The organism is Paraburkholderia sp. RL18-101-BIB-B (genome assembly GCF_046026985.1).
Lineage (GTDB): Bacteria > Pseudomonadota > Gammaproteobacteria > Burkholderiales > Burkholderiaceae > Paraburkholderia.
On the sequence record NZ_JARESV010000032.1, the window covers coordinates 56,967 to 99,255 of the forward strand.

General features: G+C 61.1%; 39 protein-coding genes and 2 pseudogenes (1 of these 41 running past the window's edge). 29 read left to right on the plus strand and 12 right to left on the minus strand.

Going from position 1 to position 42,289, the window contains the following annotated elements:
* Together P0D73_RS32310 and P0D73_RS32315 are read right to left on the minus strand one after the other, a co-directional pair.
* Window positions 1-175, minus strand: the 5' portion of a protein-coding gene (locus P0D73_RS32310; RefSeq protein ID WP_408434524.1) for a DUF4148 domain-containing protein. 149 nt of this gene lie to the left of the window's left edge; 175 of the gene's 324 nt are visible here — the first part of the coding sequence; the start codon lies at window positions 173-175; the stop codon falls past the left edge of the window.
* Between the two features lie 481 nt (window positions 176-656).
* Window positions 657-1,610 carry a LysR family transcriptional regulator gene (locus P0D73_RS32315; protein ID WP_408179596.1) on the minus strand — a complete coding sequence of 318 codons (954 nt, stop codon included), beginning with the start codon at window positions 1,608-1,610 and terminating at the stop codon, window positions 657-659.
* Between the two features lie 102 nt (window positions 1,611-1,712).
* On the opposite strand from P0D73_RS32315, the gene P0D73_RS32320 reads away from it, so the two are divergent.
* The 10 genes from P0D73_RS32320 (at window position 1,713) to P0D73_RS32365 (ending at window position 13,524) form a co-directional block, all read left to right on the plus strand.
* Window positions 1,713-2,585, plus strand: coding sequence for an NmrA family NAD(P)-binding protein (locus P0D73_RS32320; protein ID WP_408179674.1), 873 nt, complete (start codon window positions 1,713-1,715; stop codon window positions 2,583-2,585).
* A 100-nt stretch (window positions 2,586-2,685) separates the two neighbouring features.
* The gene (locus P0D73_RS32325) at window positions 2,686-3,381 is read left to right on the plus strand and encodes an SDR family NAD(P)-dependent oxidoreductase (protein WP_408317477.1); all 696 of its coding nucleotides are present in this window, start codon (window positions 2,686-2,688) and stop codon (window positions 3,379-3,381) included.
* 297 nt (window positions 3,382-3,678) lie between these two features.
* The gene (locus tag P0D73_RS32330; protein ID WP_408317479.1) at window positions 3,679-4,362 is read left to right on the plus strand and encodes a (2Fe-2S)-binding protein; all 684 of its coding nucleotides are present in this window, start codon (window positions 3,679-3,681) and stop codon (window positions 4,360-4,362) included.
* Window positions 4,349-5,329: an FAD binding domain-containing protein gene (locus P0D73_RS32335; RefSeq protein ID WP_408317481.1), complete on the plus strand. Its 981-nt coding sequence runs from the start codon at window positions 4,349-4,351 to the stop codon at window positions 5,327-5,329. The genes P0D73_RS32330 and P0D73_RS32335 overlap by 14 nt, the downstream gene beginning before the upstream one ends.
* On the plus strand, window positions 5,326-7,527 hold the full coding sequence (locus P0D73_RS32340) for a xanthine dehydrogenase family protein molybdopterin-binding subunit (RefSeq protein WP_408317483.1): 2,202 nt from the start codon (window positions 5,326-5,328) through the stop codon (window positions 7,525-7,527). The genes P0D73_RS32335 and P0D73_RS32340 overlap by 4 nt, the downstream gene beginning before the upstream one ends.
* 233 nt (window positions 7,528-7,760) lie before the next feature.
* Window positions 7,761-8,729 (plus strand): cyclase family protein, encoded by a 969-nt coding sequence (locus P0D73_RS32345; protein WP_408317485.1) that lies wholly within the window; start codon window positions 7,761-7,763, stop codon window positions 8,727-8,729.
* Between the two features lie 4 nt (window positions 8,730-8,733).
* Entirely contained in the window at window positions 8,734-9,552 is an 819-nt protein-coding gene (locus P0D73_RS32350) for an SDR family NAD(P)-dependent oxidoreductase (RefSeq protein WP_408289226.1), read from the plus strand.
* Between the two features lie 87 nt (window positions 9,553-9,639).
* Window positions 9,640-11,076, plus strand: coding sequence for an MFS transporter (locus P0D73_RS32355; RefSeq protein ID WP_408179604.1), 1,437 nt, complete (start codon window positions 9,640-9,642; stop codon window positions 11,074-11,076).
* Window positions 11,077-11,144: 68 nt separating this feature from the next.
* Window positions 11,145-12,938, plus strand: a complete 1,794-nt coding sequence (locus P0D73_RS32360; RefSeq protein WP_408317487.1) for a CocE/NonD family hydrolase — start codon at window positions 11,145-11,147, stop codon at window positions 12,936-12,938.
* 358 nt (window positions 12,939-13,296) lie between these two features.
* Window positions 13,297-13,524: a hypothetical protein gene (locus P0D73_RS32365; RefSeq protein ID WP_408317489.1), complete on the plus strand. Its 228-nt coding sequence runs from the start codon at window positions 13,297-13,299 to the stop codon at window positions 13,522-13,524.
* A gap of 323 nt (window positions 13,525-13,847) precedes the next feature.
* Here P0D73_RS32365 and hisD read toward each other — a convergent pair whose 3' ends face one another.
* Window positions 13,848-15,155 (minus strand): histidinol dehydrogenase, encoded by a 1,308-nt coding sequence (gene hisD, locus P0D73_RS32370; RefSeq protein WP_408289218.1) that lies wholly within the window; start codon window positions 15,153-15,155, stop codon window positions 13,848-13,850.
* A 154-nt stretch (window positions 15,156-15,309) separates the two neighbouring features.
* On the minus strand, window positions 15,310-16,416 hold the full coding sequence (locus P0D73_RS32375) for a LacI family DNA-binding transcriptional regulator (protein WP_408179609.1): 1,107 nt from the start codon (window positions 16,414-16,416) through the stop codon (window positions 15,310-15,312).
* A gap of 160 nt (window positions 16,417-16,576) precedes the next feature.
* Between P0D73_RS32375 and P0D73_RS32380 the strand changes: the two genes are divergently transcribed.
* The 4 genes and pseudogenes from P0D73_RS32380 to P0D73_RS32395 form a co-directional block, all read left to right on the plus strand.
* Window positions 16,577-16,993, plus strand: a complete 417-nt coding sequence (locus tag P0D73_RS32380) for a TetR/AcrR family transcriptional regulator (protein ID WP_408317530.1) — start codon at window positions 16,577-16,579, stop codon at window positions 16,991-16,993.
* A 217-nt stretch (window positions 16,994-17,210) separates the two neighbouring features.
* Window positions 17,211-17,417 (plus strand): hypothetical protein, encoded by a 207-nt coding sequence (locus tag P0D73_RS32385; RefSeq protein ID WP_408289211.1) that lies wholly within the window; start codon window positions 17,211-17,213, stop codon window positions 17,415-17,417.
* A 392-nt stretch (window positions 17,418-17,809) separates the two neighbouring features.
* Window positions 17,810-18,523: a TetR/AcrR family transcriptional regulator gene (locus tag P0D73_RS32390; RefSeq protein WP_408179611.1), complete on the plus strand. Its 714-nt coding sequence runs from the start codon at window positions 17,810-17,812 to the stop codon at window positions 18,521-18,523.
* A 45-nt stretch (window positions 18,524-18,568) separates the two neighbouring features.
* Window positions 18,569-18,862, plus strand: a pseudogene (locus P0D73_RS32395) (IS6 family transposase); the annotation flags it as partial.
* 83 nt (window positions 18,863-18,945) lie between these two features.
* On the opposite strand, the gene P0D73_RS32400 reads toward P0D73_RS32395, so the two are convergent.
* From P0D73_RS32400 to P0D73_RS32415, 5 genes and pseudogenes are all read right to left on the minus strand, one after another.
* Complete coding sequence (locus P0D73_RS32400) at window positions 18,946-19,884, minus strand: alpha/beta fold hydrolase (RefSeq protein ID WP_408179613.1); 939 nt, start codon at window positions 19,882-19,884, stop codon at window positions 18,946-18,948.
* A 129-nt stretch (window positions 19,885-20,013) separates the two neighbouring features.
* The gene (locus tag P0D73_RS32405; protein ID WP_408317491.1) at window positions 20,014-20,634 is read right to left on the minus strand and encodes a TetR/AcrR family transcriptional regulator; all 621 of its coding nucleotides are present in this window, start codon (window positions 20,632-20,634) and stop codon (window positions 20,014-20,016) included.
* A 77-nt stretch (window positions 20,635-20,711) separates the two neighbouring features.
* Window positions 20,712-21,047: a M91 family zinc metallopeptidase gene (locus tag P0D73_RS32410; RefSeq protein WP_408317493.1), complete on the minus strand. Its 336-nt coding sequence runs from the start codon at window positions 21,045-21,047 to the stop codon at window positions 20,712-20,714.
* Between the two features lie 407 nt (window positions 21,048-21,454).
* Window positions 21,455-21,616: pseudogene (locus tag P0D73_RS47015) on the minus strand (IS6 family transposase); the annotation flags it as partial.
* 86 nt (window positions 21,617-21,702) lie between these two features.
* A complete protein-coding gene (locus P0D73_RS32415; RefSeq protein ID WP_408289203.1) occupies window positions 21,703-22,593 on the minus strand; it encodes a LysR family transcriptional regulator in 891 nt (296 codons plus the stop codon).
* A gap of 385 nt (window positions 22,594-22,978) precedes the next feature.
* Between P0D73_RS32415 and leuB the strand changes: the two genes are divergently transcribed.
* From leuB to P0D73_RS32465, 10 genes are all read left to right on the plus strand, one after another.
* Window positions 22,979-24,049 carry a 3-isopropylmalate dehydrogenase gene (leuB, locus tag P0D73_RS32420; RefSeq protein ID WP_132379932.1) on the plus strand — a complete coding sequence of 357 codons (1,071 nt, stop codon included), beginning with the start codon at window positions 22,979-22,981 and terminating at the stop codon, window positions 24,047-24,049.
* A 5-nt stretch (window positions 24,050-24,054) separates the two neighbouring features.
* Window positions 24,055-24,957, plus strand: coding sequence for an ABC transporter ATP-binding protein (locus tag P0D73_RS32425; RefSeq protein WP_408317495.1), 903 nt, complete (start codon window positions 24,055-24,057; stop codon window positions 24,955-24,957).
* A gap of 22 nt (window positions 24,958-24,979) precedes the next feature.
* On the plus strand, window positions 24,980-25,795 hold the full coding sequence (locus P0D73_RS32430; RefSeq protein ID WP_132381225.1) for an ABC transporter permease: 816 nt from the start codon (window positions 24,980-24,982) through the stop codon (window positions 25,793-25,795).
* Window positions 25,796-25,816: 21 nt separating this feature from the next.
* On the plus strand, window positions 25,817-27,220 hold the full coding sequence (leuC, locus tag P0D73_RS32435) for a 3-isopropylmalate dehydratase large subunit (protein WP_408317531.1): 1,404 nt from the start codon (window positions 25,817-25,819) through the stop codon (window positions 27,218-27,220).
* Window positions 27,221-27,230: 10 nt separating this feature from the next.
* Window positions 27,231-27,824, plus strand: coding sequence for a 3-isopropylmalate dehydratase small subunit (gene leuD, locus P0D73_RS32440; RefSeq protein WP_408317497.1), 594 nt, complete (start codon window positions 27,231-27,233; stop codon window positions 27,822-27,824).
* A gap of 50 nt (window positions 27,825-27,874) precedes the next feature.
* Window positions 27,875-28,906, plus strand: coding sequence for an ABC transporter substrate-binding protein (locus P0D73_RS32445; protein ID WP_408317499.1), 1,032 nt, complete (start codon window positions 27,875-27,877; stop codon window positions 28,904-28,906).
* A 20-nt stretch (window positions 28,907-28,926) separates the two neighbouring features.
* A complete protein-coding gene (locus tag P0D73_RS32450) occupies window positions 28,927-29,700 on the plus strand; it encodes an aldolase/citrate lyase family protein (RefSeq protein ID WP_408317501.1) in 774 nt (257 codons plus the stop codon).
* Between the two features lie 14 nt (window positions 29,701-29,714).
* The gene (locus tag P0D73_RS32455; protein WP_408434528.1) at window positions 29,715-30,797 is read left to right on the plus strand and encodes an amidohydrolase family protein; all 1,083 of its coding nucleotides are present in this window, start codon (window positions 29,715-29,717) and stop codon (window positions 30,795-30,797) included.
* A complete protein-coding gene (locus P0D73_RS32460) occupies window positions 30,794-31,846 on the plus strand; it encodes an ABC transporter substrate-binding protein (RefSeq protein WP_408317505.1) in 1,053 nt (350 codons plus the stop codon). The genes P0D73_RS32455 and P0D73_RS32460 overlap by 4 nt, the downstream gene beginning before the upstream one ends.
* Before the next feature lie 90 nt (window positions 31,847-31,936).
* Window positions 31,937-33,418 carry an NAD-dependent succinate-semialdehyde dehydrogenase gene (locus tag P0D73_RS32465; protein WP_408317507.1) on the plus strand — a complete coding sequence of 494 codons (1,482 nt, stop codon included), beginning with the start codon at window positions 31,937-31,939 and terminating at the stop codon, window positions 33,416-33,418.
* Window positions 33,419-33,520: 102 nt separating this feature from the next.
* Here P0D73_RS32465 and P0D73_RS32470 read toward each other — a convergent pair whose 3' ends face one another.
* Entirely contained in the window at window positions 33,521-34,561 is a 1,041-nt protein-coding gene (locus tag P0D73_RS32470; RefSeq protein ID WP_408317509.1) for a GlxA family transcriptional regulator, read from the minus strand.
* 233 nt (window positions 34,562-34,794) lie between these two features.
* Here P0D73_RS32470 and P0D73_RS32475 point away from each other — a divergent pair, with 233 nt between their 5' ends.
* Window positions 34,795-35,760 (plus strand): homocysteine S-methyltransferase family protein, encoded by a 966-nt coding sequence (locus tag P0D73_RS32475; RefSeq protein WP_408317511.1) that lies wholly within the window; start codon window positions 34,795-34,797, stop codon window positions 35,758-35,760.
* 152 nt (window positions 35,761-35,912) lie between these two features.
* Here the strand turns inward: P0D73_RS32475 and P0D73_RS32480 are convergent, their stop codons facing one another.
* Entirely contained in the window at window positions 35,913-36,593 is a 681-nt protein-coding gene (locus tag P0D73_RS32480) for a GntR family transcriptional regulator (protein ID WP_408317513.1), read from the minus strand.
* Window positions 36,594-36,807: 214 nt separating this feature from the next.
* On the opposite strand from P0D73_RS32480, the gene P0D73_RS32485 reads away from it, so the two are divergent.
* The 3 genes from P0D73_RS32485 (at window position 36,808) to P0D73_RS32495 (ending at window position 40,074) form a co-directional block, all read left to right on the plus strand.
* Window positions 36,808-38,391 carry a Rieske 2Fe-2S domain-containing protein gene (locus P0D73_RS32485; RefSeq protein WP_408317515.1) on the plus strand — a complete coding sequence of 528 codons (1,584 nt, stop codon included), beginning with the start codon at window positions 36,808-36,810 and terminating at the stop codon, window positions 38,389-38,391.
* A gap of 70 nt (window positions 38,392-38,461) precedes the next feature.
* Window positions 38,462-39,469: a PDR/VanB family oxidoreductase gene (locus P0D73_RS32490; protein ID WP_408317517.1), complete on the plus strand. Its 1,008-nt coding sequence runs from the start codon at window positions 38,462-38,464 to the stop codon at window positions 39,467-39,469.
* A gap of 65 nt (window positions 39,470-39,534) precedes the next feature.
* Window positions 39,535-40,074 (plus strand): hypothetical protein, encoded by a 540-nt coding sequence (locus P0D73_RS32495; RefSeq protein WP_408317518.1) that lies wholly within the window; start codon window positions 39,535-39,537, stop codon window positions 40,072-40,074.
* Between the two features lie 6 nt (window positions 40,075-40,080).
* Here P0D73_RS32495 and P0D73_RS32500 read toward each other — a convergent pair whose 3' ends face one another.
* The gene (locus tag P0D73_RS32500) at window positions 40,081-40,614 is read right to left on the minus strand and encodes a MarR family winged helix-turn-helix transcriptional regulator (protein WP_408317520.1); all 534 of its coding nucleotides are present in this window, start codon (window positions 40,612-40,614) and stop codon (window positions 40,081-40,083) included.
* Window positions 40,615-40,923: 309 nt separating this feature from the next.
* Between P0D73_RS32500 and P0D73_RS32505 the strand changes: the two genes are divergently transcribed.
* Window positions 40,924-42,198: an ABC transporter substrate-binding protein gene (locus tag P0D73_RS32505; RefSeq protein WP_408317522.1), complete on the plus strand. Its 1,275-nt coding sequence runs from the start codon at window positions 40,924-40,926 to the stop codon at window positions 42,196-42,198.
* Window positions 42,199-42,289 lie beyond the last annotated feature (91 nt).

The following is a 42,289-nucleotide window of genomic DNA, read 5'->3' on the forward strand; positions in this document are numbered from 1 at the left end:
CGTCCGGGTAGTGGGGATCGTTGGCGCGGCCAGGCGTGCAGCCGGCCTTTTCAAGCTGAACGAGTTCGGCGCGGACCTGGGCACGGGTTACAGTGGAAGCGGTTTCCTGGGCATGGCTCGCGATTGGAAAGACGAGGGCAGTTGCGACGACCAGGGTGAGTTGGCGGAAGTTCATGGCAAATCTCCTTCGGTTTGGGTTAAGAGAAGAACGTATGGTGTGGAATGGATTGTGGACAAAAGGAGATGAAACTGAAATAGCATCGCAGTCATTTAATCGATGCCGGATTGTCATGAACGAATCGCCGGGAAACTGACAGGCTGAAGTGAATCGCGCTACCGAAACGCGGCGCGGCAAATTTCTGCGGCCAGTGCGGCTGGCAAAATGCTCGGCATGTATCCGCGTCGTTGGGAGACGGGCTGGGGTTACGACGTCCCCGCTACGTCTTGAGGTCGCGACGGACGACGGTTTAGCTGGGAGCCGGACGCTACTGTCTACCGCGATAGGGGACGTGTGTCGTTAAAGTCTCGGAAATGCGCCGGTTTTTTTAGCAGCCGGGAGATCCAAACTCGTCAGTGCAGGGTCACGGGAGGACGGGTGAACCGCTCATCTACACGCGACCACCTTTTGAGCCAAAAGATAGTGAGCGACTTGGCCGTTAGGGACGGCTAGCCTTGGTTCGCCTATCGAGCATCTTTTCTGGGGCTGCGCTGAGCGACACAATGAAATCGAGAAACATGCGCACCTTTGCCGGAACATGATGGCGGGACGGATAGAGTGCGTAAAGTGGGAATCGATCGTCGGGCCAGTCGGGGAACAGCTCCACGAGCCGGCCATCCGCGAGTAGTTGTTCTACACCGAGCTCCATCACCTGAGCAATGGCGTGCCCGGCCACGCAGACGCTATGCATTGTGCCGACATCGTTGACAGTGAGTCGCCCAGCCACCTCAATGGAAATTTTCTTGCGCCCGCGGTGAAATTCCCAGTCGAAGGGTCGCCCTGTTTCGGGATCCCGGAACCTTATGCATTGGTGAGCGTCATTTTCGAGCTCGGAGGGTTGCTCGGGGCGGCCCTTGCGCTTGAGATAGGCGGGCGCTGCAACGGTCAGGATGCGCGTATCGAGGAGCTTTCGTGCCACAAGACTGGAAGGTCGCGGTTCACCAAATCGGACCGCTAGGTCAAAGCCGTCGGCGATCATATCGCCGAGCTGATCCCTTGTGACCAATTCCAGTCGGAGCTCCGGATACTGATCGATAAATGACCCTAACTTCGGGGCAAGGAGCAGGCGGGAAAAAAATGGATCGACATTGACCCTCAGGCGACCGCGTACCGCTGTCGCTCCCTCGGTAGCGGACGTCGCGGCCTCTTCAAGCGCCGCAAGCAGTGGTATCACTTGCTCGTAAAGGCGGCGGCCCTCATCCGTCAGTGTGACAGAACGCGTCGTGCGGTCCAGGAGACGGACCCCTAGGCGCGTTTCAAGCCGTGCTATGCAGCGGCTGACACCCGACTGAGACATGTCGAGCATGTCACCCGCAGCAGCGAAACTGCCGGTGTCGACTATCGCGGACAGAACACCCATCCCGTTCAGAATTCGTTCGTCGAAGCCGGCCATCAATGCCCCCGCAGCATATATCAAATGACACTGATGTTATCGCGAAAAGACGTGTCGGCGCACAAAATTGCCCCATCGAACGATGCGAATCAGGAGGGGCAGATGTTTGCGGTTACTGGAATTACCGGGCAAGTAGGAGGTGTCGTTGCACGTGTTCTGCTTGCTGCGGGCCTGGAAGTGCGTGGAGTCGTTCGTGATCCAGTAAAAGGAGAGGACTGGGCAAACCAGGGATGCGAGGTGGCAGCAGCTGAAATGAACGACGCAGTCGCCTTGGCGCGTGCCTTTGACGGGGCGGAAGCAGTCTTCATTTTGCTACCTCCGAATTTCGATCCGGCACCCGGGTTTCCAGAGGCGAGGACCACAATCGCCGCAGTGAGCGACGCGCTGGCCGTATCAATGCCCAAGCGTGTAGTTTGCCTGTCCACTATCGGTGCCCAGGCAACGCAGCCCAGCTTGCTGCAGCAATCAGGAATGATGGAGCGAACATTCGGCTTGCTGCCAATGCCAGTCGCGTGCCTTCGCGCGGGATGGTTCATGGAAAACACCGCCTTCGACCTGGAGCCGGCGCTTGCGTCTGGCGTAATTCCCAGTTTCCTTTATCCGTTAGACAGGCCTGTTCCTATGGTAGCAACCGCCGATGTAGGTCGGATGGCGGCGAGCCTGCTCCGCCAAAATTGGACCGATCACCGGATCATAGAACTCGAGGGACCGCGTCGGACGACGCCGAACGAAGTCGCTGAAGTGTTCTCCCGGTTACTGGGTAGGGATGTTCGGATGGAGCCTGTGGCTCGGGATACGTGGGAAGGTCTGTTCGCGTCGCATGGAATGAAAAATCCGTTGCCGCGTATCCAGATGTTGGACGGCTTCAACGAAGGGTGGATCGAATTCGAATGCCCGGCAAGTACGGTCAAAGGCAGTGTTCCGCTGGAAACGGTCGTGCGCGGGATGATCCAGCGTATGGCTGAAACCGTCTGATCGAATCCGTCCGACTGTACGGCTGTTCCGGCGTTGCAGGCCGGACATCCCACTCGTAACGCGAGACCGGCTAGTTAAATTCCCCTAGGAGAGTTATGTCATGTCTGAGAAACCAACTGTTCTGATTATTGGCGCGTCCCGCGGGTTGGGACTGGGACTTTCGCGTGAGTATCTGCATCGCGGATGGAACGTGCTTGCCACTGTGCGCCGCGGAAGCGGTCAAACAGCGTTGCACGAATTGCAAAAGGCCAGCGACGCACTAGAAATTGAATACGTGGATATTACGAAGCCGGACGAAGTGGAAGACCTATGCGTGCGTTGCGGGGACAGAAGTTTTGATCTGCTCTTTGTGAATGCCGGCGTGACCAATGACCCGCAGGAAACGATCGGCGAGGTTTCGACGGAAGAGTTTGTGCGGGTCATGGTGACGAATGCCCTGAGTCCGATGCGGGTCGTCGAGCGGATGGTCGAATATGTGCGTCCGGACGGTATGGTCGCGGTTATGTCATCGGAGCTCGGCAGTGTCGCCGACAATACCACTGGAGGCTGGGAGGTATATCGCGGCAGCAAGGCGGCGCTCAATACCTTGATGCGATCCCTGGTCGCGCGGCGTGCGGGGGATACGCGCACCTTCTACGTGGTCGCGCCAGGATGGGTCCGCACTGAAATGGGCGGCCCGGAAGCGTTTCTGGACATCGACACGAGTATTCCCGGTGTCGTAGAAGCGCTGGAAAGACGCCGCGGGACGCACGGACTTGTATTTGCGAACTACCGCAATGAAATTCTACCTTGGTAAAGTTGTCAGTCGTCGCTGGTTCTTTCGACTTGAAAGAATGAGAGTTCGCTCTAGCCGTACGTGAAGTCGCGGTTGTACGAAGCTCTTAGACGGGGAACAAGCAATTCGCCGGCCATATCAATGACAAATTGTCATTTTAAAAATGACATAAACGCTATCGAGCCTTCGGTGTCGTGCGCGCACAATAAACCCTGTCCCCGGTTTGAAAGTGTCTCAAAGCGCTCTTGAGTAGCTGTCTTCCATGAAATCGAGGCACGCTTTGTGTTCGTAATGTTATGCAGATATTTAGGAATACATATGAAAGACGAACAGGAAGCAAAATCAGATCTGGCCGACGGCGATGAACATCAAGTCGGGGGCGGCCTTACGATGACCCGCCGCGGTCTATTCCGGTCAACTCTCGCCGCCGCGACGTCAGTGGCGTTAAATGGCGTCCAGGCTGCACCCGTCCCTACGTCGACGGAGCGCAGGTCTCACGCTGCGCGTGCAAACAGCATCGTTCGCATATCGGTCACGATCAATGGAGTTGCGCATCGTGTAGAAGTGCGCTCCGACGTGACGTTGCTCGATCTACTGCGAGAGCAGCTGCACCTCACCGGTGCCAAGAAAGGTTGCAACCGTGGGGAGTGCGGCGCCTGTACGGTTATGTTGGACGGAAGACGAGTCAACTCCTGTTTCGTTCTAGCGGCCACACTGGAGGGCCGCCGCGTGACGACGGTCGAGGGACTCGCAACTGGCGATTCGTTGCATCCGGTGCAGCGTGCCTTCATAAAATGCGATGCTTTCCAGTGTGGGTTCTGCACGTCGGGGCAGATCATGTCCGCGGTCGGCTGCATTGAAGAGGGACACACACGGTCCAATGCGGAAATTCGGGAGTGGATGAGCGGAAACCTCTGTCGGTGTTCGGCCTATCCTCAAATCGCCGAGGCAGTCGAGACGGCTTCGGTCGAAATGCACGGAGGCGCCCATGGAGCCGTTTGAATACGAGCGGGTGTCATCGACCGATGAAGCACTCGCACTTGCCAATTCCAGCGGCTCAGCGTTCCTTGCAGGAGGCACCGAGCTATTGAACTGGATGCGCATTGGGATCGAGAGGCCAACGAAGATCATTGATATCGGTCGAATCGAGGGCTTGTCGGAGATCCGAGAGACATCGTCTGGCGGGCTGACCATCGGCGCGTTGAGCAAGCTGAACGATATCGCCCAGCATCCTCAGGTCATGCGTGACTATCCTGTCCTCTCGCAGTCGATACTGAAGGCTGCATCGGCGCAAATCCGGAATCTGGCGACGATAGGTGGGAATCCGCTACAACGTGTGCGATGCCCATATTTCCGCGCGGATGAGCCGACACCCTGTAATAAACGCGTTGCGGGTTCGGGCTGTGCTGCGCTGCACGGGTTCAACGAGAAGCACGCCATTTTCGGCTGGACCGAGGACTGCGTGGCTGTACAGCCATCGGACCCGGCGGTCTCGCTTGCGGCCCTCGATGCGGTATTCATAACAGACCGTCCCGGGGGAGGCCGGCGAATTCCAGCTCGCGATTTCCACGTGCTGCCGGGCGAAAACCCGGCGGCGCATCACCGACTCGCGGGCGGGGAGTTGATTACCGCGGTTGAACTGCCGAGAGCCTGGCCAAAGTCCGCCTACCTGAAGATTCGCGAGCGCGAAAGCTACGAGTACGCGACAGTGTCGACAGCCGTGGCGCTCGAACTTGACGGTGATGTCATCGCGAACGCGCGGATCGCGCTGGGTTCGGTGGCGATGCGGCCATGGAGGTTGGACGAAACTGAGCGCAGATTGGTCGGTCAGCGTCTAGGCTCCGCAGGTATCAATGCAGCCGTCGACGCAGGTCTGGTCGACGCGCGCCCACTTTCGCGCAACGGCTATAAGGTTGTTATCGCACGCAACGCAGTATTGCGCACCATCGATACGGCAGCGAGGACATGATGAGCAATCTGGGTCAATCCATTCCCCGGCATGACGGCCCCATCAAGGTAACGGGTGCCGCGCTCTATTCGGGCGATCGGAACCTCCCGTCTCAACTCTATGCGGTGTTCGTCAATGCGACGATTCCAGCAGGACGTGTCGTCTCGATAGAGACGAGCGCCGCCTTGGCACGAGTCGGAGTGGTCAGAGTGTTGAGGGCGTCCGACATGCCTCGAGCGCATCGAAAGCTGGACGAAATCAGTGTGCCGCCGCTTGCGACGCGATTCATTCCCATGCAATCGGACGACATCGTCTACGAGGGACAGCCGGTCGCCATGGTGTTGGCAGAGAGTCTGCAGGCAGCCGAAGCGGGCGCTGCTGTCGTACGCGTGCGCTATGAAAGGCGCCCGTTTGTCGTACCTGACACCGCGCCTGCCACAGACGTTGCTCCAGAGAAGGGTAATTATTCGAAAGCGAATGCACTCGAATTCCACAAGGGTGACGCCGCTGGTGCAATTGCTGGTGCGGCGTTCCGCGCAGGCGGCGAATATACGCAACCCTCTCGTCATGGCAACCCGATGGAGCCTTGCGCCATTCTCGCAGTTTGGGAGGGTGGGAGGCTGACTGTGTACGATGCTGTGCAGCATCTTCCGGCGGTGCAGAACACGCTGGCGGCAGCATTCGGAATCGATAATTCCAAAGTTCGCGTCGTCGCCCCGCATACGGGCGGAGGCTTTGGCACCAAAGCCTTTGTATGGCCTCATGAAATCCTGGTCAGCATGGCTGCCCGCGTCGCGGGTCGGCCAGTCAAGATGGTGCTGACCCGCCAGCAGCAATACGGCATGGTCGGCTATCAACCTCAGATGACCCATGAAGTACACCTTGGTTCGGATGCGCAGGGTAGGCTTCTCGGTGTTAGCCATCAGGCCGTGAATGTGACAGGTATGACCGACGACTATGTGGAATTTGGTGCGGTACCCGCAAAGTCCTTTTACGCCTGCGAGAACGTTTCTGCTACTCACCGAATCCGCCGTGGTCACGTCGTTTTGCCGACCTTCATGCGTTCACCTTGGGATGGTCCGGGATCTTGGGCACTTGGCTCGGCCATGGATGAACTGGCGAGATCGTTAAACGTCGATCCTCTCGATCTGCGATTGGCTAACTACACGGAGCTTGACCCCGAGAGCGGCAAACCGTGGTCGTCGAAAAAGCTTCGGGAGGCCTACGACGAAGGTGCAAGACGCTTCGGGTGGCGCGAACGTCCGAAAGGCGGAACGCTTGACGGTCACTGGCGGATCGGATGCGGGATGGCGGACTGCAGTCAGGGGCAGGCACGGTTTCACTCGACCGCGAAGGTGAGGCTACGTGCTGACGGGACGGCTCAACTTGAATCAAGCTTCTGCGACATTGGCACGGGGCCTGCCACGGTGTTTCCCCAGATCGTTGCTGACGTGCTCGGGTTGGACCCGGCGCGCGTGACGGCCCTATCGGGGGACACGAACCTGCCGTATGCCGGGCCCACCTACGGCTCAAGCACCACGATAAGCACGGGTGCCGCAGTGCAAAAGGCTGCGCAGGATGTCCGGTCCAAACTGGCGAAGCTGGCCGGCTGGCCCGCGGACCAGGTTTCGCTAGAGGGCGGACGTATCGCTTACGGCAGTACGTCGCGCACCATCCAGGACATATTGGGCGAAGCTGGCGTGGCTGAACTCGCATCGGAGGGAGCATTTGATTTGCCTGGCAACGCGCCGGTAGATATGGGCTCTCCGGGATTCCCCACGCGATCTTTCGGGGTTGTCTTCGTGGAAGTCGCTGTTGATCCCGAGCTGGGACTGCTGCGACTTCGCCGGGCAACGGGTGTCTACAGCGCGGGCCGGATCATCAACGCCATGACGTCCCGATCACAAATGATTGGTGGCATTGTCTGGGGATGGGGTATGGCCGCCATGGAGGCCAGTCACTACGAGCCGACACTCGGGCGTTGGCTTGCAAAAGATCTTGCCGGTGTCCCCATTCCGGTGAACGCGGACATCCCGCCTGACATAGACGTGGCGTTTGTCGACGAATTTGACGCGAACTCCGGTCCGCTCGGTGCCAAGGGGATCGGTGAACTCGGCGCGACGGGCGTCGCAGCGGCCGTAGCGAATGCTGTATTCGACGCAATCGGAGTACGTGTACGCGATCTGCCAATCACACCTGACAAGCTCATCCAGGCGTAAAGCGGTGTGACGAGGCGTCTGACCGGTTGAGCGTACCAGGTGCCGGTATCGCTCGGCCGGTCCGGCTCCATGATGCGGCCGCAGCGACGCCGGGGGGACGATGCATTCTGCCCTGTATGGTGGATCAGGAAGTACCCCAGGTTCTGCAAAAAACATTAGCTGGCGCCACATGAGTCCCTTGACATTTGACTCGGCGACTTATAATTTATCAAATAATAAACAAGGAGATGGAAATGGTACATCGTTACGACGCAAACAAATTCACTCTGGACCACGTGCGTAGCACCGCCGAGCGCTGCAGGAATTGGGGTAAGTGGGGCCCCGACGATGAAATTGGAACCCTCAACTACGTCGCGGAAGAGGACATTCAGGCCGCTGCGAAGCTTGTTCGCAAAGGCAGGGTGTTCTCCCTCGGTTTGAACTTCGATCGCGACGGTCCCCAGAAGGGGCACTGGGGCAATCGCTTTAATCCGATCCACACGATGCTCGCCACCGGGACCGACGCGGTTGCCGGAAACCAGGACGCTGGCGGCCTTAGATATGCGGATGACGCCGTGTCGCTGCCACTGCAGTGCGGCACACAGTGGGACGCCCTTAGTCACATCTTTTTTGACGACAAGATGTGGAACGGCTACGACGCACGACTTGTGGATAGCGATGGCGCTCAGAAGAACGGAATCGAGAAGACGAAAGCGAAGATGGTAGGTCGCGGCGTGTTGCTCGACGTCGCGCGCCATCTTGGTGTCCATTCGCTGCAGGACGGCGATGCGATCTCAATCGAGGATCTCGAGGCGACTCAGCGAGCTCAGGGTGTGACCGTACGTCGAGGCGACTTTGTGATCGTGCGGACTGGTCATATGGAGCGTTGTCTTCACGAGGGGGACTGGGGTGGATACGCCGGTGGTTCAGCTCCTGGTCTCGCCTTCGAGACGGCGAACTGGGTGCACGACAAACAGATCGCGGCAATCTGCACTGACACATGGGGATGTGAAGTACGCCCGAATGAAACCGACGACTGCACGCAGCCGTGGCATTGGGTCGTGATCCCGATGATTGGGATCAGCATGGGGGAGATTTTCTACGTCAAGGAACTCGCGGAGGACTGCGCGAAAGATGGCGTGTACGAGTTCATGTTCACCGCGCCGCCATTGCCGATTACAAAAGCAGTTGGCTCGCCTCTCAATCCGCTCGCCATCAAGTAGTTCCTTGAACGGTACATCGGAAGAGCAAGATGCGGAAGATACCTCCACGGGAACAATGATGCGGTCGCAGAAATCGTCTTCGGACCTTGATGGCCTGGCGGCTCTCGTGACGGGAGCCGGAAGAGGGCTCGGTGCAGAGATCGCGGGCGCTCTCGCACAACGTGGCGCCAAGGTCTACGCACTAAGTCGCAGTGCGAACGAACTTGACGAGGTAGTCAGGAAAATCCACGACGCCGGCGGTCAGGCCTCCGCACTCGTATGCGATGTCACAGATGTCGATGCGTTTGCTGCGGTGGTCGACCGCATGGATCGGCTGGACGTCCTGGTGAACAACGCGGGAACGAATTTCCCGACCGAATTCGTTGACGTTACTTTGGAGCAGCTCGATACCATGCTGATGCTCAACGTGCGGTCAATGTTTACGGTAGCGCAGACATGTGCTCGCAAGATGATTGCGAGCAGCACAGACAGAGGATCGATTATCAACATGTCGTCTCAGATGGGGCATGTGGGTGCGATCCGTCGGTCGGTGTACTGCATGACGAAGCATGCGATCGAGGGGCTTACCAAGGCCATGGCGTTGGAGCTCGCCGCGTACCGTATCTGCGTTAACACGGTAGCGCCAACATTCGTCGAGACTCCAATGACGAAATCTTTTTTCGAGGACGCCAGGTTTCATAGCTGGGTCATGGAGCGATTGCCGATGGGGCGGCTGTTGCAGGCGGAGGATGTCGCCGCGGCCGTTTGTTACCTGGCGTCGCCCGCTGCAGCGATGGTGACAGGAACAAGTCTGAGGATAGACGGAGGCTGGACTGCGCAGTGACGGAAGCAGCAGGTGGCGCGCTGCATGCCGTAACCGCTAGCAGTGACGTTATCGCTACACAGACTAAATTACAGATGGAGACAGCTCATGCAACCTTTCACGCAGCGGCGGGACTTGCTGAATCTATACGCGAGTTCGCGACCCACAAAGCGCTACTTCGGCGCGTTCTCCGTGTTTTGCCTCGGCTTTACACTCGACTTCTTTGACTTTTATCTCGTCGGCTTCCTGCTCGCTGTTCTCGGTCCAGGATGGCACCTGACCTACGGAGAATCGTCGCTGATTCTCCTTAGCGCTGGGGCCGGCGCGATCGTGGGTTCGCTATTCAGCGGCTCTCTGGCGGATGCGTTTGGCCGAAAGCGCGTGTTGTTGATCAGTACAACGATCTGCGGGTTCGGTGCAGGCGCAGTTGCATTCTTACCGGAAGGGGCGTGGCTGGGGTTCGCTGCGTTGCGCTTTCTCGTCGGCTGCGGGCTTGCAGGCGCGGCGACGACACAGACGGTTCTGCTCGTCGAGCACACACCCGCGAGCTATCGCACGCGGTTGACGGGTTTTCCGTTCATCGCCGCTTCTGTCGGATCGCTGATTGCCTCGATTTCCGCCGCGACCCTTCTGCACGCATTCGGCTGGCGAGGCGTTGCAGCCCTAGGTTTTGCACCGCTACTCGTGACGTTGTTTGCTGCGCTGTATGTCCCCGAATCAGGACAGTGGCTAATCAGCAAAGGGCGGCTTGGCGAGGCACGCAACGTATTCGCGCTCTTGCTCGGCATGGATGCCGATGACCTACCCACGATGACTACAGCAACGAGCGTTACAAATGCGCCTGCGCCCAATGGGCGGATCAGCGAGCTATTGCTGTTTCCTGGTCGCACACTACTGGTGATTGTGACGTGGGCCGCACTGAGTACGGCTGGCTACGGAGTCTATCTCTGGGGGCCAACGATCGTCGCGTTGCTGCTAAAGATATCGCCTTCAGAAGCTGCAAGATACTTCATCGTCGTAGCGCTCGCGGGAATTGCCGGCCGGCTGCTTCTTTCCTTGCTACCTATGTGGATCACGCGTAGGAGGGTTTGCGCGATCTTCGGCTTTGGCATCGCGGTCTCGCTTGGTGTCGCCGGGCTGGGTGCCCAGCAAACCGTCGCGGGATTCCCGCTGTTTGTGGCCATGGTTGCGGTTGGTGCTCTATTTTTCGACGGTGGCTGGTGCGTGATCGGCCCTTATTCGGCGGAAATATTCCCCACGCGGCTTGCAGCCCGCGCCATCGGAGTAGGCCAGGCCGCGAACGGCATCGGCAAGATTCTCGGTCCGTTGTGCCTCGCTGTTATTGCGGGAACGGGCAACGTCATCACACCGCGCGCAACAACAGATGCGGTTCTTCCCGCGTTTCTGTTTCTTGCGGGTTGTGGCCTTCTGATCGGCATTCTGTTTGCCGTGCTGGCTCCCGCTGACGCTTCTGAACGAGGCGAAACCGGCATTGAACCGCTATCAGATACACCAGGACAAGCGGTCAACCGTATCGCCCATTGAAGACGGTCGAGATAGAGGGACTGCCCCGCCCGCGACCCCAGGATTAACCTGAAAGAGGAAGAAACGAAATGACTTCAACGAGACTTGAGCCCGACGATGCGCCGGCTGACGAATCACGGGCGCTGAGGACCGAGACCCGGCTGGGTATGATTATCGAATGGGATGTGCCGATCAGAACGAGTGATGGCGTTGTGCTGAGGGCGGACATTTTCCGGCCTGCCAAAGAGGGTCGATTTCCAGTCCTGATGTCTCACGGACCCTATGGAAAGCTGTTGCATTTCGAAGACGGCTACAAGACGGCGTGGGACCGCATGGTGGACGAACATCCCGACGTGGCAGCTGGCTCCTCCAACGCGTATCAGAGCTGGGAGGTAGCGGACCCGGAGAAATGGGTGCCGCACGATTACATCTGCATCCGCGTCGACAGCCGCGGCGCGGGTCGCTCGCCGGGCTACCTTGAGACCTGGTCGGCTCAGGAGATCAAGGACTTCGCGCGTTGCATCGACTGGGCAGGTGTTCAACCCTGGTGTAATGGAAAGGTCGGATTAAGCGGTATCTCGTACTATGCAAACAATCAGTGGCAGGTTGCTGCGGAAAAGCCGAAGCACCTCGCTGCGATCTGTATCTGGGAAGGCTTTCAGGATTACTACCGGGAGATGTTTTTCCACGGTGGAATCTACTGCACGTTCGCTCAGAACTGGTACGACATGCAGGTGAAGACCGTACAACACGGCCTCGGCAAGCGCGGTTATCGTAGCCGGTTGAATGGCGAATGGGTGTCGGGCCCCGCGACGCTGACCGAGGAGGAACTCGGTAGCAACAGATTCGACATGTGGGACGAAATCATCAAGCATCCATTGATCGACGAATTTCACACGTGCCGCACGCCCGACTGGAACGATATCGAAGTGCCCGTGCTGTCGGCTGCCAATTGGGGCGGCCAGGGGCTCCACCCGCGTGGCAATTTTGAGGGTTACATGCTCGCCGCCTCGAAGCAGAAGTGGCTCGAGGTTCACGGTATCGAGCACTGGACGCACTACTACACCGATTACGGCATCGCCATCCAGAAGCGTTTTTTCGATTACTTCCTGAAGGGTGAGAGCAACGGCTGGGATCAGGAACCGAAGGTACGCTTACAGGTTCGCCACCCGGGGGAGAGATTCGTCGAGCGCTTCGAGGAGAACTGGCCGATCCCGCACACGCAGTGGACTCGTTACCACCTTCACGCTGACGGTCACGTGCTGGATACCGTGCAGCAGCAACAAGTTGCGAGACTGCCGTTCGACGCGCTGGGTGACGGCCTTACGTTTGTTACGCCACCGGTCGAGCAGGAGGTGGAGGTGACCGGGCCTATCGCAGCGCGACTTCATGTATCGTCTACGACAAAGGACGCGGATCTGTTTCTGGTCTTGCGTGTATTTTCTGCCGACTTCAATGAGGTGGTATTCGTCGGGGCCTTGGACCCTCACACGCCGATCGCACAGGGGTGGCTGCGCGCGTCCCACCGGAAGCTCGACCAGGATAAATCGCTGCCTTTCCGGCCGTATCACACTCACGATGAGATCCAACCACTCACGCCTGGCCAGATCTACGAACTCGATATTGAGCTCTGGCCGACGTCAATCGTTGTGCCGCCGGGAGCGCGCATCGCCCTGAGCGTGCGCGGCAAGGATTACGTCTACCCAGGCGGGAGCGGTGGCAAGTTGTCGAACATGAAGAATGAGTTCACCGGCTGTGGCCCGTTTCTCCACGACGATCCTCGTGACCGGCCTGCCGACGTGTTCGGTGGTACAACGACACTGCACCTGGGCGGCGGACGTGAAAACTACGTGCTCTTGCCGATAGTGCCAAAGGTGAAATAGCAGATCCGCCTTGTTCGGCACGCTCGCGCGGTCTGTCTTACCGGTCTTTGGTCCGGTGTGACGGACCGCGCGACCCCACAGTGTTACCGAGCATACTAAGAGATTGGCAAAGCGTTGCAGCATCGCGATTCATGCGGTGTCGGGAGTCTTCACCGGATGGCAACCAGATCCGTGTTGTTCGTCCCAGGCTTCTCGTGGTTGAGGCCGACGCAGTGCGCACGCCTCGTTCCGAGCGATCAGCAAAACTTTAACGAGCGAAGCTCTGGAGGCAGAGATGCGATGCACGCTCGCGCAGTTATATGTCGAGGTCAAGACGGCCAGGAAGGCTGTACGCTTGCGGCGCCGAGAGAGTCGACGCATGATAGACGCTGAGTCGGCCGAAAACTTTAACCGGCATTTGGAGCGTTGCCGGGAGGTGGCATCGGACATAACGATCTTCCCTTGGCCGGAGCCAGTTATTGTGGCTGATGTTCCCCTGCACGACGGGCGGGCGGATGTCACCTATGCCGAGATACAGATGCACTACGATCAGCTGCTGGGTATCCTTTCGGTGGCAATGGCCGGCCCTCTATTGGCAATGGCATAGAGTGGTCGCGCGGATGTTCGGCGCCGGACACAATACACCGCTTCGTCAGAACGTTGGGAGAGGGAAGCCGCGCCGTGGGCGGTGTTCGCAGCTTCGCCGCAGGCAATCCGCGTGTCATACCGGCAGCGTTCACGCGGTGATGACCGAGAAGGGTGACGCTTGTCGACGCTCCAGGTGCAAGGACGGCGGCCGGCTAGATGGCGCATTTTGCATTGTCGTCGAACTGCTCATCGGTAGTGAAGGTACGTTATGGCACGCGGTGTACGGAGCCACCCGCGAGTCGCTCCGCACTCGTTGCCGCAACTGGGCGGTCTGAAAGTTTTTCAGACCGCAGCGCCGCCGTATGGCACCTCCTTGTGTCCGTAGCGGCGCACCCGCAGATTAGCCTGTTCGCCATGCCCGGCGAACCCCTCCAGCGCGCACAGGCGGGAACAGTATTCACCGATCAGGGCAGACGCTTCGTCGGTGATAACTTTCTGATACGTGCAGGTCTTCAGGAATTTGCCCACCCAAAGCCCACCGGTATAGCGCGCCGCCTTCTTCGTGGGTAGCGTATGGTTCGTGCCGATGGCCTTGTCGCCGAACGCAACGTTTGTGCGCGGGCCGAGAAAGAGCGCACCGTAGTTGGTCATATTTTTCAGGAAATAATCAAGGTCGCTGGTCAACACCTGAACATGTTCGGAGGCGATGTCGTTGGCGATCTTGACCATCTCCTCGTCGCTGTCCGCAACAATGACTTCGCCGTATTTATCCCACGACTTGCGGGCAATTTCGGCGGTCGGGAGGATCTTAAGCAGCCGCTCGATCTCCGTCAGCGTCTCACGCGCGAGCTTTTCGGAGGTTGTCAGTAATACGGCGGGTGAGTCCGGACCGTGTTCCGCCTGTCCGAGCAGATCAGTCGCGCACATCTCACCGTCAACCGATTCGTCCGCGATCACGAGCGTCTCTGTCGGACCCGCGAAGAGGTCGATGCCGACGCGACCGAAAAGCTGCCGCTTGGCTTCTGCGACGAAGGCGTTACCCGGTCCGACCAGAATGTCCACAGGTGCAATCTTCTCTGTGCCGATTGCCATGGCACCGATCGCCTGGATGCCTCCGAGGCAATAGATCTCGTTCGCACCTGCCATATGTTGTGCAGCGACGATGGCGGGAGCTGGCTTGCCGTGGAAGGGCGGCGCGCAGGTAATGATGCGTGGTACACCGGCAACACGAGCGGTGATTACCGACATGTGCGCGGAAGCCAGTAGTGGGTATTTGCCGCCCGGCACATAACATCCCGCGGCGTTGATTGGAATGTTCTTGTGCCCGAGGATTACGCCGGGAAGCGTTTCCACTTCGATGTCGCGGATCGATTCCCGTTGGTGTCGTGCGAAGTTTTCCACCTGCTTCTGCGCGAATTCGATGTCCGCGATGTCGCGTTTGGTCAATTGGGAAAGGCAATCGTCGATTTCACGCTGCGACAGCCGGTAATCCTCGCGATCCAGCTTGTCGAACCGGATCGATAGTTCGCGCACTGCCTCATCCCCACGCGTCTCGATGTCCGCGAGGGTTGCTTCCACGGTATCGCGTACTTCTTTCGCTGCAGACTTGATCACTTCGGCTTCTGCGCCGTGCTTGAGCCATTTGGCCATTTGGCGTTCTCCTTCATGTTTAATCTGTGGATTGCATTCGAATGCAACGTACGTTTGCATACGGATGCAAACGCACCATAAGGATAGGCCCGTCTCGGAAAAATTTCAAGTTATCAGTTGATAAGTGTAAGTTTGGTGTGAAACCGGACGCTGCTCATTGCGATGTGTCCGGGCGCTTCCGCGAGCGCCAGATCCAGTGGTCTGCGGACCGCACGACGCCGGTCTGTGGTATGCGCGCGGATCCACGCACGATCAATTCTCCGTCGATGATGTGCTGCACAGTGGGCGCCACTGCTGTGGAAAGCTGACGCTCCACAACCTGGACGACTCGCCGGACCATTAGATCAACGGGCTGCGAATAGGTGGTCAGCCCGAAGATGGGCCATCGCGCCATCTCAATGTCGTCGAACCCGACGATGGAAAGGTCGGTACCGACCTGGAGTCCGAATTCCGTGCGGGCAAGATTGATAGCCACAAGTGCCATGTAATCGTTGGCGCAGAAGATGGCGTCTGGAGGTGTTGCCGACGACAGCAGCGTGCGTACGGCCGACTCTGTGTCAGCAGTGGAATAGTTTCCGACCACGCGTTCAATACGACGGACCCTGCGTTCGGCCAGACCTTCCAGGAATCCGGCCTCCCGGTCCCGGCTGGTTGATGAATGTTCAAGTCCAGCGACGTACGCGAAACGCCGATGTTTACCGGCGAGCAGGAAGGCGGCAAGCTCCTTTGCCCCTCGCCGGTTATCGCCGGTAACACTGGAAACCGAATCGCTGTCGGTCTTGCGGTTTAGCATGACCACCGGAAGACCCAGTTGCAGGCACTCGTCCGCGAAATGGGATGAAAGGCTTGTCGATATGAGAACGAGCGCATCCACCCGGTACCGCAGTACCTCGTCAAGGAGCGGGTCGGAGCCCGCCATAGGATCGGAGGTGAATAGCAATACCCGGTAGCCGATTCTGGCAAAGGAGGCGGAAAGCGCGTCAAGGGCTGCCTGGTAGAAAGGGTTGGCGGTACTAGGTACCGCGACGCCAATGAGACTCGAGCGTCTGGTAATTAGCGAGCGGGCAACCAGGTTGGGACGATAGCCAAGCTGCTGTGCTGCATCCAGGACTTTTGCGCGCATGGTCGCCGACACGCTGGCACCAGGAGTAAAGACGCGAGATACCGCGGACTGGGACACGCCCGCGAGTTCAGCGACCTCATAGGCCGTAGCGGGGCGTCGTTCGGGTTCGACTTCCCTATTGACCGGACCGAGATTCATCAGTGCTTTTCCATTGAATCGTTGCTGTGTATCGCCGGCGTGCAGCGGCTCGGGATGCAGTAAACCCAGATCATATCCTGATGGGGAAACCCCTAGCCGGGGACGCTTGACTTCATGCATTTTGACATATAACTTATCATGTAATAAACAATGATAAGCGCTGTTTTCGGCCGGTGTTGTTCCTCGCCGATTTCCCGAGGCTGCGCAGTTTTTTCTCGAGCATGGATTCGCTGGCTCGGCCCGGGAGTTGGCGAGGCAGATTGGCGTGCCACAGCCGTTGCTGCTCCGGTATTTCGAGTCCTGGGAAGATCTGTTCGACGCGGTCTTTGACAAAGTCTTTTCAGGTCTATGGTGCGGTGAAATGGTCGAGCCTGGTCTGCGACCGTTCCCGTCCGTTGCGCGAGCGCTTGTTGGCCTTTACGACGTCTATCTGCCAGTGGTTTTCAACAGGCAATGGATGCGCCTGTACGTATTTGCTGGTCTTTCGGACACTCGCATCAACAGGCGTTATTTCCGGATCATAGAACAGCGGTTTTGCGACCGCTTTGCGTGGAGGTGCGGGCGGAATTCGGCATGATCGGAGCTGACGCACGTCCGATTACCAATGACGAGCTTGACCACATCTGGTCGTTCCACGTTTCGACGAATGCACCCAGCGGGAGACAGCGTCTCAAGCGGTGGCTTCCTTTCTTGAAGAAAAGGACTGCGGAGTACCGTCGACCAGCGGCCACAAGGGACATCAACATGCAGGCGGCAATGCAGGTGGATCGTCGAACACGGCCGCCTGAAACGCAATGGACGTGACGATTTTCCAGAGCATCGCGCGGGTCTGGGAAAAGTCACCCTCCGAGGAGCAAACAGAGCAGGAGGCGGAAATGAACTTTAACTGGGTCGCAATGCTTGGTGTATGGCGAAGAATCTCTGCAGGATGGCGTCGGTGGTTTGACGAGGCGATCCGGCTACGCGGCCAAGCGGAGGCAGTCTATTTTGTCGACGACTGAGACTGGAAATGGTCATCGGCGAGTAACGACCGTGGGCCTTTTTGAACAATATACCGTGCGGTGTGTGGCACACGGTGATAACGAACGTCGACGCATAGTGGGAGCCCGTGAAGAAGGTCTGCTATCGCCCAATACCGGGCCTACTGTGCACATTGTCGATATAATAGCTAAGGGCGCGGCGTCGACGGTGCACCGCGTGTGAGCTACTTGGTTTCAATGCAGCGGCTTGTTCGCCATGAACTGGCAGCGCAATCCGGATTACTGCCAGTAGCCGTGAAAGACGCACCCACGCCTATCGCGGACGTCGGTAGCCAGTTGACAACGTAGCAGGCGGCCAATGCCCAAGATCCAAGTCACGGGACAGCCCAAAATGGCAACGGACTTTCGAGAGGATGCAAGGTAACGTGAACGGCAGAGCGAAATCGACCCGCACCAGCGCTGTTGTCGCTGCGGTGCCAGAAAAGCGGCGCCGGCAATCGCCAGACGAGAGGCGGGCGCAGATAATCCGGGAGAGCATCAATTTCTTTTCCGAGCATGGCTTTGCTGGTTCGACCCATGACCTGGCGAAACAGATTGGAGTCACTCAGCCACTCATGTTTCGTTACTTCCAATCGAAAGATGATCTGATTGATGCGGTGTTCAACGCCGTGTTCACCCAACGTTGGGACAGTCAATGGCCCAAGCTGATCCGTGACCGGTCACTTCCGCTTCGGGAACGGCTTGTCCGATTTTATAACTCATACCTGAAGGTGGTCTTCAATCGAGATTGGATGAGACTTTATGTCTTCGCGGGTCTTTCGGGCGTGGAAATAAATCGCAGGTACTTTCGTATCCTTGAGCAGCGCATTCTGATGCCGCTGTGCGAGGAATTACGCGCGGAGTACAGGATGGCGTCTGGGGTCGACATTCCCATTACGGAAGACGAACTTGACTACGTATGGTCCTTTCACGGTGGGATTTTCTATCATGGAATTCGGCGTTGCGCCTTTGGCACGTCAACGGACCACGAGCTAAGCCAAACCGTTCTCGATGTAACAATTGACGCCTTCATCAACGCGGCTCCGCACGCGATCGGTCGGTTCACGGCCGAGGCTCACCGCTCCTGAGATTTTCCGCTTCGAGATAGTTGCTACAGCGCAGCCTCGCTGGAGGCTGATATTCCTGAACTCGCTCAGGTAAAGCACGTCTTTATCAAAGCGGCTGCTCGCGTGAAAAACCGCGCCGAGAATAGCCACCAACCAACCCGCAGGCGCGAGCGCCAGATGTGCGACTTTCGCGACGCGCGTCCCACGCAGGCGTTTCTCGCATGCTTCGGCCCGATCCGGCAGCACTTCGCGCTGCCCAGACATCAGATGAACGCGGATTGTCATCGCGCCATACTAAAAGAACGCATCGCCACATGGCAAGACAGGCCTGTCCCAACCGCAGCCAACCTAGTTATCTGATAAGGATAACTACTCTTGATTCAGACATGTAGCCTACGCTCGTCAACTTGACAGCGCCGTCGCGAGTGGGCTTGCGGCCGCATTCATTTACCCATGAACCTGATGATTTGCTCGGCGACTGCGCGAGGGGCTTCTTCGGGCATATAGTGCCCACAGCCAGCAAACACAGCACCCCGCACATCCACCGCGACTAAGCGCATCGTGTCCAGCAGCATTGCTCCGACTCCGCTCTCCGCGCCGACAGCGAGTACCGGCATGGCGAGCATGCGCTCGGCGCGGGCCCGAGTGTGCGCGATTCCTTCGGGCCCGAGATTGTGTCGTTGGTAGGAAAGCGCCGCCCGCGTCGCGCCAGGGGCGGCGTTGACGCGCACATATTCACCGAGATCCGCCGGCGTGATCGTCCAGGGACGAGTGGATTTGGCCCTGAACAGCCAAGTCAGTAACTCCCGCTCGCGTCCCTGCAGCAGGATCTCCGGCAGATCATCGAGCCGGTTGAAGGCCAGGTGCCAGGTCTTGACATTCGCCTCCGCCGAGGGAATGCCGGCCGGAGGCGGCGGGGTGATGCCGGGCAGCGCCGCGTCGAACACGGCGAGCCGCTTCACGTCGCCCGGCCATTCGGCCGCATAGGCATAGCCGATCCAGGTGCCAAGATCGTGACCGACGATGTCGACAGGCCCGTCGGCGGTCAGTTTCAGCGCCTCGACGAAACCATGAAGCTCGGCGGCCACGGTACGCATCTCGTAGCCAGAGGCGGGCCGATCGGAGTCTCCCATGCCGCGCGGGTCGAGCGCGATCACGCGTCGGCCGGCCTTGGCAAGCAGCGGCATCACATAACGCCATGCGTACCAGCTCTGCGGCCAGCCGGGCAGCAGCAGGATCGGCGCGCCGCGGCCGCCTTCGACGAAATGCAGCCGCACGCCCTTGATAACGACGGTATCGTGGTGGAACTGCGTCCAGAACGTCGCAGGGTCGAAGGGCGGCAACGTGTCCGCGGCGGAGGTTTGAACGACGTCATGCGACATGGTGTACTCCTGGTCGAGTCTGGGTGATCAGCGGTCGCGTCCAACCGCCTGGTGGGACTGGTTTCGCGGAGGTCGGTTGGCGTGGCCGGTTTCATATAGAAAGAGACCTCTTCCAAATTAGGCAAATGCTCAGTCGAGCAGCTTCAACGCGCTATCGACGAGACTTGCCATCTCCTCACGGGAGCGGCCGGTCTTGCCCAGGACGCGCATTCCCTGCACCACGCACAGCAGCAGGCGGGCGGTGACGGCAGCATCGACCAGCGAGGAAACGGAGCCATCTTCTTGTCCCTCTCGAATGAACTCGACGAGACGCCTTTCCTGGCTCGCGAGCACGGCGGCGACGCGCTTCGCCATTTCGGGATCGGTGCTTGCGAGATCGACAGCGCTGCCCACGACGAGGCAGCCGCGCCGGCCGGTCTTGCCGTGGCTGGCTTCGGCATAGACGGCGAGCATGGCCCTGACCTTGTCGCGTGCGGTTCGTGTGTTTGCCAGCTCCTGCGCCAGCCGCTCGCTGCGCAGCATGACGTAGCGCTCGAATGCGGCCAGGAAGACGCCGCGCTTGTCCCGGAAGGCCTTGTAGAGGCTGCCCTCGGCGATCTCCATCGCAGCCGTGAGCTTGCCGAGCGAGGTGGCGTAATAGCCGTTCTCGCTGAACGTGCCGATGGCCTTGTCCAGCGCGTGATCGAGATCGAACTCCCGTGGGCGTCCGGGGCTGCGAGGTCCCGGAGAAGGTGTGACTGATTTGTCCATGGGTTGTATAATAGGAAGAGATCGCTTCCTAATCAAGCCATGAAAACCTGGCACAGGCAGTTCGACTTTAACCGTGTTCACGTGGTCAGTGCGCCCGGTTGGAGGCCTGAATACCGGGTTCGTGGCGCGATGCCGTGGTCGGCGCGGATCGCGTTCTCCGTGATCGGGCCTGCCGGATACGGGTGAAGGCCGGTCACCGCGCGCTCGTCGGCTTCAGCATAGACGGCGGTCGCGCCCTTCAGGCTGCGCAGTGCGTGAATCAGTTCATGGGCTAGTCCAATGAAGGGAGGGCGATGTCCGTCCGGCGAGTCGTACTTGCCCGGATTCCAACGAATCATGGATGGCGAACCGATATCGCCATCGAGAAACCGCATCTGGGCGGTTGCCCACGCGGCCGCATTGAAGTTGGACACGTTGCCTGTCAATGGAACGGGTGCGCTTGTCCTTCCAACCTGTTGGGCGCCCTGCGCGCGCACGAGGTTCGACGCACTTGCGCCGTTCGTGCCAGCGTACACCCGCGCTCCGAATGAACCAGGAGCTATGGAGACGCGCTGACCGTCGCCGGACGGGATGATCGCGACTTTGTACGGCAGAGCCATGGTATTGGGTCGACGTCCACTGGAAACCTGGCTGCGCGTTCGCTTGCGACGGATTGTGAAGAAACCGCGGGATCCTAATGGATGGCATGTAGTTAGCTCGTTAGACTATGAGAGTCTTGGTAAAACAGCCAGTGCCGCAGATTTATTCCCTTGATGATCATGCCCGGTTTGGCGAAGGGCGCAGTTGGAGAGTTTGCTGGCCGTCTGGGCGACAAGCTCGCCCAGCGGCGGACCGTGTCGTACGTGACCACGACACCACGCTTGAGCAATAACGCCTCAACGTCGCGCAGGCTCAGGCTCAACCGGAAATATCAGCGAAGCGGAAAGCTGATAACGACGGCAGCAAAGCGGTGGCCGTGACAAAGCGATCTCGTCTTGCTCACCGCTTCACGACGCCGGTCCATCAATCTGGCACTGGCCTGCACATGATTCGCGTGCTTCGAGCAAGATGTGCTGCAGCAAGCGCTGGTTAGTCTGCCTTACGAAGATGTTCGACCAGCAGTTGCGTCGGAACATTCAACGTATGCCGGTCGCCATTGAAACATAGGTGAAGGTGACGTTGCGCCCAAGGCTCATCGAGCGTCCGGGTTTCGATACCGGCGAAACTCGGGTGGCGCTCGAGCCACGGCGCAGGCAACACCGAAATGCCCATGCCCATCTCCACCATGCAGCAGACCGCTTCGTTGCCGCTTACCTGGACGCGCCGGCTGATCTGCCGATCAAGCCGGGCCGCCGCTGCGAAAAGCAGTGTGCTCAACGAGCTTTCGCTGCGCAGGCAAACAAACTCGAACGGCAGCATCTCGGCGAAGCTCAGGCTCGGCCGCGCTAGCAGTTCATGTCCCACGGGCAGCACCGCAACTAGCCTCTCTTCGTTATAAGGCAGCGTGCTCAAGCCGTTTGCCGCGAACGGATCGCCGAATATGCCGATGTCCGCCTGCCCGTCGGCAACGAGCTTGATCGCGTGCGGACTCAGACTGTCAGTGAGTTCGACACTGACGCCGGGATGCAATCCGGAGAATGTACGCAATTGCTGCGGCAGATATTGTGTGACCACCGCGATGCTCGCGGCAATCCGGACGGTACCGCGTACTTCTTCCGACAGATCCGTCATCTCCACTTCAAGCTGCTGGATGTTGCGGCGAATCGTGTTGGCGTGACGGAGCAGGACATGGGCGGCCCGCGTGGGTTCGAGCCGGGTGGGACGACGCTCGAACAAACGCTGATTGAGCATCGCTTCCAGGTCCGACATGCGCTTGCTGATGGCCGACACCGCTATGTGCTCGCGCGCGGCGGCCTGCGTGAGACTCTTGGTCTCCATGACGGCGACAAACAGTTGCAGCGTGTAAAGATCGATTCTCATACAGGTTCCCTGCCCGAACGTTGACCGCCGAGGTGATCGCGTCCGGTTTGTTTCGACACATCAAAGCACAGCCGGCGTTAGTGCTTTCCCCAGGAATATCGCGTTGAAGGAGCGCCATGGTCGCCGCGCATCCTCTGCGCGGCTCGCGCGTACAGCCTGTGTCATTTTACGCCGCGCTCCGATGACGTAAGGCGTTGGCGTCCTTTCGCCGGTCCTCGCGGCACCCGCCGGATCGCTGACGCCGGCTGTGAGCGTCGCCGATCGACAAGCCCCCTTCGTCAAACAGAAATAGCGAGCCCGTGCCGCTGTTCCTAATATCGAGGCCAGAACAGCGGCGTGCTCGATGCATTGCGCCGCTGTACCCAACTAATCATGGAGACACGCAATGAAGGTTGCCGTATTGCCGGGCGATGGAGTGGGCCGGGAGATCGTTCCCGAGGCCGTCAAGGTTCTGAAAGCGGTCTCGAACGGGCGCTTCGAACTCGAACTCGAGTATGGGGCCATCGGCATGAGCGGTGTGGAGGCGACCGGCAAGCCGCTGCCCGACGAAACGCTGGCGATGGCGCAACGCTGCGACGCCATCCTGTTCGGTTCGGTAGGCGGCCCCGAGTATGAACAGTGGCTGCGCAAGAATAAGGTTCGCTCAGGGTTGCTGCAACTGCGCAGGACACTCGGTCTGAACGCGAATTTACGGCCGGTCCGGCCGATCCGGGAACTCGCGTCCGTGTCGACGCTCAAGCCCGAAGTGATCGACGGACTCGACATGCTTATCGTGCGCGAACTGTCGAGCGATATCTACTTCGGCGAACCGCGCGGTCCGGTGGAAAGCGCGAATGGCGAGCGCGAATCGATCAATACCATGCGTTACCGCGAATCTGAAGTGCGGGCGATTGCCCACGTCGCATTCAAAGCAGCGCAGCAGCGCAACAGGCGGGTATGTTCGGTCGACAAAGCCAATGTGCTCGAGACCATGCAGCTATGGCGCGACGTCATGACGGAAGTGGGCCGCGAATATCCGGATGTGGAACTCACGCATCTTTATATCGACGCTGCCGCGATGGCGCTATTGCGCACACCGACGCGCTTCGACGTGATTGTCACGGGCAACATGTTCGGCGACATTCTCTCCGACGAAGCGGCGATGCTCGCGGGCTCGCTCGGCATGATGCCGTCGGCTTCGCTGGCGCCCGGCGGCAAGGGGCTGTACGAGCCCATCCACGGCTCGGCGCCCGACATTGCCGGGCGCGACATCGCCAACCCGCTCGCCACGATTCTTTCCGCGGCAATGCTGCTGCGTTACACGCTCAAACGCGAGACGGAAGCGGTGCTCGTCGAGGAGGCGGTGCGCCGGGTCGTCGCGGCGGGCACGCGTACCGGCGACATCATGGAAACGGGTTGCACCCAGGTCGGCACGCGCGCCATGGGCGATGCGGTGGTCGCGGCACTCGCGGGTTGACGGCCATGATTCGTTCCGCGTTGATCCAATCCGCGCTGCCGGGTGTCCAATCAGGCGCATCCGGCACGCGACGCGCAGATGCGTTGCCGACACCGGCGGCCGCGCAGGCCGGTGCCGCGCTCGCGTTCGAAAACGTCACGTGCACGTTTTCGCATGCGTCCGGCAAGCAATGCTATACGGCAGTCGACAACGCGAGCTTGAGCGTCGCGCCCGGCGAGTTCGTGTCTGTGGTCGGTCCGACCGGCTGCGGCAAGTCGACCTTGCTCAACATGGCGGCGGGTCTGCTGTTTCCATCGTCGGGAAGGGTGCTCAGTTTCGGCCGCGAGGTGACGGACATCAACCGTCACGCGACCTATCTGTTTCAAGGCGAAGCGCTGATGCCGTGGCGGCGCGCGATCGACAACATCTCCGCGGGCCTGCAGTTCGCCAACGTCAGCCGCGCCGAAGCCGGACAGCGCGCCGAACTGTGGCTGGCGCGCGTCGGCCTCGCGGGGCACGGCCACAAGTTTCCGTATCAGATGTCGGGTGGCATGCGCAAACGCGTCGCACTCGCCCAGGCGCTGATTCTCGATCCGCCGCTCATCCTGATGGACGAACCGTTCAGCGCGCTCGACATCCAGACGCGCCAGTTGATGGAATCCGAACTGCTCGCGCTATGGCAGGCGGACCGCAAGTCGGTGCTGTTCATTACCCATGATCTGGATGAAGCCATCGCGCTGTCGGACCGCGTCGTCGTCTTGTCGGCGGGACCGGGCACGCGGCCGATCGCAGAGTTTCCGATCGATTTGCCGCGCCCGCGCGAGGTGTCCGAAATCCGTAATTCCGAGCGTTTCGTGGCGCTGCATACCCAGATCTGGGACGTTCTTCGTGATGAGGTGCTGAAAGGCTATGAACAGAGCAAACGCTGAACCGATCGAAGGCGCCATGCGCATGACGAAGCGCCCGACAAACACGCGTGCGCCGCGCGATCTGATGCTGCTGTGGCGTCTGTTGCTGCTCGCTGCAACGCTCGGCCTGTGGCAACTGCTGGTGAGCCTCGGCGTGATGCCGGTGTTCTTCTTCGGCGATCCGGGGCCGGTGTTCGTACAGGTCTGGCGATGGTTCCAGAGCGGCGAAATTCTGCCGCATCTATGGGTGACGCTGGTGGAGACCGTGCTGTCGTTTCTGGTCGGGACCGGCGCGGCGGTGGTAGTGGGTTTACTGCTGTCGTTGAATGATTTTCTGGCGCGTCTGCTGGATCCGTTCATCAAGGCCGCCAACGCGATGCCACGGGTGATCTTCGCACCGATTTTCGCGCTGTGGTTCGGCCTCGGCATCTGGTCGAAGGTCGCGCTGGGTACGACGCTGGTGTTCTTTATCGTGTTCTTCAACGTCTTTCAGGGCGTACGCGAAGTCAGTCCGGTGGTGCATTCGAATGTGCGGATGTTGGGCGCGAGCCGCAGCCAGATGCTGCGCTATCTGTATCTGCCGTCGGCGGCCAGCTGGGTTTTTTCGAGCCTGCACAATGCGGTCGGCATGGCGTTCGTCGGCGCGGTGGTGGGGGAATACCTCGGTTCGGCGCGCGGCATCGGCTATCTGATTCTGGAGGCCGAAGGGTCCTTCAACATCAATGCGGTGATCGCCGGCATCGTGGTGCTGACCGTCTTCGCGTTGCTGATCGACACACTGGTGACGCGTATCGAGCGGCGCCTGCTGATCTGGCAACCGGCCTCGGGCGCATCGGCCAAAGCGCGCGCCGACAACTAACGGAGACGGATTGTGTCCATCATGCAAGGCAAGACCTTGTTCGAAAAGATCTGGAGCAGCCATGAAGTCGTGCGCGACGATACCGGCCAGAGTCTCCTTTATATCGACAGGAATCTGATTCACGAAGGCTCGCGCAACCCGTTTCAGGTGCTCGCCGCGAAGAACCTCACCGTGCGCCGTCCCGACCGTACGTTCGCGACGCCCGATCATTACGCGCCGACCACGGGGCGCACGCTCGACGACGTCGACGGCCCCGAACGGCGTGATATGGTCGCCTCGCTGACCCGCAACGCGCAGCGCGAAGGCATCACGCTATTCGGCATGGACGATCCGCGGCATGGCATTACGCATGTCGTCGGGCCCGAGCAAGGTTTGAGTCTGCCGGGCATGACCATTGTGTGCGGCGACAGCCATACCTCGACGCACGGTGCGCTCGGCGCGCTGGCGTTCGGTGTCGGCGCGTCGGACGTCGCGCTCGTGCTGGCGACGCAAAGCGTATGGCAACGCATGCCGCGCACCCTGCGTGTGACGATCGACGGCGAACTCGGACGCGGCGTCAGCGCGAAAGACGTGGCGCTCGCGCTGATCGCGAAGATCGGCGCCTCGGGCGCGACGGGACATGTGATCGAGTACACCGGCAGCACGATTGCGGCGATGTCGATGGAAGGGCGGTTGACGTTGTGCAATCTCTCGATCGAAGCAGGCGCGAGGGCGGGCATCATCGCACCCGACGAGACCACCTTCGCCTACATAAAAGGCCGGCCGTTCGCACCAGCGGGGGAAGACTGGAACACTCGGCTGGCGCAATGGCGCATGCTTTTCAGCGACCCGGACGCCGCCTTCGATACCGAGGTTTCGCTCGACGCCACCCGCATCGCGCCCATGGTCACCTGGGGCAACAGCGTCGAGGATGCGTTACCGATCAGCGGCGCGGTGCCGGACCCGGCAAGCGCCGGCGAGCCGGAACGTCGCGCGGTGATCGAGCGCACGCTCGACTACATGGGCCTCCGCGCCGGCGAGCCGCTCGACGGCGTGAAGATCGACTATGCGTTCATCGGTTCGTGCACCAATGGGCGCATCGAGGACCTGCGCTCGGCGGCGGCGATCGTGAAGGGCAAAACCATCGCCGCCCACGTCACGGCGCTGGTCGTGCCGGGCTCGGCGCAGGTAAAGCTCGCAGCGCAAGCCGAAGGCCTCGATCGCATCTTCGTGGCGGCCGGATTCCAGTGGCGCGAGCCGGGCTGCTCGATGTGCCTCGCGACCAATGGCGACACCGTGCCGCCAGGGGCACGTTGCGCCTCCACCTCGAACCGCAATTTCGTCGGCCGCCAGGGGCCGGAATCGCGTACGCATCTGATGAGCCCGGCCATGGCCGCGGCGGCTGCGATCGCCGGGCATCTGACCGACGTGCGTCAATTTCTTTAGGGAGCCGTGCATGCAACCGTTCTTGCGCGTCGAAGCCGTCGCGCTGCCTATTGCCAGTTCGAACGTGAACACGGATCAGATCATTCCCGCGCGCTTTTTACGCAAGCAACGCGCGGAGGGCTTCGGCCAGTATCTTTTCCACGACTTGCGTTTTGACGACCACGACAACGAGCGGGCCGATTTTGCGCTGAACCAGGCCGCTTATCGCGACGCGCAAATCATGGTTGCCGGACCGAACTTCGGTTGCGGGTCGTCGCGCGAAATGGCGGTCTGGGCGATTGCGGACTACGGTATTCGCGCGGTGATTGCCGCGAGCTTTGGCGATATCTTCTTCAACAACTGCGTCAGAAACGGTGTTCTGTGCGTGGTGCTGCCGCCGGAGGTGGTCGCCGGCCTGCTCGCGATGCTGGAAGACGCGCCGGGTACGACGCTGTCGATCGATCTGGAGCGTCAGATCGTCGGCACGCGGGATGCCGACTACCGGCTCGAAGTCGATCCGTTCAATCGCAAATGCCTGCTGCTGGGGATCGATGGCGTGGACTACACCTTGCAGTTCGCCGACCGGATCGCCGCGTTCGAGGCACGCACAAGCGCACCGCCCTGACATATGCAAAGCGGTAGACAGGCCGATATCAAATACAAGGAGACACCGACATGAAAAACACTTTCCGTACGCTGTGCTGCGCGCTATTGACGCTCGGCATTGCCACGCTCAGCCACGCCCAGGGCGGTCTGGAGAAAACCCATCTGGACATCGCGACCACCAGTTCCGTGATTTCCTACTATCCTTTCGAAATCGCGCTCGCCAAGGGCTATTTCAAGGACGAAGGACTCGACGTCGAACGCAGCATGTATGCGGGCGGTCCGCAAACTTTGCAGGCGCTTCTCGGCGGCAGTGCTGACATGGTGGTGAGCGCCTATTCGAACACGCTCACCATGGCCGCGCACGGCCAGCACCTGCAGGCGTTCGTGCTGATGATCAAATATCCCGCGTTCGTGCTGGGCATCACCAGGCAGGGGCAGGCGAAATATACGTCGCTGAAAAGTCTCGCCAACATGAAGATCGGCGTGACCTCGCCGGGTTCGAGCACGAACATGATTCTCGATGCCATTGCGGCTCGTAACGGCGTCGACCGCAAATCGTATGCGGTGATCGGCGTCGGCGCGCAAGCCAGCGCGGCGGCCGCGGTGAAGCAAGGACAGCTCGACGCGCTCGTGGGTATCGATCCGACCATCACGATGTTGACCGAGAGCAATGAACTGAAGGTGGTCGCCGATCTGCGCACCGGCGAGGGCGTGATGGCCTCGATCGGCAGCAGCACCTATCCGGAAGGCTCGGTGATATCCACCACCGATTTCATCAAGAAGAATCCGCATACCGTTCAGGCGGTGGTCAACGCCATGCTGCGTGCGGAGAAATTCCTGCAGACCGCGACCCCCGCGCAGATTGCCGATGCGTTGCCCAAGTCGTATCAGGTGGGCGACCGCGCCATGTATCTGAAGGCCATCGAGCATACCCGTTCCGTCTATTCCACGGACGGCCGCTACGACCCGAAGGGCGCCGCGGCGGTACTCGACGTGCTGGCCGGATCGGACCCGCTGATCGCGGGGGCGCGTAGCCGGATCGATTTGCCGTCGACCTATACGAATAGTTTTGTGGAAGCCGCCACCGTCAAGAAACCGTAACTCATTGGAGACCATTCGACATGCAGCATCCGAACGCATTCAAGACCGCCATCGCGGCACGCCAGCGGCAGATCGGCTTATGGCTCAGCATGGCCGACAGCGTGGCCGCTGAAATCTGCGCGACCGCCGGCTTCGACTGGTTCCTGATCGACGGCGAGCACGCGCCGAACGATCTACGCACGATCCTCGCGCAGTTGCAGACGCTCGCGGCGTTTCCGGTCGAGCCGGTGGTGCGTCCGCCGGTTGGCGAGGCGTGGATCATCAAGCAGTTGCTCGATGCGGGCGCACGCTCGTTGCTCGTGCCGATGGTCGACACGGCGGAGCAGGCGCGCGAACTGGTTTCAATGACGCGCTATCCGCCGCATGGCATTCGCGGCGTCGGCGCACGCATGGCGCGCGCTTCCCGATTCGGCGCGCGCAGCGACTACATCGCGAAGGCCAAAGACGAGATGTGCCTGCTGGTGCAGGTCGAAACAGCCGGCGCGCTCAGGCAGATCGAAGCGATTGCCGCAGTGGAGGGTGTCGATGGCATTTTCGTCGGACCATCCGATCTGGCGGCGTCGATGGGGCATCCCGGCAATCCCGCCCACCCCGAAGTACGCGCCGCGGTCGAAGACGCGTTGCGCAGAATCGCCGCGGCCGGCAAGCCGGCGGGCATCGTCTCTTTCAACGCCGACGATACGCAGCGGTTCATCGATCTGGACACGATGTTCGTCGCGGTCGGCGCCGACGCGGCGATTCTGGCCGATGGAACCCGCGCGCTGATAAACCGCTTCAAGAAGCCATTGCAATGAGCGGGGTCCCCGTCATGAATGCCAGCAAACCTTCTTCCCGCTTACCCACGGATCCGCACGCGCCGGTTCGTCCTGCGTGGCTCGCGCTGCGCAACGAAACGATCATCGAGCCGGAGCGGTTGATCGTGGACCCGCATCATCATTTGTGGGACCGGCCAGGCGCGCGCTACCTGGCGCACGATCTGCTCGACGATGTGACGAGTGGCCACCGGATCGCCGCGACGGTTTTTATCCAGAGCCGCTCGATGCTGCGTGCGCAGGGCGACCCGGCCTTCGCCACGCTCGGCGAAGTCGAGTTCGCGAACGGCGTGGCGGCGATGGGAGCGTCGGGCACCTACGGCAGCACGCAACTGTGTGCGGGAATCGTGGGCGCGGCCAGCCTCGCGCTCGGCGATAACGTGGCGCCGGTGCTCGAAGCGATGCTTGCGGTTTCCGGCGGACGGCTGCGGGGGATCCGCAATTCGCTGGTCTGGCACGACGATCCCGCAGTGACCTCGACCACCGCGCGGACGACCGCCCACATGATGCTCGATCCGAAGTTTCAGCAGGGCGCCGCGCGGCTGGGCGACTACGGGCTCGCGCTGGACATGTGGATCTATCACACGCAACTGGACGAATGCTACGCGCTGGCGCGCGCGATTCCCGATGTGATCGTGGTCATCGATCATTTCGGCGGACCGGTGGGCGTGGGGCGCCACGCGTCGAGCCCGGAGGCGCGCAATGCCATGCTGAGCGAGTGGCGTGAGTCGATGCGGCGGCTCGCCGCGCTGCCGAATACCCGCGTGAAGCTTGGTGGCGGCGGCATGCCGGTGCTGGGCTTTCACCTGGATCAGGATGACCTGCCGCCCACCTCCGCGCTGCTCGCCGATACGTTGCGGCCCTACGTGGAAACCTGTATCGAACTGTTCGGCGTGACACGCTGTATGTTCGAGAGCAATTTCCCCGTCGACAAAGGGATGTTCAGCTACCACGTGCTGTGGAATGCGTTCAAGCGAATCGCCAGCAGCGCGTCCGAGGACGAAAAACGCGCACTCTTCAGCGAGACGGCGGCCGCGACCTATAAGCTCGATCTGGCCGGGCAGGAGAGCGCATCATGAGCCGGGGCCGCTTTGCCATTCCGGCGGCCGCAGTGTCGGCCGCACGGATGACGCTGCTGCTGACCGCGCTATTGGCATCGGCCGCCGGCGAAGCCGCGCCGCCCCTGGAGAAGACGCATATCGACATCGCCACGGTGGGCGCGGTGATGGGTTATCTGCCGGTCGACATCGCGATCAGCAAAGGCTACTTCAAGGACGAGGGGCTCGACGTAGAGCGCAGCATGTTTCCGGGCGGCCCGAAAGTGCTGCAGTCGATGCTCGGCGGCACGGCCGATTTCGGCTCCAGCGCGTATTCGAACACCTTGACCATGGCCGCGAAAAACCAGAAGGTCGTCGCGGTTGCACTGATGGCGCGCTATCCGGGCTACGTGTTCGGCATCTCGAGCAAAAGCGCGGCGAAGTTCAAGTCGATGAAGGACCTGAGCGGCATGAAGCTCGGCGTGACCTCGCCCGGCTCCAGCAATAATCTGGTGCTCGATTATCTGGCGTCGAAGGCCGGCGTCGATCTGAAGAGTTTTTCGGTAATCGGCGTGGGTGCCGAGGCCGGCGCCGCGGCCGCGGTTCGGCAAGGCCAGATCGATGGACTGATCAGCGTCGATCCGGTCATTACGATGCTGACCGACAGCCACGACCTCAACGTCGTCGCCGACATGCGCACCGCCAGTGGCGTGCAGGCCGCGCTCGGCAGCGCGCAATATCCGGAAGCCGCGATCCTGACCACGGCGGATTTCATCGCAAAGAATCCGCATACCGTGCAGGCTGTCGTCAACGCGATCGTGCGCGCCGAGAAATTCCTGCAAACGGCGACACCCGATGAAGTGACTGACGCGCTGCCCACCGCCTATCAGCTCGGCAATCGCCAGACCTTCGTCGCGGCCTACAAAAACTCGCAACCGATCTTCTCCGCCGACGGCCGTTTCGATCCAGCCGGCCCGGTAGCGGTGTTCAATATCCTGTCGAAGTTTGACAAGGAACTAGCCGATGCGAAAGGGCGGATCGACATACCGTCCACCTACACGAACCGTTTCGTCGATGCCGTGCGTCACTGATCATGCCTGCCGCCGCGCAGCGAAACATCTGGCGCACTTCAGTTGCCGGTCGCAGCAATGCATCTCCCTCATCCACTCCAGGAATCCGCCATGAAGGATCTACAGTCAAGCCTCGATCGTCCGGCGCTGCTCAGCCCGCTCAATTTCATCGACGGCGAATGGCAAAGCGCGCTGTCCGGCGAAACATTCGCGGTTCACAACCCGGCAACGGGCGAGGTGATCGCCAATGTGCCCGACAGCCAACCCGCGGATGCCCGCGCGGCCACCGATGCCGCGAGCCGCGCATTTCCCGGCTGGCGCGAAAAGCTGCCCAAGGAGCGCGGCGCGATCCTGCGCAAGTGGTACGACGCGATCGTTGCGAACGGTGAGGACCTGGCGCGGCTGATTTCGCTCGAGCAGGGCAAGCCGCTGGCCGAAGGGCGCGGCGAGGTGGCGTATGGCGCGTCTTACGTCGCGTGGTTCGCCGAGGAAGCGTCGCGCATTTACGGCGACATCATTCCGCAGCAGCAGCGCGGCAAACGGATGACTGCGCTGAAGGAGCCGGTAGGGGTGGTCGCCGCCATCACGCCGTGGAATTTTCCGCTCGCAATGATCGCCCGCAAGATTGCGCCGGCGCTGGCGGCGGGCTGCACCGTCGTCGCGAAGCCGGCGGAGGATACGCCGCTCACCGCGCTGGCGCTGCTGAAGCTGGCGCAGGAGGCGGGCGTGCCGGCCGGCGTGATCAACATAGTCACCGCATCGCGCGAGCATGCAGCCCCGGCGGTGGGCGACTGGCTCGCCGACGAACGGGTGCGCAAGATATCGTTCACCGGCTCGACGGCGGTGGGCAAATACCTCGCTCGCGAATCGGCGGGCACGCTCAAGAAGCTTTCCATGGAACTGGGCGGCAATGCGCCCTTCATCGTGTTCGACGATGCGGATATCGAGGCCGCGGTGGCGGGCCTGATGGCATCGAAATTCCGTAACGGCGGACAGACCTGCGTGTGTCCGAATCGGGTCTACGTGCAGTCGGCCATTTATGATCGTTTCGCCGACGTGTTGAGCACGCGCGTGGCCGCCCTCAAGGTCGCGCCAGCCACGGACGAGGCCGCGCAGATCGGCCCGATGATCAACGCCCGCGCGATCGACAAGATCGTGCGCCATGTCGAGGATGCGCTTGCTCAGGGCGCGCACGCGTTGACCGGCGGCAAGCGCCTGACCGACGTGGGGCACAACTATTTCGCGCCGACCGTGCTGGCCGATGCGACCGCGGACATGCTGCTGTTTCGCGAGGAAACGTTCGGGCCGGTCGTGCCGTTGTTCCGCTTCGACACCGAAGCCGACGCGCTCAAGGCTGCCAACGAGACGCCATTCGGCCTCGCCGCGTATTTTTATAGCCAGGACGTACGGCGTATCGATCGCGTTTCGCGACTGCTGGAGGCGGGCATTGTCGGCGTGAATGAGGGCGCCATTTCGAGCGAAGCGGCGCCATTCGGCGGGGTCAAGGAATCGGGCTACGGGCGCGAGGGCTCACGCTACGGTCTCGACGACTACACCACGCTGAAATATGTCTGCCAGGGCGGACTGGCGTAAGCACGTCGGCAGGACGCGAGCCGGCCGCGAGGTGCGTCAGGTCAACGCCGATGAGAAGCATAAACGGTGAATCGCAAGTCCACGTCCGGCACGTCGCGATCGTCATCGATTCTCCTTGACGTAGGTGATTGCTTCACGCATGGCGCCGAAACGTCGGCGGTATTGCGCCGGTGTGAGGCTCACCTTGCGTCTGAACAGGCGGCTGAAGAATCCCGCGTCTTCGTAGCCGACTTCATTGGCAATGGCTTCAATCGGCTGGGTGTCGGTTTCGAGCATCTGCTTGGCTTCTTCCAGCCGCAGCGTATGCACGTAAGCGAGCGGCGACATGCCGGTCGCCTGCTGAAAGCGGCGATTGAACGAGCGCTCGGGCAAGCCGCTCATTTCCATCATCTTGCTGACGGGCGAGGGCTGGGCGTAGTGATCGGAGATCCACGACTGACAGCGCGCGATGACGGCATCTTCCGCCTGCCGCGTGCGCGCGAGCCGCGCGAACGGCTGCTGGCCGACATCGTGCCAGTCGACGAGATTGATGCGCGCCGTCTGCATTGCGGTTTCGATGCCCGCCAGCCGCGCGATCAGATACAACGCCAGATCCAGCCACGACGTGCCGCCGCCGGCCATGATGAGCCGCTCGCCATCGCCCGATGCGACTAGCGCCCGATGCGCGCGTACCTTGATCGACGGATAGCGCCGTGCCATGAAATCGCAGTACGCCCAGTGCGTCGTCGCGTCGAGGCCGTCGAGCAGGCCGGCTTCTGCGAGCAGGATCGCGCCCGAGCAGGCCGTTGCGAGAATCTTGCCCTGCGCGTAACAGCCTTTGAGGCAGGCGATTTCGTGGTCGAAGCGGCCCGCGAGCGGCTCGCCGGGCGGGACCAGCAGCTCGGGCACGCAGATGACGTCGGCATCCGCGCAGGCATCGAGCGGCGCGTCCGCCGTGATGCGCACGTTATTGGCGGCGACGAACGAGGCTCCGTGGCGCGACACGACGCAGGGCGCGATGGGCGCGCGCCCCGGCGTGCCCTCGACGATGAGACCCCAGTCGCGCCCCGCCGACATGAACATGTCGTACATGCCGTACACGACGGATGCCGACGTCTCGGGCAGCGCCAGGATGCAGATGCGCACGGGTGAGCGGTCGTTCATGGCCGTTTTGTCCGGTAAGTTGCCGAAATGGCTTTGGCGTCGGGCGCACGCTCGCCGTATCGTGGCTCCGTCGCAATGTTATTAAAGTGTAAGGAAGGCGCTGGCGCCAGCACTCCCCGCAGGAGCGGGGGCCCGGACGCTCATGTTTTATCTCCTTCTTTCACTCGGCGGATGCCCCGCCGATGCCTTGCCGACGACTTCCCTGACGTGGACTTCATTGACGGAGCATGACCATGAGCCAGTACCGCACTCATCTTCCGCAACTCGATGACGCGCTTTTCATGACCGACGGCGGCATCGAGACGACGCTGATCTTTCACGATGGCATGGAGTTGCCTTGCTTCGCCGCGTTCGATCTGCTGAAGGACGCCGCGGGCACCGCGCGCCTCGACGCTTATTTCCGGCGCTATGCGAGTCTTGCGAGCAGGGAGGGTATCGGTCTCGTGCTCGAAGCGCCGACCTGGCGCGCGAATGCGGACTGGGGCCGCAAGCTGGGCTATTCCGAGGCCGCGCTCGCGCAGGCGAACCGGAAGGCGATCGAACTGCTCGTGCACGTGCGCGCCGAGTTCGAAACGCCGGATACGCCGATTGTCATCAGCGGTTGTCTAGGCCCGCGCGGCGATGCTTACCGGATCGATACACGCATGACCCGCGACGAGGCGCGAGCCTATCACCAGCCACAGATCGACACGCTGGCGGCGACCGAGGCGGACATGGTCGCGGCCTTCACGATCACCTATCCGGAAGAAGGCATCGGCGTGATCGATGCCGCTAGGCAAGCCCGCATGCCCGTGGCGATTTCGTTCACGCTCGAAATGGACGGACGCTTGCCGTCGGGCGATGCGCTGCGCGATGTTATCGAGCGCGCCGACGCGGAAACCGGCGCCTATGCCGCGTATTACATGATCAATTGCGCGCACCCATCGCACTTCGAAACCGTGCTGGGCGATGGAGGCGGGTGGCTCGAGCGCATTCACGGCATCCGGGCGAACGCGTCACGGCGCAGTCACGCCGAACTCGACGAATCCGCCGACCTCGACGACGGCAACCCGGAGGAGCTCGGCGCACAGTATCGGGCGCTGAACGCGTTGTTGCCGCGCATGAACGTGGTGGGCGGATGCTGTGGCACGGATCACCGCCATGTCAGCGCGATTTGTAGCGCAATGAAGGGCGTGAGAGGACAGTATGCGGGCGCGTGATGGTGTCATTGCGCACCGGGGACGATAGGACACCTGTATTGTCGGAAGCGTCGGGTCCGGACGGAGCATAACGGTCAGCAGGAAACGTCTATCGCGATGCGTTCGTTGATTCATTCCTGCGTCGCGGCGCCACCGGACTCCGCCGCGCTGAATCAGGCGGAGGCCTGGCCCGCGGCGAGCACGTGTTCCAGTCGCTCGATGAGATTGGCGCGCGCGCGGCTCGTATGATGCTCGGTCAACTCGACCGCTCGCGCCGCGTCGCCGGCCGCGATGGCCTGCGCGATCGCGGCGTGCTCGTCCCAGATCGCGTCGCGCAGGTTCGACGATTGCAGCACCGCACCCATCACACGCCGCAAGTGGACCCAATGCAGAAGGGCGCTTTCGCCAATCAGCGGATTGCCGGACGCCTGATAGATGGCATTGTGAAAAGCGGCGTCGGCATCGATCATGGCCTTGACGTCCTTGCCTTTAGACGCGCGCCGCCCTTGGGCGATCAGCGCGGGATCGATCGTACTGCGGCGTAGCGCGGCGAGTTTCGCGGCCAGCGAGTCAAGCGCGCCACGTATTTCATAGAGGTGACCGATCCACTCGACGTCGAGCGGCGCGACGACTACACCGCGGCCCGGCGCATCCTGCACGAGGCCGTCCTTTTTCAGCAAACGCAACGCCTGCAATACCGGCGAGCGCGACACCGCGAACTGCTCGGCGATCTCCTCCTGGGTGAGACGCACGCCGGGTGCAAGCGACCCGTCGCTGATGGCATCGAGCAGCACGCGATAGACCTCGTCCACGAAGTCGGGGCGAACCTGAATTTTGTCGAATTTGATGGGCATGGCGCTCTCTGTACTTTGGATACAGACTACAGTGCCGGCCTGACGTGGTCAACGCATGGTGCGCCGGTGTCTGTCGAAGCGCGAAGCGCTGGACAGCGCGTTAACCCGTATAGGCATCTGATTACAACGCTTCTAATCTCTGTATACAGAGTTCGGAGTTCAGTAGCCAGGCAGATTGCCGTCTGGCGCGGCGTCAATAATCGGAGGGGTTCCCATGGCGATCAAGTCGGAAAAGATGGACGATGGCGGCAGCAGCGGCGGTGCTGTGGTGAAGAAACTCGTGCCCTATGGTGGCTACTACACCAACAAGGTGCCCGATCACGATCCCGAACTGACCGAAACCGGCCCAGGCACGCCCACGGGCGAATACATGCGGCGCTTCTGGCATCCCGTCTGCATGGCGATGGAACTGACCGATACGCCGCGCTTCCTGAAAATTCTCGGCGAGGAACTGGTGGCTTTCCGCGACGGCAGCGGGCGGGTCGGCGTTCTGCATGCGCACTGCGTGCACCGCGGCGCATCGCTCGAATATGGCGCGATCCAGGAACACGGCATCCGCTGCTGTTATCACGGCATGGTGTTCGACGTGGACGGAACCTGTTTGCACGTGCCGTTTCCCAAAGGCGAGGAAGCGGAGGCCGAGAAGTACGCCTGCTCGATCCGGCAGGGCGCTTACAAGGCTGTCGAGCGCAATGGGCTCGTCTTCGCCTACATGGGACCGCCGGACGAAGAGCCGCCGTTTCCCGAATGGGAAGGCGACTTCACCGTGCTGCCTGGCGACGAGTTGGTGCCGTTCAGCAACTTCCAGCATTGCAACTGGTTGCAGGTGCAGGACAATGCGGCCGACAATTTCCACACGGCCGCCTTGCACGCCGGCAAAAACGTGGTGGACGGCCGCTTCCAGGGCACCACGTTCGACGAGGTCGGCGCCGCGTCGATGGAAGTCGCGCCTGACATGCAATTCATCCCAGTGCAACAGGGCCGCAGTCTGGCCTGTGCGGGCGCGCGGCGCGTCGACAAGGAACGGATGTTCGTGCGCGTGCAGCATCAGGTGTTGCCGAACCTGAGCCTGCATGCGTATACGTCGGAAGACGGCTCGGCACGCAAACTCTTCAGCCGCTTTCATATCGTGCGCTGGACCGTGCCCGTGGACGACGAGAACAGCAAGATGATCGGCTGGCGCGTGATGGGCCCCGGCATCGACACGCGCGGCGTCGGGAAAAAAGAATGGGTCGGCTACGAGTCGATCGACTTTCTCGAAGGACAGGTGGCAATGCGCCGTCCGGAGCGTTTCGGCAAATATTCGATAGACGAAATGCCGCCCATCCCGACTAACCACCGTGAACGCGAGCATTACAAGCAAGCGCAATACGCGCCTGGCGATTACGAGGCCATCATCAGCCAGCGTCCCATTGCCGTGCACACGCTCGAACATCCCACCAAGCTCGACGCTGGCCTCTATCTGTTCCGCAAGATGCTGCGCGACGCCGTGCGTGGCAGCAATCCGGCCGCCGGGCCGCAGCAGTTTGCCGAGTGGCTGCGCACGGTCGGCGGGGCGCCCAACAGCTTTTGCTCGGGCAATGTGTTCGACATGCCGGAAGCGGCGACCGTCGAAGAGGAAATTGCGCGGCGGCGCAAGCTGTCCAAGGGCGTGGTGGCGATCCTGATCGAAAGTGAGAAGCTGCAAGGCGAAACGCGGACCGCGTTCGTGCGCGACAAGATGGCGGCGCTCGAACTGGAGGTCAACGGGCGAACCGCTGGCGCGCCCGCCAATCAGGCAGCACGGGCAGAGTCGTAAGCGCCATTGCACCACCTAACGCGAAAACCAGCGCAGCATGCGGCACTCGGTGCCGCAAAGCGGAGACATCATGGCAGAAGGCGGTTTCGAACAAACCCTGGAATCGACGACGCTGACCGTCTTTGTCCGGCAGATTCGCTACGAAGGGCGCAACGTCCTGTCGTACGAATTCGTCGATCCGGACGATGGCGATCTGCCGCAGTTCGACGCGGGCGCGCATATCGACGTGCATCTCGGCGACGGCCTCGTGCGGCAATACTCTCTGTGCAACCCGCCGGATGAGCGGGGGCGCTACGTCATCGCGGTGCTTCGCGACGAGCGCGGGCGGGGCGGCTCCAAAGCGATGCATGAGCGCTTGCGCGCCGGAGAGCGCGTGCGCATCAGCCGGCCGCGTAATCATTTCATGCTCGACGGACGGGCTACCCGCGTTCTGCTGCTGGCTGGCGGCATCGGCGTGACGCCGTTGAAGTCGATGGCGCATCGGCTCGCGCTCGATGGCGCTGACTTCGCGCTGCATTACTGTGCCCGCGAGCGGAGTGCCGCGCCGTTTTACGACGAGTTCGAAGCCATGCTCGACGCGGATCAGTTGCATTGGCACTTCGACGGCGGTGATCCATCGAAAGGACTCGACTTGCGGCGTCTGCTCGACGAAGAAGCGACGCGCGGCACGCACGTGTACTACTGCGGTCCAGCGGGTTTCATGCGGGCTTGCGCCGAGGCGACCGCGCACTGGCCGCGTGAACGCGTGCATTGCGAGCATTTCAGCGCGCCGCCGGTGCTCGAATCGGCGGTATCGGACGCGGCGCATGACCCCAGCGGCAGCTTTGAAATCCAGATCGCGAGCACAGGTCAACGGTTGACGGTAGCGCCGAACCTGAGCATCGCCGACGTGTTACGGGAAGCACATCTGCCGATTCAGACCTCGTGCGAAGCCGGGCTGTGCGGCACATGCAAGATGCGATATCTGGAAGGCGAGGTTGATCATCGCGACTGCATTCTCGGCGCCGACGAACAGCAGGAGTTTCTGACGGCGTGCGTATCGCGTGCGAAAAGCGAGTTGCTCGTACTCGATCTGTGATCGTGCCGCGCGAAGTGCCGCCACAGCCATTCGGCCAGAGTCAGTTCAAGGAGACGGGAGACGCGATGGACATGCAAGACTATCTGACGGTCCGCGCGCACGCGCAGGGCCGCGAAGGGCTGTTCCTGATCGGCGAAACAGGCATGACGATGCGCGCGACGCACCGTGCGGATTCGACGCTTGCGGTTTGGACGGATGGCGACGGGCTACCGGCGCAGGCAACCGACATGCTCGCGGCCGATCCGCGCTTCCAGCACCTGAGTGGATTGATTCGCGTGTTCGCCGAGCCGGCGGGTTCATGCGGATACCACGCCGGCTGGATTCTCGCTCGCAGCGCCAGCGGCCTCGTGTCGATTTTAGTGCGCGATGCGGCGACCTGCGACAGTTCGCAATTGCGCGACGACGCAAACCTCGCCTTGTACCAGGCGCAGCGCTATTGCGCGCCGGACGCCGTCGTCATCGTGCAGGGCCGAATACCCGGCGAGACGGCCTCGGCGCGCGAGGCGTTGGCACGCGCATTCGGATTGACCGACGTGCGCGACCATACCTTGTATGCGGCCAACGCAGACACCCAGGCGCGGCTCAGCGTCGGTTGCGTGCGCTGAGTTCCATCACCCGAGCTTGCGGGACGGCGGCATGCGGCGTTCCTTTTCGATCTCGTCGTCCTCGAGGTTCTTGATGATGGTGTGCAACGTCTTGCGAAACTGGGCAAGCGTTCTCGGTGGAATATTCCGTACCGCCACTTCGTGCAGATCCTCGGCGAGAGGAATCAGCGTCTTTTGCAGCGCCTTGCCCTTCGGTGTCAGGTAGACGCAGATGTTGCGCATATTGTCGGGCAGCTTGCGGCGCGTGATGTAGCCGAGCTTTTCCATGGCCTGCAACGCGCTATAGGCGGTCGGTTCCCGCAAGCCCGCCAGTTCGCTCAATTCACGTTGCGTGAGGCCGTCGCGCTCCCACAGGATGCGCAGGAACGGCCAATGTCCCAACGAGACCGAATGCTCCATCAGCCGGATCTGCAGTCCGCGCGCCATGGCGCGTTGCGCGTCCTTGATGACGTGGGCGAGGCGATCGTTCGGGACGGCGTCGCGCCAGTTGATCGGCATCGGTAGCGGCGGCTTTTCTCGATCGTTTTTCGTGGTTGCCATCTTGGTCGATTGAAGTGAGCAAAGCGCATAGCATACACCGCCCGTTTGCTCCCCAAGTCAACGCAGCCGGCCCGTACAGTCCGGTCGCCTCCAGTCGGGACGAAGTGCGCGGAATTATAGGTGCGCCGCCGTATTGACATTGTGCCGTTTGCAACTTAACTTCGAATAATATTAGATGTCGAAGTATCGACAGAGTAGGCAAACGGCGAGTGCAATCAGCTTGAGCGCCGTGGTCGCCGGTGCATGACAACAAAGCGGTCGATTCGCGCCGAAAAAGCACGAAGCGTGGCCGACACATTGGAGGAAGACATGGCTGATGAACTGGCGTTGAACATGACATCGTTGCGAACGCAACACTTTCCGTTTTTGCCGCGTCACCTGCCGCGCTTACCGCGCCTGCTCGCGGCATGCGCGCTATCGGCGGGACTTGGCTTTGGGCTGGTGAACGCCGCGCAGGCGGAAGACACCATCGCGCTCGGCATGACCGTGCCGATGTCGGGCGCGGGAGCCAGTTGGGGATTGGGCTCCGAGTGGGTCGGCAAGCAGGCGGTGCAGTACGTGAACAGTCATGGCGGCGTTCATGTCGGCGACAAGACGTACAAGCTGGCCTTGACGTCCTACGACAACAAATACACCGCCGCGGACGGCGTGAAGGTCGCGCAGACCATGCTCAATCGCGACGGCATCAAGTTCATCATACTTGGCATGTCGACGCAGGCTGTCGTTGCCACACAAAGCATCTCGGAGCGATCGAACGTGCTGATGTTCACCATCAGTTGGTCCAATGCGATCAAAGGCCCCAAATACCCGCTCACGTTCACGACCATGAACACGCCGACGGAGTTTCTGGAGCCGCTCTATCAACTGGTCATGAAGCAGCATCCGACGATCCGCACGGTCGCCCTGATCAGCCCGAACGATAGCGCGGATCAGGAAGTCGCGAAGGCGGCGACCGCGCATTGGGAAAAGCTCGGTGCGAAGATCGTCGGGCAGTTCACGTATGAACGTGGCACGACGGAGTTCCAGCCCGTGGCCACGCGCGCCGCGCAACTGAAGCCCGATGTGATCGACACGCTCGGCGCGCCGCCGGGCGATGTAGGCGTGCTGTATCGTGCGTTATCGGATCAAGGCTGGAACGGCGTGCGGATCGCTTCCGCGGGGACGGTATCGGATGCGTTGATTCACACCGGAGGAAAAACGCTCGAGGGACTCTACATGGGGCTCGACGCGGTGTTCTCGTCATCCGGCGCGACACCGATTCAGCGCGACCTCGACGCGCGCTTCCAGCCGATTTTCCACGAACCGTTGAACCTCACGGACCTGTCCGCCTGGGACGGCGTGATGGCGCTGAAAGCGGGGCTCGAAAAAGCGGGCCGTGTGGATGCAACCGCCGTCGCCAAGGTGCTGCCGACCATCGTCTTCGATTCGAGCTTCGGTCCGAGCGCGTTTGGCGGCAAGAGCCAGTACGGCACGTCGCAGCAGATCCTGCTGCCGGTGATCGTCACGCAGGTACGCGACGGCAAGGTGGTCGAGATCGCGCGGATCGAGTCGACGGAATTGAAGCAGCGCCTGGGTGGGAAATAAGCGGAGCGGCGGCGCGCGAGTGTTGCCCGCCGCCATCGAATAGAAAAGCCGGGTGCAAGCACCCGGCAACTTGCCCTCGCAAGTCGCTTAT

What these genes read in the sequence shown, in the direction of transcription:
- P0D73_RS32320 (WP_408179674.1), top strand. Translation starts at nt 1,713, where the DNA reads ATGTTTGCGGTTACTGGAATTACCGGGCAAGTAGGAGGTGTCGTTGCA.
- P0D73_RS32470 (WP_408317509.1), bottom strand. Translation starts at nt 34,561, where the DNA reads ATGAACGACCGCTCACCCGTGCGCATCTGCATCCTGGCGCTGCCCGAG.
- P0D73_RS32375 (WP_408179609.1), bottom strand. Translation starts at nt 16,416, where the DNA reads ATGAATCTCGGTCCGGTCAATAGGGAAGTCGAACCCGAACGACGCCCC.
- P0D73_RS32390 (WP_408179611.1), top strand. Translation starts at nt 17,810, where the DNA reads ATGCAAGGTAACGTGAACGGCAGAGCGAAATCGACCCGCACCAGCGCT.
- P0D73_RS32415 (WP_408289203.1), bottom strand. Translation starts at nt 22,593, where the DNA reads ATGAGAATCGATCTTTACACGCTGCAACTGTTTGTCGCCGTCATGGAG.
- P0D73_RS32490 (WP_408317517.1), top strand. Translation starts at nt 38,462, where the DNA reads ATGGCAGAAGGCGGTTTCGAACAAACCCTGGAATCGACGACGCTGACC.
- P0D73_RS32355 (WP_408179604.1), top strand. Translation starts at nt 9,640, where the DNA reads ATGCAACCTTTCACGCAGCGGCGGGACTTGCTGAATCTATACGCGAGT.
- P0D73_RS32475 (WP_408317511.1), top strand. Translation starts at nt 34,795, where the DNA reads ATGAGCCAGTACCGCACTCATCTTCCGCAACTCGATGACGCGCTTTTC.
- P0D73_RS32445 (WP_408317499.1), top strand. Translation starts at nt 27,875, where the DNA reads ATGAAAAACACTTTCCGTACGCTGTGCTGCGCGCTATTGACGCTCGGC.
- P0D73_RS32330 (WP_408317479.1), top strand. Translation starts at nt 3,679, where the DNA reads ATGAAAGACGAACAGGAAGCAAAATCAGATCTGGCCGACGGCGATGAA.
- P0D73_RS32360 (WP_408317487.1), top strand. Translation starts at nt 11,145, where the DNA reads ATGACTTCAACGAGACTTGAGCCCGACGATGCGCCGGCTGACGAATCA.
- P0D73_RS32465 (WP_408317507.1), top strand. Translation starts at nt 31,937, where the DNA reads ATGAAGGATCTACAGTCAAGCCTCGATCGTCCGGCGCTGCTCAGCCCG.
- leuC (WP_408317531.1), top strand. Translation starts at nt 25,817, where the DNA reads ATGCAAGGCAAGACCTTGTTCGAAAAGATCTGGAGCAGCCATGAAGTC.
- P0D73_RS32325 (WP_408317477.1), top strand. Translation starts at nt 2,686, where the DNA reads ATGTCTGAGAAACCAACTGTTCTGATTATTGGCGCGTCCCGCGGGTTG.
- P0D73_RS32335 (WP_408317481.1), top strand. Translation starts at nt 4,349, where the DNA reads ATGGAGCCGTTTGAATACGAGCGGGTGTCATCGACCGATGAAGCACTC.
- leuD (WP_408317497.1), top strand. Translation starts at nt 27,231, where the DNA reads ATGCAACCGTTCTTGCGCGTCGAAGCCGTCGCGCTGCCTATTGCCAGT.
- P0D73_RS32425 (WP_408317495.1), top strand. Translation starts at nt 24,055, where the DNA reads ATGATTCGTTCCGCGTTGATCCAATCCGCGCTGCCGGGTGTCCAATCA.
- P0D73_RS32385 (WP_408289211.1), top strand. Translation starts at nt 17,211, where the DNA reads ATGGACGTGACGATTTTCCAGAGCATCGCGCGGGTCTGGGAAAAGTCA.
- P0D73_RS32480 (WP_408317513.1), bottom strand. Translation starts at nt 36,593, where the DNA reads ATGCCCATCAAATTCGACAAAATTCAGGTTCGCCCCGACTTCGTGGAC.
- P0D73_RS32460 (WP_408317505.1), top strand. Translation starts at nt 30,794, where the DNA reads ATGAGCCGGGGCCGCTTTGCCATTCCGGCGGCCGCAGTGTCGGCCGCA.
- P0D73_RS32495 (WP_408317518.1), top strand. Translation starts at nt 39,535, where the DNA reads ATGGACATGCAAGACTATCTGACGGTCCGCGCGCACGCGCAGGGCCGC.
- P0D73_RS32340 (WP_408317483.1), top strand. Translation starts at nt 5,326, where the DNA reads ATGATGAGCAATCTGGGTCAATCCATTCCCCGGCATGACGGCCCCATC.
- P0D73_RS32455 (WP_408434528.1), top strand. Translation starts at nt 29,715, where the DNA reads ATGAATGCCAGCAAACCTTCTTCCCGCTTACCCACGGATCCGCACGCG.
- hisD (WP_408289218.1), bottom strand. Translation starts at nt 15,155, where the DNA reads ATGGCCAAATGGCTCAAGCACGGCGCAGAAGCCGAAGTGATCAAGTCT.
- P0D73_RS32365 (WP_408317489.1), top strand. Translation starts at nt 13,297, where the DNA reads ATGATAGACGCTGAGTCGGCCGAAAACTTTAACCGGCATTTGGAGCGT.
- P0D73_RS32430 (WP_132381225.1), top strand. Translation starts at nt 24,980, where the DNA reads ATGACGAAGCGCCCGACAAACACGCGTGCGCCGCGCGATCTGATGCTG.
- P0D73_RS32485 (WP_408317515.1), top strand. Translation starts at nt 36,808, where the DNA reads ATGGCGATCAAGTCGGAAAAGATGGACGATGGCGGCAGCAGCGGCGGT.
- P0D73_RS32405 (WP_408317491.1), bottom strand. Translation starts at nt 20,634, where the DNA reads ATGGACAAATCAGTCACACCTTCTCCGGGACCTCGCAGCCCCGGACGC.
- P0D73_RS32345 (WP_408317485.1), top strand. Translation starts at nt 7,761, where the DNA reads ATGGTACATCGTTACGACGCAAACAAATTCACTCTGGACCACGTGCGT.
- P0D73_RS32500 (WP_408317520.1), bottom strand. Translation starts at nt 40,614, where the DNA reads ATGGCAACCACGAAAAACGATCGAGAAAAGCCGCCGCTACCGATGCCG.
- P0D73_RS32400 (WP_408179613.1), bottom strand. Translation starts at nt 19,884, where the DNA reads ATGTCGCATGACGTCGTTCAAACCTCCGCCGCGGACACGTTGCCGCCC.
- P0D73_RS32315 (WP_408179596.1), bottom strand. Translation starts at nt 1,610, where the DNA reads ATGGCCGGCTTCGACGAACGAATTCTGAACGGGATGGGTGTTCTGTCC.
- leuB (WP_132379932.1), top strand. Translation starts at nt 22,979, where the DNA reads ATGAAGGTTGCCGTATTGCCGGGCGATGGAGTGGGCCGGGAGATCGTT.
- P0D73_RS32450 (WP_408317501.1), top strand. Translation starts at nt 28,927, where the DNA reads ATGCAGCATCCGAACGCATTCAAGACCGCCATCGCGGCACGCCAGCGG.
- P0D73_RS32505 (WP_408317522.1), top strand. Translation starts at nt 40,924, where the DNA reads ATGGCTGATGAACTGGCGTTGAACATGACATCGTTGCGAACGCAACAC.